The organism is Nocardioides salarius, assembly GCF_016907435.1.
Taxonomy (GTDB): Bacteria; Actinomycetota; Actinomycetes; order Propionibacteriales; family Nocardioidaceae; genus Nocardioides; species Nocardioides salarius.
The window spans coordinates 730,829-787,241 of record NZ_JAFBBZ010000001.1 but is presented as its reverse complement, the minus strand read 5'-3'; the positions used below and the strand labels follow the sequence as shown (position 1 = coordinate 787,241).

Sequence of the window (56,413 nt, the reverse complement as noted above, 5' to 3'; positions counted from 1 at the left end):
GCTCCTTGGCGAGCAGCAGCTCCCGCTCGTAGCTGCGCCGCTCGGTGGCGTCGAACACCGCGATGCGCACGGCCCGCACCGACCCGTCGCCGTGCCGGTCGAGGGTGGCGTTGACCAGCACGGGGAGGCGGGCGGTGTCGCTGCGGCGCAGCTCGACGGCGATCTCGCGGACCTCGCCGTGCATCCGCAGCGACGGCGCGAAGTGGGTCTCGTGGTAGATCCGGCCGCCGGGGGTGAGCAGCTCGACGAAGGTCATCGAGGAGAGTTCGTCGGTGGTGCGGCCCAGCCACCGGGCCAGGGTCGCGTTGGCCCGCAGGATGCGACCGTCGGCGTCGGTGGTCAGGTAGCCGCACGGCGCGTGGTCGTAGAGCTCGTCGGCCTCGTCGCCGGGGGTCAGGCCCGGCGGTCGGCCGGGCGACTCGCCGCTCACGCCGTCACGGCGTCGAGGTCGCCCACGAAGTCCGCGATGGCTCGTCCGGTGGCGTCGGGGGCGCTGAGGTTGGGGCAGTGACCGGTCGCCTCGAGCATCACCAGCGAACCCTGCGGCAGGTGCTGGGCGACGTACTCGCCGACGGCGACGGGCGCGATCACGTCGTCGGTGCACTGCAGCACCAGCGTCGGCACGTCGACCTGCGGCAGCAGGTCGCGGTGGTCGGAGCGGAAGGTGGCGTCGGCGAAGCGACGTGCCACCTCGGGGTCCATGCGGCAGAAGCTCTCGGTGAGCTCGGCGCCGAGCTCGGGGCGGTCGGCGTTGCCCATGATGGCCGGGGCCATCGCCGACGACCAGCCCAGGTAGTTGCTGGCCAGCGAGTCGAGCAGCTCGTCGATGTCCTCCTCGGCGAAGCCGCCGGTGTAGCCGGGCGCGTCGACGTAGCGCGGGGAGGGCGCGACCATCACCAGGCCGGCCACCCGCTCCGGCTCGGCGACGGCGGTCATCGCCACGAGCATCGCGGCGACCGAGTGGCCCACCAGCACCACGTCGCGCAGGTCGAGGTCGCGCACCACCTGGGTGATGTCGTCCGCGTAGCCCTCGAGGGTGCCGTAGCGCTGCTCGTCGTAGGCCGACAGGTCGGAGGCGCCGGCCCCCATGAGGTCCATCAGGACGACGCGGCGGGTCTCCTCGAACGCCGGAGCCACGTGGCGCCACATGTGCTGGTCGCAGCCGAAGCCGTGCACGAAGAGCATCGGGGGTGCCTCGGGCCGACCGGTCACGGACACGGCGTGGCGGCTGACGGCACTCATGCGTCGAGCCTACGCGCGTTCGTGCCGCGCAGGTCGCGATCCTGGACCAGATGGTCACAATGGGTGAGCAGGCGCGCGCGCAGCGGGGCCGCCCGCTCCGCGAAGCCGGCCTGCGCGGCGGCGTACTCGCGCTTGCCCTCGGCGGTCTCGATGCGCACCGGCGTGAAGGGGCGCCCGTCCACCTCGAGCCCGCTGAGGTCGTACGGCGCTGCGCGCATGTCGAGGACCCGGATCTCGCGGGCCAGCTCGAAGCAGTCGGCCACCAGGTCGGAGGGCACCATCGGGCTCAGCCGGAAGGCGTGCTTGTAGAGGTCCATGCCGGCGTGCAGGCAGCCCGGCTGCTCGAAGTCGGCGCGGTCGTCGACGGCGGGGGAGAGGGTGTTGAGCGGGCGGGCCGGCTCGGTGAAGAACCGGAAGGCGTCGAAGTGGCTGCAGGAGATGCGGTGCGACTCGACCACGGCGTCGGTGCCCTCGTTGCCCAGGCGCAGCGGCCAGTCGGCGTGCCGGGTCTCGTCGTCGGCGAGGCGGTAGACCATCGCCCACTCGTGCAGGCCGAAGCAGCCCAGCTGGGCCGGACGCCCGGCCGTGGCGCGCAGCAGCCGGCGGGTGGCCTCCAGCAGCGGGCGCTGCCGCTCGACGTGCTCGGCGCTGACCGCCACGGCCCCGTCGGTGCTCGCGTAGCCCTTCAGGCCGGCGTACTCCGGCGCGTCGGCCAGCGCGGTGCCCACGCCCGGGTGCCAGCGGCGCAGCTGGGCCGGGCGCTGGGAGTAGTAGGTGAACAGGAAGTCGTGCACCGGGTGCTTGACCCGGGCCTCGCGACGCTCCAGGTGCGGGGTCACGTAGGCGTCGACCCGGGCCGCGTGTGACGCGGCCCGCGCCTGCCACTCCTCGCGCTCGAGCACCTCCACGGGCACCAACCGTAGGTCGCTAGGGTCGGGGCGTGCGCATCGCGAGATTCACCACCGGCGAGGACCCGCTCTACGGCGTGGTCACAGGCGAGCTCGACGAGCTCGGGCAACCGAGCGAGGACAGCGTGGTCGTGGCCCTGGCCGGCGACCCGTTGTACGTCGGCGTCAAGCTGCTCGACCAGCAGTTCCGGCTGCCCGACGTGCGGCTGCTGGCCCCGGTGCTGCCGCGCAGCAAGGTGGTCGGCATCGGTCGCAACTACGCCGCCCACGCCGCCGAGCTGGGCAACGACGTGCCGAGCGAGCCGATGATGTTCCTCAAGCCCAACACCAGCGTGGTGGGCCCGGGCGACCCGGTCTTCTACCCGCCCCAGACCCAGGACCTGCACTACGAGGGCGAGCTCGCCGTGGTCATCGGGCGGATCTGCCGCGACGTCCCGGCCGAGAGGGCCACCGACGTCATCCACGGCTACACGGTCGCCAACGACGTGACCGCCCGCGACCTGCAGCGCCGCGACGGGCACTTCACCCGCGCCAAGGGCTTCGACTCCTTCTGCCCGCTCGGGCCGTGGATCGAGACCGACCTCGACCCCCAGACGTTCAAGGACGGCGTGCGCCTGCAGACCTTCCTCAACGGCGAGGTCGTCCAGGACGGCTCGACCGCCGACATGGTCTTCGACATCCCGGCGCTGGTCGCGCACGTCTCCAGCATCATGACGTTGCTCCCGGGCGACGTCATCCTCACCGGCACCCCCGAGGGTGTCGGTCCGATGGAGGTCGGTGACGAGGTCGAGATCTCGATCGACGGCCTCGGCACCCTCACGAACAAGGTGGCAACCCGATGAGCACCCCCGTCCGCGTCCGCATGGCCCCGTCCCCGACCGGCTCCCCGCACGTCGGGCTGGTCCGCACGGCGCTGTTCAACTTCGCCTTCGCCCGCCACGCGGCGCTGCAGGGCCAGGACGCCACCTTCGTGCTGCGCATCGAGGACACCGACAAGGAGCGCTCGACCGAGGAGTCCTACCAGGCCATCCTCGACCTGTTCCGCTGGATCGGTCTCGACTGGGACGAGGGCGTCGAGAAGGGCGGCCCCTACGGCCCCTACCGCCAGTCCGAGCGCGGCGACCTCTACCGCGACGTGCTCGCCAAGCTGGCTGCGTCCTCGCACACCTACGAGTGCTTCTGCACCAACGAGGAGGTCGACGCGCGCCGCAAGGCCTCGGGCTCGAAGGTGATGGGCTACGACGGCTTCTGCCGCGACCTCTCCGCCGAGCAGCGCGCCGCCTTCGAGGCCGAGGGCCGTGCCCCGCTGGTGCGCTTCCGGATGCCCGACGGCTCGATCACCTGGGACGACCTGGTGCGCGGCGACGTCACCTTCGACACCACCCACGTGCCCGACTTCGCGCTGTGCCGGGCCAACGGCGACCCGCTCTACACGCTCACCGCGCCCGTCGACGACGCGACGATGCACATCACCCACGTGCTGCGCGGCGAGGACCTGCTCTCCTCGACCCCGCGCCAGATCGCGCTCTTCGAGGCGCTCAAGGCGATCGGCGTCGCCGGGGAGACCCCTGCCTACGGCCACCTCCCCTACGTGATGGGCGAGGGCAACAAGAAGCTCTCCAAGCGCGACCCCCAGGCGCACGCGCTGGCCTACCGCGACCAGGGCTTCATCCCCGAGGGCCTGATGAACTACCTGGCCCTGCTGGGCTGGGCGATCGCCGCCGACCGCGACGTCTTCAGCCTCGAGGAGATGGTCGAGGCCTTCGACATCAAGGACGTCAACCCCAACCCGGCGCGCTTCGACCTCAAGAAGGCCGACGCCATCAACACCTCGCAGATGCGCCGGCTGTCGGTCGAGGAGATCACCCACCGGGTGCTGCCCTTCCTCAAGGACGCCGGTGTGGTCGGCGACCCGGTCGGCGACGCCGACGCGCGGCTGCTCGAGCTGGCGATGCCCCTGGTCGCCGAGCGCATCAACAAGCTCAGCGAGGCCCCGGCCATGCTCGGCTTCCTCTTCGTCGACGAGGCCGACTTCGCCATCGACCCCGACGACGCCGCCAAGCTGCTCACCGAGGACGGCCTGGGCGTCGTGCGCGCGGCGCTCAAGGCCGTCGAGGGGCTGGAGCAGTGGTCGACCGCGGCCATCCAGGACGCCCTGCAGGCCACGCTGGTCGACGAGATGGGTCTCAAGCCGCGCAACGCCTTCGGGCCGGTGCGGGTGGCGATCTCGGGACGCCGGGTCAGCCCGCCGCTGTTCGAGTCGATGGAGCTGCTCGGGCGCGACCGGTCGCTGTCGCGGCTGCGTGGCGCGCTGGGCTGAGCCGCTCGTGCAACCCGAGGAGCGCCTGCCCGACCACCGGCTGCCCTACCACCGGCTGCTGAGTGCTGCCCCGCGTCGGGGGTGGTGGACGCTGCTCGGGGTCGCGGTGCTCGGTGTGCTGTTCATCGCCCTGCAGCTGGTCATCACGCTGGCCCTGACCCTGTGGCTGGTCCTCGGTGGGCTCGACGTCGGTACGGCCTTCGAGCGGGTCACCGGCCAGGGCGAGGTGATGCCGTCGTTCCTGGCGCTGGTCAACCTGGGCTGGGCGGTGACCATCCCGGTTGCCCTGGGCATCGTGTGGGTGGTGCACGGGGTCTCGCCGGGCTGGTTGTCGTCGGTGGCCCGGCGGCTGCGCTGGGGCTGGATGCTGACCTGCTTCGGACTCTCGTTCGTCGCCCTGGTCGCGACGATGGTCGTCTCGGCGCTCGTGCCCGTGCAGGAGAGCGTGGCGATCGACGGTGGGCTCAACGACTTCACCCGCACCACCCGCGACTTCCTGCTCGTGGTGGTGCTGCTGACCCCGTTGCAGGCCGCAGGGGAGGAGTACGCGTTCCGCGGCTACCTGACCCAGTCCTTCGGTGCCGTGCTCTCGCGCTGGCCCCGGGTGTCGGTGACGATGGCCGTCGTGGTGCCCGCCGTGGTCTTCGCCCTGTTCCACGGGGTGCAGGACCCGCCGGTCTTCGTGGACCGGCTGGCCTTCGGGCTGGTGGCCGGCGCGCTGGTGGTGCTCACGGGAGGCCTCGAGGCCGGCATCGCCATGCACGTGCTCAACAACTTCCTGGCCTTCGGGATCGCGCTGGCCTTCAGCGACATGACCACCGCGCTCAACCCCACCGGCGGCACCTGGTGGAGCCTGCCGGTCACGATGACCCAGAGCCTGGTCTACCTCGGAGTGGTCGTCTGGTGGGCCCGCAGGCGGGGGATCGCCACCTCGGCGGGCGCCGGCGAGGTGGCCGTTTTGGCTGCCCGGCGCAGCCGCGTGTAAGGTTTCCACCGGTCCTGAGGGGCGCCGAAAGGCGGCCTGAAGAACCCCCCAGTGGGATATGGTGTAATTGGCAACACGACTGGTTCTGGTCCAGTTATTCTAGGTTCGAGTCCTAGTATCCCAGCGAGCAGCGACTCTGTCGCGGAGCCCCGAGAACCATCGGAGCCCCGCGATTTTGTGCGGAAAGCCGGCTCCGGCTAGTGTTCCGCAGGTTGCTCCGGAGAGGTCGCAAGGCCGATCCGACTGCCACGCCCCCGTTGTGTAGCGGCCTAGCACGCCGCCCTCTCAAGGCGGTAGCGCCGGTTCGAATCCGGTCGGGGGTACCACGCAGGAACAGCAGGCCCCAGCCCCTCGGGCTGGGGCCTGCTGTGTCTCACCGGCAGCGGACCCAGGCGGACCCAGAGGGTGACCTGATCGTGCGACACCGGTCCGTAGGGTCTCTCTGACACCTGTCAGGCGCACCGGAGGACCGGTGAAGGCACCCACCACCGACCAGGCCCTGCGCCGGTTGCTCGACGAAGGCCGCTCCCGGGCCCAGGCCGTCGGTCCCGACCACCTGCGGCTGTGGGACGCCCTGGCCCGCGGCGCCGAGGGCGGCAAGCGCTTCCGCCCCGCGCTCGTCGTCGCCGCCCACGACGCCCTCGACGGCACCCGTCGCGCCGCGGCGGTGCAGGTCGGCGCCGCCGTCGAGCTGCTGCACACGGCCCTGGTGGTCCACGACGACGTCATCGACGGCGACGAGGTGCGCCGCGGCCGGCCCAACGTCAACGGCACCTTCCGCGCCCGGGCGCTCGCCGAGGGCGCCACGTCCGCGGGCGCCGACACCCTGGGACGCACGGCAGGCATCCTGGCCGGCGACCTGGCCCTCACCGCCGCCGTGCGCGCGGTGGCCACCTGCGGCGCGCCCGGTGCGGTCACCGCACGCCTCCTGGACCTCCTCGACGAGGCCCTGCACACCACGGCGGCCGGCGAGCTCGCCGACGTCCAGCTCTCGCTGGGCCTGCAGGACGCGACCCCGGAGGAGAGCCTGGCGATGGCCGAGCGCAAGACCAGCGCCTACTCGTTCGCGCTGCCCCTGCAGGCCGGCGCCGTCCTGGCCGGGGCCGACGAGGAGACCCTGCGCGGGCTGGGGGAGGCCGGACGGGTCGTCGGCACCAGCTTCCAGCTGGTCGACGACCTGCTCGGGGTCTTCGGCGACCCGGCCCGCACCGGCAAGAGCTCCACGAGCGACCTGCGTGAGGCCAAGCAGACGCCGCTGCTGGTCCACGCGCGCTCCACCCCCGAGTGGCCCCTCATCCAGCCTCTCGTCGGGTGCGACCTCGGGGCGTCGCAGCTGGCCGAGGTCCGCAGCCTGCTCACGCGCTCGGGCTCGCGCGCCTTCGTCGAGGAGCTCGCGGCCTCGCACCACGCCGCCGCGGTGCTGGTCGTGGAGGGGCTGGGCCTGCCGGTCGAGGTGCTCGGGCCGTTGGCCTCGCTCCACGCGGCCCTGGGCGACCGCGGGGCGGCCGCGTGACGACGCGGCGGGACGGGCGTGCCGCACGTCGGGCGGCGACGCTCTACGACTCGCTGTCCGAGGACAGCGCGGGCCGCGTGATCCGCGCCTTCTCCAGCTCCTTCGGCCTGGCCTCCCGGCTGCTGGGGGAGCCGGTGCGCACGCGCGTGCGCAACCTCTACGCCCTGGTGCGCGTCGCCGACGAGATCGTCGACAACACCGACCCCGGCCTCGGCGCCGAGGCGCGCGCGACGATGCTCACCTGGTTGCACGACGACGTCCGGCACGCCGTCGAGCACGGCTACAGCGCCAACCTGGTGGTGCACGCCTATGCCCGCACCGCCCGCAGCTGTGGCATCGGCGCCGACCTCGTGGACCCGTTCTTCGAGTCCATGCGCGCCGACCTGGAGACCACCGAGCACACGCAGGCGAGCTTCGAGCGCTACGTCTACGGCTCGGCCGAGGTGGTGGGCCTGATGTGCCTGCGCGTCTTCCTCGCCGAGACCGGGCCCGGGCGTGATGCCGAGTACGCCCGCCTCGCCCCGGGCGCCCAGCGCCTCGGTGCGGCGTTCCAGAAGGTCAACTTCCTGCGCGACCTCGCCGACGACCACGACCTCCTGGGACGGCGCTACTTCCCCGGCCTGGACGTCGAGCGGTTCAGCGACGCCGACCGCGACCGGATCCTCGACGACATCGACCAGGACCTCGCCGCAGCCGCCGCCGTGATCCCCGCTCTGCCGCGCAGCAGCCGACGTGCCGTCGGGGCCGCCCACGCGACCTTCGCCGAGCTCTGCTCGCGCCTGCGCGCCACCCCCGCCCCCGAGATCCGCCGGACCCGGGTGCGGGTCCCCGACCCGGTGAAGGCCCGGCTGCTGGCCGGAGCCCTCGTCAGGAGCCGTCCATGACCTCCCTGCTGCCCCAGCGCCGTGCCGCCCGCCACGACGGGGGGCCGCGCCGCGTCGTGGTGGTGGGTGGCGGGATCGCCGGGCTCGCGACCGCCGCGCTGCTCGCCTCGCGCGGACACAGCGTCGACCTGCTCGAGAAGAACGACGAGCTCGGCGGTCGCGTGGGCAGCATCGAGCGCGACGGGTTCCGCTTCGACACCGGCGCTTCCTGGTACCTGATGCCGGAGGTCTTCGAGCACTTCTTCGCCCTGCTCGGCACGTCCGCGGCGGCCGAGCTCGACCTGACCGTGCTCGACCCCAGCTACCGGGTCTTCTTCGAGGGCCACCCGCAGCCGCTCGACATCCGGCCCGACCGCGCCCACAACCGTGCCGTGTTCGAGGCGGTGGAGCCGGGGGCGGGGGAGCGGTTCGACGCCTACCTGGCCTCCGCCGAGGAGACCTACGACATCGCGCTGCGGCGCTTCCTCTACAGCAACTTCGACTCCTCGGCCTCGTTCCTGCGCACCGACGTGCTGCGCCGGACCCCGCGCCTGTCCCAGCTGCTGACGCGCTCGCTGGGCAGCCACGTGGCGAGCCGGTTCGACGACAACAGGCTGCGCCAGGTGCTGGGCTACCCGGCGGTGTTCCTGGGCTCCTCCCCGAGCCGGGCGCCGAGCATGTACCACCTGATGAGCAGTCTCGACCTGGGCGACCGGGTGCTCTACCCGCAGGGGGGCTTCACCCGGCTGGTCGAGGTGGTGGCCGACCTGGCCCGGCGCCACGGCGCACGCCTGCACACCGGCTCCGCCGTGACCAGGATCCTGACCGGCCCCGCCCCGCGCGGCTCCCGGGCGCCGGTGCGGGGGGTGGAGCACACGACGCCCGAGGGGCAGCCGGTCACCCTCGAGGCCGACGTGGTGGTCGGCGCGGCCGACCTGCACCACCTCGAGACCCGGCTCCTGCCGGCCGAGCTGCAGTCGCACCCCTCGAGCGCGTGGCGACGACGCTCCCCGGGTCCCGGCGCGGTGCTGGCCATGCTGGGCGTCGAGGGCGCGCTGCCGCAGCTGGCGCACCACTCGTTGTTCTTCACCTCCGACTGGGAGCAGAACTTCGGCGACATCTTCGGTGCGTCCGCACGGGTGCCCGACCCCGCCTCCATCTACGTCTGCAAGCCCTCGGCGAGCGACCCGACGGTCGCGCCCGAGGGGTGCGAGAACCTCTTCGTGCTGGTGCCGGTCCCGGCCGACGTCGGCATCGGCGCGGGTGGGGACGACGGCGCCGGCTCCGAGACCGTCGAGCGCACCGTCGACGCCGCGGTCGCCCAGGTGGCGGCCTGGTCGGGGGTCCCCGACCTCGCCGGGCGCGTCCGGGTGCGCCACACCGTCGGACCCGCCGACTTCGAGCAGCGCTACAACTCCTGGCGCGGCGGCGCGCTCGGCCTCGAGCACACGCTGCGCCAGAGCGCGTTCCTGCGCCCCGGCAACGTGTCGTCCAAGGTCGAGGGCCTCCTCTACGCCGGCGCCAGCACTGTGCCCGGTGTCGGCCTGCCGATGTGCCTGATCAGCGCCGAGCTCGTGCTCAAGCGGATCTCCGGCGACCGGTCCTCGGCCCCGCTCCCGGTGGCGCCATGAGCCTGCTGCAGTGGTCGTACGCCGCGATGCTGGGCTTCTGCCTCGCCGGGACGCTGCCGCTGGTGCCGGCCTTCCGGCTCGACGTGCTGCGCCAGCCCCGGCGGCTGCTCCTGACCGTGCTCCTGGCCGGCACCCCCTTCCTGCTCTGGGACCTCGGCGCCACCGCGGCGGGCCACTGGCACTTCGACGACGCGCAGACCCTGCCGTGGCGCGTGGCGGGCCTGCCGCTGGAGGAGATCGCCTTCTTCGTGGTGATCCCGCTCGTGTCGGTCCTCACGCTGGAGGGCGTGCGCACCGCGCACCCGCTGGTCTTCGGGCGCCGCGCCGAGCGCGAGGAGGACGCGCGGTGACCTACACAGCCCTCGCGGTCGTCGGGGTGGTGCTGGCGGTGGTCCTCGACCGCTGGGTCGTCGGCACCCGGCTCACGAGCACGTCCACCTGGTGGTGGGCCTACGCCATCATCATCTTCTTCCAGCTGCTGACCAACGGCTGGCTCACCGGCCGCGGCATCGTGCGCTACGACGCCGACGCCATCATCGGCACCGAGCAGATCACCTTCCTGGGCGACGGGCGGCTGGTCTACGCCCCCGTGGAGGACCTCGCCTTCGGCTTCGCGCTGGTCCTGGGCTCCTGCATCGCGTGGACCCGGCTGGGCCGCCACCGCGGCTCCGAGGAGGCGGCGTGAGCGTCTCCGAGCGGCTGCAGGCGATGCAGCCCACCGACATCGGTGTCCCCGGCCCCACCTCGCTCGACATGGCACGCGCCTTCCGGTCGGTGCGCGCCGACCCGCTCTCGTTCCTCGTCGACGTCGCGGACCGCTTCGGCGACCTGGTCGCCTTCCCCGTGCCCGGCGCACCGGCGCTGCTGGTCAACGACCCGGCGGACGCGCGGCACGTCCTGCAGACGGGCGCGCGCAGCTGGGGCAAGCAGACCGTGCAGTACGCCGCCCTGGCCAGGGTCACCGGGCCGGGCCTGCTGGCCTCGTCGGAGTCGAGCTGGATCGAGCACCGCCGCCTGGCCGCGCCCGCCTTCCACCACGAGCGGCTGCAGGCGGTGGGCCAGGAGGTGGCGGCCGCGGTCGACGATGCCGTCCGTGAACGGCTGGGCAGCAGCAGCGGCACCGAGGTCGTCGACGTCGCGGCGCTGACCCACCGCATCGGGCTCGACGCGGTCGGCCGCGCCCTGTTCTCCACCGACCTGTCGGGGCAGGCGCGCCAGCTGCTCGCGGCGACGGCGGACGCGGCGGAGCTCGTGGTGCGGCTGGGCAGGTCGATCCTGCCCACCGCCGCGTGGGTGCCCAGCCGCACCAACGTGCGGCTGCGCGCGACCCGGCGCCGCCTCGACGCGATCTCCGCCCAGATCGTGGCCGAGCGCCGGGCCCGGCGCTCGATGGACGGCGCGCACGGTGACGACCTGCTCGGGCTGCTGCTCGACAGCGGGCTCGACGACGTCGCGATCCGCGACGAGCTGGTCACGATGGTCATCGCGGGCCACGAGACCGTCGCGGGTGCGCTCGCCTGGACCCTGATGCTGCTCGCCGAGCACCAGCCCGCCCAGGACCGCCTGCGAGCCGAGCTCGCGGCCCACCGGGGCCCGGTCTCGCTGCTGGGCCACCGCGAGACGCTGCCGTGGACCCGCGCCGTCGTCGACGAGTCGCTGCGCCTGTTCCCCCCTGCCTGGGCGCTGTCGCGGCGCGCGCAGGCCCCCGACGTCATCGGTGGCCACGAGGTGCCGGCGGGCACGCTCGCGATCATCAGCCCCTGGCTGCTGCACCGCCGCGCGGCGACCTGGTCCTCGCCGGCGTCCTTCCGCCCCGAGCGCTTCCTCGACGGCGCGTCCGTGCGCGCCGGCTACCTGCCCTTCGGCCTCGGGCCGCGGCTGTGCATCGGCCGGGAGTTCGCCCTGGGGGAGATGGTCCTGGTGCTGGCCCGCCTCCTGGGGGAGTACCGGGTCGAGGTGCCCGACCGGTGGACGCGTCCGGAGCCCCAGGCCCAGGTCGCCGTCCACCCCCGGGGAGGAATGCCCCTCCTGCTCACCCGCACCGGGGAGGCCGGGTGAGCGACCTGGTCCTTGCGGTGGTGCTGCTGACCGGCACGCTGGCCGGCGCCTGGCAGCTGCGCGACCTGCGGACCGTGCCCGCGCGCGTCGGTCCCGGCACGGGCGCCTCCCGGGTCTCGGTGGTGGTGCCGGCCCGCGACGAGGAGGCGAGCCTCCCGGCGCTGCTGGCCGGGCTGGAGGGCCTCGACGACCGGGCCGGCGAGGTGGTGGTCGTCGACGACGGCTCGGTCGACGCCACCGCCGAGGTGGCCCTGCGGAGCGGCGCGACGCTGCTCACGGCCACGCCGCCACCGCCCGGCTGGACCGGCAAGGCCTGGGCCTGCCACCAGGGCGCCCGGGCCACGTCGGGGGACCTGCTGCTGTTCCTCGACGCCGACACGGTGCTGGGGCGCGATGCTCTCGCGGGTCTGCTCGCGGTGCACGCCCAGCACGGCGGGCTCGTCTCCGTGCAGCCCTTCCACCGGGTCGAACGAGCCCACGAGCAGCTCTCGGCGTACTTCAACGTGGTGGCGCTGCTGGCCAGCGGCGCCTTCGCCCGCCGCCCGAGCGCCCGCCCGATGGCCTTCGGTCCGTGCCTGCTGACGTCGCGGGCGGACTACGAGCGGGCGGGGACCCACGCCGCGGTGCGCGCCGAGATCCTCGACGACGTCGAGCTGGCCCGTGCCTACGACCGCGCGGGCCTGCCGGTGCGGTGCCTGGCCGGGGGCGGCTCGGTGCAGATGCGCAGCTATCCCGCCGGCCTGGCCCAGCTGGTGCGGGGCTGGACCAAGAACATCGCCTCGGGCGCCTCGGCGGCCGCCCCGGTGCCGACGCTGGCCGCCGTGCTGTGGCTGTGCGTCCACCACGCCGTCGCGGTGGGCCTGCTGCTGGCGCTCGTCGAGGCCGGTGGCGCGTCGGCGGGTCCGCCGGCACACGGGCACCCGGCGCTGTGGGTCACGGCCTGGGTCGTGACGGCCTGGCACCTGCGGCTGGTGCTGCGCCGGGTCGGGTCCTTCCGCTGGTGGACCTGGGCGGTCTTCCCGGTGGCCCTGCTGGCCTTCGACGTCGTCTTCGCGCGCTCGCTGGTGGCCACGCTGCGGGGCTCGGTGCGCTGGCGCGGGCGCGAGGTGGCCTCGAAGGGCCGCGAGCACACCGAGGAGGGAGCCTGATGCTGCGACTGGTGATGCCCGAGGTGGTGACCGTCGTGGTCGACGTGGTCGCGTGGGGCGCCTTCCACGCCGCGACGGGGTACGCCGCCCACCGGCTCGGCGACGAGCGCCTGGACCGCGAGGGGTGGTGGCTGCGGGCCCGGCGCTTCGAGGCCCGGGGCACGTGGTACCGCCGCCGGCTGCGCATCCACCGGTGGAAGGACCGGCTGCCCGAGGCCGGCGGCCTGTTCCGCGGCGGCATCAGCAAGCGGCAGCTGCCGTCGTACGACGTCGCGGGGCTGGAGCTGTTCGTCCAGGAGACCCGGCGCGCCGAGCTCACGCACTGGTGGGCGATGGCCTGCGGGCCGCTGTTCGTGCTGTGGAACCCGCCGGTGGCCGCGGTGCTGCTCGTGGCCTACGGGGTGGGTGTCAACCTGCCGTTCATCATGATCCAGCGCTACAACCGCTTCCGCACCCAGGCGCTCGTCGAGCGCCTCCGGAGCCGGTGATGCTGCGCCTGTCGGGCTCCGGGCACGGACCGGTGGCGCAGCTGCTCATCGCCTGGTCGCCGCTGAGCCTGATCCTGGTCGCCTACGGGGTGGCCGGCTGGATCAGCGCGCCCCTGGGGGCCGGCGACGGTGCCGAGAGCAACCGGCTCGGCTTCGGGGTGGCCGTCGCCGCGCCGGCCGACGCCGAGCGGAGGATCCTGGGCGGGGTGCCCTCGGTCTGGCTGCAGGAGCGCCTGGTCGACGGGTCGACCCACTGGTACGACGCCGCCGCGGCGCTGGTCTACAGCACCCACTTCGTGGCCATCCCGGCGCTGACGGCCCTGGTGTGGTTCCGCCTGCGGGACCGCTTCGCCGCCCTGCTGGCCACTCTGCTCACCTTCACCGTCGTCGGGATGACCGGCTACGTGGTCTACCCCGCGGCGCCACCGTGGCTGGCCGCGGACCGGGGCGTGGTCGGCGCGGTGCAGCGGGTCTCCCACCTGGGCTGGGAGCACCTGCACCTCGACTGGATCGGGCTGTTGACCGTCAGCGGGCAGTCGGGCAGCAACCCGGTGGCCGCCATCCCGTCGCTGCACGCCGGCAGCGCGCTGCTGGTCGCGCTGGTCCTGTGGCCGGTCCTGGGCCGGCTGGGACGCACCGTCGCGGTGGCCTACGTGCTGGCGATGGCCCTGACCCTCGTCTACACGGGCGAGCACTACGTCGTCGACGTCCTCGCCGGGTGGCTCACCGCCGCGGTGGCGGTGGCGGTGGGCTGGACGACGAGGCGGATCAGGCGCACAGGCCGTTGGCGAGCGCCTCGGCCTGCTCCTGCTCGGTAGGGGCGTCGTCCTCCGGCTCGGCGCTCGCGCTGGGCTCGTCGTCCGGCCCCCCGGTGGGGTCGCTGGGCGAGGCGGAGGGGCCTCCGTCGCCGCCCACCGGGTCGGCGGCGTTGATCGAGCCCTCCTTCAGCGTCGGGCTCAGCGGCTTGTCGCGCTTGATCCGGGTCCAGAGCTTGTCGGCGTCGTCGGTCCACACCAGCCGGTTGGGGTCGGGCTCGTAGGCCTCGAACGGCACGCTGATGAACTTGATGTCGCTCAGCCCGGTCTCACGGAACTGCAGCGCCAGGTCGGCCAGCCTGCTGAGGCTGTCGAGGTCGGCGTCGAGGGTCAACGAGCCGGTCGCGGCCTTGAGGAAGCCGTAGACGCGGTCGGGGCGGGTCAGCGTGCCCGCCGAGACGACCTTGTTGACCATCGAGGCGATGAACGCCTGCTGGCGCTTCATCCGGCCGATGTCGGAGTTCGCCGAGAGCACCGAGCGCTCGCGCACGTACTTCAGCGCGTCCTCGCCGTCGAGCACCTGGGTGCCGGCGTCGAGGTAGATCTTGGTCTTCGGGTCGGCGACCTCCTTGGGCAGGCACACCTCGACACCGCCGACGGCGTCGACCATGTCGACGAAGCCGTTGAAGTCGACCGTCACGTAGTGGTCGATCAGCACCCCGGTCAGCTGCTCCAGGGTCTGCACGGTGCAGGCCGCGCCGCCCTCGGCGAAGGCGGTGTTGAACATCGCGAGCTCGGCCCCCGGGATGGTGCTGCCGTCCTCGGCCATGCAGTCGGGGCGGGTGACCAGCGCATCGCGCGGCAGGGACACGCCGTACGCGTCCTTGCGGTCGGCGGAGACGTGGATGAGCAGCGTCGTGTCGGAGCCGCCCCCGCCTGACTCGCCGTCGATCGCGCAGCCCTCGCAGCCCCGGTCGTCGGTGCCGAGCACCAGGATGTTGAGCGGCTCCTTGGGCCCCTCGACCTCCTTCTTCTCGGGACGGTTCATCAGCTGGTCCTCGATGTCCTGCACCTCGAGGCCGGAGTCGAGCCGGTCGTAGGCCACGGCCACGGTCCCCGCGGTGAGCAGCGCCAGGCACAGCTGGCTGATGAGCACCACCCGCCACACGGTCCGGCGGTGGCGGCGCTCGGCGCTGATCCGCCGGCGGCGCCCGGGACGCGGCGCGGGCCGGTCGGTGCTGAGGTCCTGGTCGTCGTCCACCCGGTGATTCTCCCCGACCCGTGGTGATCTGCGCGACACCCGGCGCCCGGGCGGCTCCTGGTGGCGTCCGATTCCCGCCAGTGCGGATGGGTGCCGTGGGGGAGGATGGGCCCATGACCGGCCTGGAGGGACTCGACGCGGACTCCTGCTACGCCGCGGTCAAGGCGCGCGACCGGCGCTTCGACGGCGTCTTCTGGACCGCGGTGCGCACGACCGGGATCTACTGCCGGCCCTCCTGCCCCGCCCGCACGCCGGCGGCGCGCAACGTCACCTTCCACCCCAGCGCCGCCGCCGCCCAGGGGGCCGGCTTCCGGGCCTGCAAGCGGTGCCTGCCCGACGCGACCCCCGGCAGCCCCGACTGGGACGTCGCGGCCGGCGCCGCGGGCCGGGCCATGCGCCTGGTCGCCGACGGCGTCGTCGACCGCGAGGGCGTCGACGGGCTGGCGCGCCGGCTGGGCTACAGCCCGCGGCACCTGACCCGGCTGCTGACCGCCGAGCTGGGCGCCGGCCCGCTGGCCCTGGCCCGCGCGCGCCGCGCCCAGACCGCGCGGGTGCTCATCGAGACCACCGACCTCCCGCTGAGCGACGTGGCCTTCGCGGCCGGCTTCGCCAGCGTGCGGCAGTTCAACGAGACCGTCCGAGAGGTCTACGCGCAGACCCCGGGCCAGCTGCGGGGGCGGGGCGGCGCCGGGGCGCCCACCGCGGGAGGCATCTCGCTGCGCCTGGCGGTGCGCACCCCCTTCGCCGGGCAGGCGCTGCTCGGCTTCCTGGCCTACCACCTCGTGCCGGGCGTCGAGACGGCCGGACCGGGCTGGTACGCCCGCACCCTCGACCTGCCGCACGGGCCCGGCACCGTGCGCGTCGACCTCGACCCGGCGATCGACGAGGCGCCGGCCGGTGGCGTGGCGATGGTGGTGGCGCACTTCCGGCTCACCGACCTGCGCGACACCACCGCGGCCGTCGAGCGCGTGCGCCGCCTCGTCGACGCCGACTGCGACCCGCTCCCGGTGGCCGAGCACCTCGGCGCCGACCCGGTCCTCGCTCCGCTGGTGAGCCGCGCACCGGGGCTGCGGCTGCCCGGCCAGGTCGACGGCGACGAGACCGCGGTGCGCACCGTCGTCGGCCAGCAGGTCTCGGTCACCGGGGCCCGCACCGTGGGCGGGCGGATCGTGGCCGCCCACGGGCGCCGCGTCGAGACGGGCGTGCCGGGCCTGACCCACCTGTTCCCCAGCGCCGCGACGCTCGCCGAGGCCGACCCCGAGACGCTGCCGATGCCCCGGGCGCGAGGTCGGGCCCTCGTCGCGCTCAGTGCCGCCCTGGGCGCCGGCGACCTCGCGCTCGACCGCGGCCCGGAGCGCGACGACGTGCGGGCCGCGATGGTGGCGCTGCCCGGGATCGGCCCGTGGACCGCCGACTACGTCGCGATGCGGGCCCTGGGCCACCCCGACGTGTTCCTGCCCACCGACCTGGGGGTGCGCACCGCGCTGACCCGGCTGGGTCGTGACCCCGCGACCGAGATCGCCCGCTCGGCGCAGTGGAGCCCGTGGCGCTCCTACGCGCTGATGCACCTGTGGCAGACCCTGATGCCCGCCCCGCCCCGAGCAGACCCGGAGGACGACTGAGATGTGGACCGAGACCGAGAGCCCGATCGGGCCGTTGCGCCTCGTCGAGAGCGACGGCGCGCTGTCGGCGGTGGAGTTCTCGCCCTACCCCGAGGCCGGCGCGCCCGACCCGGGGGAGCGTCGCGACGACCACCCGGTGCTGGCCGAGGCGGTGCGCCAGCTGGCGGCGTACTTCAACGGCGAGCTGCGCGACTTCGACCTGCCGCTGGCGCCGGTCGGCAGCGACTTCCAGCAGCGGGTCTGGGCCCAGCTGCGCACCATCGGCTACGGCGAGACGGCGTCGTACGGCGAGGTGGCGCGGGCGCTGGGCATGACCCACGCCGCTTCCCGGGCGGTCGGGCTGGCCAACGGGCGCAACCCGATCCCGGTGGTGATCCCGTGCCACCGGGTAATCGGGGCCAACGGCACGCTCACCGGGTACGCCGGCGGGCTGGAGCGCAAGCAGGTGCTGCTCGGCATCGAGCAGGACGGCCTGTTCTAGCTGCGCTTCTAGTTCCGGCGCTTCTGGCTCAGGCGCTCTCGGCGGCGGCGCGGCGCAGCGACTCCGAGAGCCGCTCGGCGGCGGCGAGCACGGCGGGGGCGTGCATCCGTCCGGGCTGGCGCGAGAGCCGCTCGAGGGGGCCGGAGACCGAGACCGCGGCGATGATCTTGCCGCTGGGGGAGCGGACGGGGGCGGAGACCGAGGCCACGCCCTGCTCGCGCTCGCCGACCGACTGGGCCCAGCCGCGGCGACGGATGCCGGAGAGGGCGGCCGCGGAGAAGGCGGCGTTCTGCAGGCCGCGGTGCATCCGCTCGGGGTCGTCCCAGGCCAGCAGCACCTGGGCGGCCGAGCCGGCCCGCATGGTCAGCTGCGAGCCGACGGGGATCGTGTCGCGCAGGCCCGAGGGGCGCTCGGCGGCGGCGACGCACACCCGGTGCTCGCCCTGGCGGCGCCACAGCTGGGCGGACTCGCCGGTGATGTCGCGCAGCCGTGCCAGCACCGGGCCGGCGGTGGCCAGCAGGCGGTCCTCGCCGGCGGCCGCGGAGAGCTCGGAGAGCCGCGGACCGAGCACGAAGCGGCCCTGCATGTCGCGGGCCACGAGGCGGTGGTGCTCGAGCGCGACCGCCAGGCGGTGCGCCGTGGGCCGCGCCAGCCCGGTCGCGGTCACGAGTCCCGCCAGGGTCGCCGGGCCGGCCTCGAGCGCGGTCAGCACGATCGCGGCCTTGTCGAGCACTCCCACTCCACTGCTGTCCATATGCCAATACTCTCGTCTCAAATCATGGGATGCAAGTCCTGTGACCGGGGTCTCGTCCACGCTCGGCAAAGACTGCGCTCAGGGTGGATGTCTCGCATTTCGGGACTCGCGTCTCACGAACTGGGATCGGGGACGTAGGCTCGTTTCCTGTTCAGCATCGTCCACGAACCGTACGAAGGAGCGCGTCATGGGCAGGACCCTGTCGGAGAAGGTCTGGGACGAGCACGTCGTCCGCTCGACCGCGGGAGAGCCCGACCTGCTCTACATCGACCTCCACCTCCTGCACGAGGTGACCTCGCCGCAGGCCTTCGACGGCCTGCGCCTGGCCGGGCGCCAGGTGCGCCGGCCGGACCTGACCCTGGCCACCGAGGACCACAACGTCCCGACCCTCGACTGGGACAAGCCGATCGCCGACCCGGTCTCGCGCACCCAGGTCGAGACCCTGCGCCGCAACGCCGCGGAGTTCGGGGTGCGGCTGCACCCCCTCGGCGACCTCGACCAGGGCATCGTGCACGTCGTCGGCCCGCAGCTGGGCCTGACCCAGCCCGGCATGACCATCGTCTGCGGCGACAGCCACACCAGCACCCACGGCGCCTTCGGCGCGATCGCCTTCGGCATCGGCACCTCCGAGGTCGAGCACGTGCTGGCCACCCAGACGCTGATGCAGGCCCGGCCCAGGACGATGGCGGTGACCATCAACGGCAGCCTGCCCGAGGGCGTGACCGCCAAGGACATGGTGCTGAACCTGATCGCCCACACCGGCACCGGCGGCGGCCAGGGCTACATCGTGGAGTACCGCGGCCAGGCCATCGAGGAGCTCTCGATGGAGTCGCGGATGACGGTGTGCAACATGAGCATCGAGTGGGGCGCCAAGGCCGGGCTGATCGCGCCCGACCAGACCACCTTCGACTACATCGAGGGCCGTCCCGAGGCGCCGACCGGCGCCGACTGGGACGCCGCCGTCGAGCACTGGACGAGCCTGCGCACCGACGACGACGCGACGTACGACGCCGAGATCGTGCTGGACGCCTCGACGATGACCCCCTTCGTCACCTGGGGCACCAACCCCGGTCAGGGCGTCCCGCTGGGCGCCTCGGTGCCGCACCCCGACGACTTCGAGGAGGCCTCCGACCGGGTCGCGGCGCAGAAGGCGCTGGCCTACATGGACCTGGTGGCCGGCACCCCGATGCGCGAGGTGGACGTCGACACCGTCTTCATCGGCTCCTGCACCAACGGCCGCATCGAGGACCTGCGCCTGGCGGCCGAGATCATCGAGGGCCGCACCGTCGCGCCCGACACCCGGCTGCTCGTGGTGCCCGGCTCGGTGCGGGTGCGCCTGCAGGCCGAGGAGGAGGGCCTCGACGTCGTCTTCAAGGAGGCCGGCGCCGAGTGGCGCGGCGCGGGCTGCTCGATGTGCCTGGGCATGAACCCCGACACCCTCGCCCCGGGGGAGCGCAGCGCGTCGACCTCCAACCGCAACTTCGAGGGTCGTCAGGGCAAGGGCGGGCGCACCCACCTGGTCTCGATCCCCGTCGCCGCCGCGACCGCCGTGCGCGGCACCCTGTCCTCGCCCGCCGACCTCGCCTGAGACGGAGAAGCACATGGAGAAGGTCACCACCCACACCGGCATCGGCGTCCCGCTGCGGCGCAGCAACGTCGACACCGACCAGATCATCCCGGCCGTCTATCTCAAGCGGGTCACGCGCACCGGCTTCGAGGACGGTCTCTTCGCGGCCTGGCGCAACGACCCCGAGTTCGTGCTCAACCACCCGGTCTACTCGCAGGGATCGGTGCTCGTCGCCGGACCCGACTTCGGCACCGGCTCCTCGCGCGAGCACGCCGTGTGGGCGCTGCAGAACTACGGCTTCAAGGTCGTGATCTCCTCGCGCTTCGCCGACATCTTCCGCGGCAACTCCGGCAAGGCCGGGCTGCTCGCGGCCCAGGTGGACGAGAAGGTCGTCCAGCGCCTGTGGGACCTGCTCGAGGCCGACCCGGGCGCGGCGATCACCGTCGACCTCGAGTCGCGCACCGTGCGTGCCGGCGAGGGCGAGGACGCGATCGAGGACTCCTTCGACATCGACGACTACACCCGCTGGCGCCTGCTCGAGGGCCTCGACGACATCGGCATCACGCTGGGCCACCACGACGACATCAGCTCCTTCGAGGCCGACCGGCCGAGCTGGAAGCCCCTGACGATCCGCGCCTGAGCAGCCTTCGGCGGCGGCGTACGTCGACACGTTCCTCGGCGTGGCCGTTGTGACCCGGGCCACGAGTCCCTAGCGTGCAGGGAACATCGGGCAGCGCGCCGTGCTGCCGAGGTCTGGTCGAAGGGGTAGCGGAGTGAACAAGTCTCAGCTCATCGACGCGCTGGCAGCGCGCTACGAGGGGAACAGGAAGGCGGCGGCCCACGCGCTCGAGTCGGTCCTCGACACGATCACGCGCGAGGTCTCGCGAGGCGAGAAGGTGGCCATCACCGGGTTCGGGTCGTTCGAGAAGCGGGTGCGTGAGGCCCGGTGGGTGCGCAACCCACGCACCGGTGAGCGGATCCAGGCCAAGAAGACCGCCGTCCCCAAGTTCACCCCCGGGGCCGACCTCAAGAACGTGGTCTCCGGGGCCAAGAAGCTGCCTGCGATGACCGTCGCCGCGGCCACCGCTCCGGCGGCCATGGCCGTCGACACGGTCAAGAAGGCCACGGGCAGGAAGACGCCCGCCAAGAAGGCCGCGGGCACCAGGGCCAGCGCGCCGAAGACCGAGTCGGCGGCCGCGCCGGCGAAGAAGGCTCCCGCCAAGAAGGCACCCGCGAAGAAGGCCGCTGCCAAGAAGGCGCCGGCCAAGAAGGCACCCGCCAAGAAGGCACCGGCGACCAAGACCGCCGCCACGAAGGCGCCGGCGAAGAAGACCACTACGACGAAGGCGCCGGCCAAGAAGGCACCCGCGAAGAAGACCGCTGCCAAGAAGTCGACGTCCTCGGCCGGCACGGAGACCTCGAGCAGCGGCAGCTCCTCGTCGTCCTCCTGATCCGGTCCTCGCTGCGGCGGGTCGCCTCCTGCGGGGGGCGGCCCGCCGTCCGCGTCCGCAGACGTCAGAAGATGCCCAGCGCCGCGACCACCGCGGCGGAGCGCGGCGCCAGGCCCAGCGCGGTGGCCGCCTGCAGGTCGACCAGGTCGTCGACGTCGCGGCGCAGCGTGGCCGGGGCGTGGGCCACCTCGGTGCAGCCGGCGTCGAGGTGCGCCCGGCGCGAGGCACCGCCGTACCGGGGGGCGAAGCCGTCGTACGCCGCGGCGTAGGCGGTCGTGCCGACCCCGGCGGCGTCGGGCACGAACGCCGGCGCCGACCTGCTCGCCACGCCCAGGGCCTCGAGCCCGGCCGCCAGGTCGTGGGGGCGCAGGGCCGGCAGGTCGGCGCACAGCGCCACCGGCCGCAACGTCGGCCACCGGCGCTCGGCCTCGGCCGCGGCCTGGCAGAGCGTGGCGTTGAGGTCGCCGGAGTCGCCGTCGGGGATGCAGGCGGCGCCGAGCGCCCGCAGGGAGCCCGCGAAGCCCGCGTCGTCGGTGACGACCAGGACTCGCCCCACGTCGGGGGTGGCCAGGCAGGCGGTCACGGTGTCGAGCGCGAAGGCCGCCGCGAGCTCGCGGCGGCTGTCGTCGTCGAGGCCCACCAGCCGCGACTTGCCGCGCGCCGGTGGCTTCACCGGGACCAGCGCCACCCAGCCGTCGCGCGCCGGGGGCGGACGGTGACCGGGGCGGGACGTCGTGCTCATCGCGGCTCATCCTCGCAGGCGTCGCTGCACGCTCGGCGGGCCGGCTGCGAGTAGCCTGCAGGTCCACGTCGGAGGGACCCTGCTCCGGCACCGTTGGCGAGGAGACGCGTGACCGTTCGCAAGCTGCAGCAACCCCGCGGCTGGGCATTCAGCTTCGCCGTGCCGATCGTCAAGCCGCTGCTGCTCGCGACCACCCGTCGTGACTGGCGCGGCGGCGAGAGGATCCCTGCGACCGGTGGCTTCGTGCTGGTGCTCAACCACGTCTCCCACGTCGACCCGCTGCTCGCGGCGCACCTGCTCTACGACCACGGCCGGCTACCGCGCTACCTGGCCAAGTCGGGGCTCTTCCGCAACCGGCTGCTCGCCTTCTTCCTGCGCGCCGCCGGCCAGATCCCGGTGCACCGCGCCACCACCTCGGCGGTCGGGGCCTACGACGCCGCCGTCGAGGCCGTGCGCCGCGGCGAGTGCGTGGTGGTCTACCCCGAGGGCACCATCACGCGCGACCCCGACCTGTGGCCGATGCGCGGCAAGACCGGCGCCGCGCGCATCGCGCTCGCGACCGGCTGCCCCGTCGTCCCGGTGGGCCAGTGGGGCGCCCAGGAGCTGCTGGCGCCGTACACGAAGGTGCCCCACCTGGTGCCGCGCAAGAAGGTCACGATGCTCGTGGGCGACCCGGTCGACCTGGCCGACCTGAGCGGCCAGCACGACGAGCAGGGCACCCGCGCGGTCGCGGTGCAGCGAGCCACCGACCGGATCATGGCCGCCATCACGACCCTGGTCGAGCAGGTGCGCGGCCAGCAGGCGCCGGCCGAGCGTTTCGACATGCGCCGCGGCGGCACGCCGGCCGACGGGCACCCCCAGGACCGGAAGGACACCGCATGAGCTCCTCGACGCACGGCAAGGTCGCCGTCTTCAGTGCCGGGTCGTGGGGCACGGCCTTCTCGGTCGTGCTCGCCGACGCCGGCAACGACGTCACCCTGTGGGCCAGGCGCCCCGAGATCGCGGAGAGCATCAACGAGCGCCGCGAGAACGCCGACTACCTGCCCGGCATCGAGCTGCCGCCGAGCGTCGACGCGACCACCGACGTCGAGAAGGCCCTGCACGGCGCCGACATGGTGGTGCTGGCGACGCCGTCGCAGTCGCTGCGCGAGAACCTCACCGCCTGGGCGCCGCACGTCGAGGACGACGCCGTCTTCGTCTCGCTGATGAAGGGTGTCGAGCTCGGCAGCCTCAACCGGATGAGCGAGGTGATCCACCAGGTCACCGGTGCCGGCCCCGAGCGGATCGCCGTCGTGAGCGGCCCCAACCTCGCCAAGGAGATCGCCCGGCGCGAGCCGGCCGCCTCGGTGGTGGCCTGCGAGGACGAGGCGGTGGCCAAGCGGCTGCAGGAGCGCTGCCACTCGCCGGCCTTCCGTCCCTACACCTCGGTCGACGTGCTGGGCTGCGAGCTCGGTGGCGCCTACAAGAACGTCGTCGGCCTCGCGGTCGGCATGGCCGTGGGGCTGGGCTTCGGCGACAACACCACGGCCTCGATCATCACCCGCGGCCTCGCGGAGACCGCGCGGCTGGCGATGAAGCTCGGCGCCAACCCGCTGACGCTGATGGGCCTGGCCGGGCTCGGCGACCTGGTCGCCACCTGCTCCTCGCCGCTGTCGCGCAACCGCTCGTTCGGCGAGAAGCTGGGCCAGGGGATGACCACCGAGGAGATCTACGCCAGCACCAGCCAGGTCGCGGAGGGTGCGAAGTCGTGCTCGTCGCTGCGGGCCCTGGCCGAGCAGGTCGGCTGCGACGCCCCGGTGGCGCGCTACGTCGACGAGGTCGTCGCGGGGCACATGACCGCGCAGGAGATGATGGACGCCGTCCTCGCCCGCGACACCAAGGCCGAGACTGACTGATCCGGAGCCGCGCCCGAGCTCGCGAGGGCGCGACGCGGAGGAGGTCGAGCAAGCCCGCGCCTGAGCCTGCGAAGGCGCGTCAGGCGTGCCGAGACCCGGTGACCCCACGGCGTACGGGAAGTGGCGCCGGCTCGCGCGACCGCCGTACGCCGAGGCGCTCAGACGGTGAGGTCGTCCAGCGCCCGGGAGAGGTCGGCCCAGAGGTCGTCGACGTCCTCGACGCCGACGGAGAGCCGCACTAGCGCCTCGGAGACGGTGGTCGGCTCGAGCTTCCAGCGGCGCCGGCGCTCGAGGGTCGACTCGACCCCGCCGAGGCTGGTGGTGTGCACCCACAACTTCGTCTTGCGGGTCAGCAGGTCGGCGGCCATCGCGCCACCGGCCAGCTCGATCGAGACGATCGCGCCGAAGCCGGGGTGGCGCACCCGGGCGACGGCGGGGTGCTCGGCCAGGCGCCGGGCCAGCTCGACGGCGTTGGCGGTGGCCCGCTCGACGCGCAGGTGCAGGGTGCGCATGCCGCGCAGCGCCAGCCACGACTCGAGGGTGCCCGGCACGGCGCCGAAGAGGTCGCGGCGGCCCTTGAGCACCCCGGCCAGCTCCTCGTCGTTGGTCACCAGCGCCCCGAGCAGCAGGTCGCTGTGGCCGCCGAGGTACTTGGTCGCGGAGTGCACGACGATGTCGGCGCCCTCGGCCAGGGGGGTCTGCACCAGGGGAGTGGCGAAGGTGTTGTCGACGACGACGTAGGCGCCCGCGGCGTGGGCGGCCTCGACGATGCGGGCCAGGTCGGCGATGTCGAGGTTGGGGTTGGTGGGGGTCTCGACCCACACCAGCGCGGCGTCCTCGCAGGCGGCCACGACGGCGTCGGTGTCGGCGATGTCGACCAGCCGGCTGCGGACCCGCCCGCGCATCTCGAGGTCGGCGAGCTGGGCAAGGCTGCCGCTGTAGGCGCTGTCGGGCGCCACGACCAGCGCGTCGTGCCCGACCAGGTCGAGCACGGTGGCCACGGCGGCCAGGCCGGAGGAGAAGGCCAGCGCCGTGCCGCCCTCGAGCCGCCCCAGCGCGTCCTCGAACGCCTCCCAGGTGGGGTTGCCGTAGCGGCCGTACTCGCGGTCGCCGAGGGCGACGAAGGTCGAGGCCATCGTCAGCGGCTCGTTGAGGGGCCGGTCGGCCTCGTGCGGGGGGCGTCCGGCGTGGACGGCGACGGTGGCGGGCTGGGGAGTCTCGCTCATGGCCACAGACTAGGGTGACGCCCCATGACGCTGGCCAACCGGACGTGCCCCGAGACGTGCCCCGAGTCGTGCTCCTGGACGCCCCCCGAGGGGCTCGCGTGATCGCGCTGCGGCTGGCCGAGATCGCCGCCGTGGTGGACGGCGAGGTGGTCGGCGACGCGGACGTCGTGGTCGACGGGCCGGTCGTCATCGACGGGCGTGAGGCCACTGCGGGCAGCCTCTTCGCCGCGTTCGTCGGCGAGCACGTCGACGGCCACGAGCACGCCGAGCAGGCGGGGCAGCGGGGCGCGGTCGCCGTGCTGGGCAGCCGGCCCACCGGGCTCCCGACCGTGGTGGTCGACGACCCGAGGCTGGCCCTGCAGCGCCTCGCGGCCCACGTCGTCGAGCAGGTGCGCGCCGCCGGCGGGCTGACGGTCGTGGGCATCACCGGGTCGCAGGGCAAGACCTCGACCAAGGACCTCCTCGGTGCGGTGCTCGCGCAGGCGGCGCCGACGGTCGCCACCCGTGGCTCCTTCAACAACGAGCTGGGGATGCCGCTGACCGCGCTGCGCGTCGAGACCGGCACCCGCTACCTGGTGCTCGAGCTCGGCGCCCGCGGCCGGGGCCACATCGCCGAGCTGGCGGCCCTGGTGCGCCCCGACGTCTCGCTGGTCCTCAACGTGGGGCAGGCGCACCTGGGCGAGTTCGGCTCCCGCGAGGCCATCGCCGAGGCCAAGGGCGAGCTCGTCGAGGCGCTCGACGCCGACGGCACCGCGGTGCTCAACGCCGACGACGAGCGGGTCGCCGCGATGGCCGCGCGCACCCGCGGCCGGGTGGTCACGTTCGGGGCGCAGCAGGCCGCCGACGTACGCGTGGAGGAGCTGGCGCTCGACCGGCTCGGCCGCCCGTCCTTCGCCCTGGTCACCGCGCGGTCGCGGGTGCCGGTCACGCTGCAGCTGGTGGGCGCCCACCAGGCGCTCAACGCGGCCGCCGCGGCCGCTGCCGCCGTCGCCGCGGGGCTGGGCGTCGAGGAGGTCGGCGCGGCGCTGGGCCAGGTCGCGTCGCTGTCGCAGTGGCGCATGGAGCTCAGCGAGCTGCCCAGCGGCGTCACGGTGCTCAACGACTCCTACAACGCCAACCCCGAGTCGATGCGCGCCGCGCTCGACGCGCTGGCCTCGATCGGCGCCGACCCCGCGGTGCGCCGCACCGTCGCCGTGCTCGGCGAGATGCGCGAGCTCGGGGCGACCAGCCACGACGAGCACCGGGGCGTCGGCTCGCACGCCGCCGAGCGGGGCGTCGACGTGGTGGTGGTCGTGGGCGAGGCGGCGCGCGGCATCCACGACGGTGCGGGGGAGCGCGGCCTGCTGCTCGCCGACAACGCGGCCGCGACGGCCTGGCTGGCCGAGCACCTCACCGAGGGTGACGCGGTTCTCTTCAAGGCCTCGCGCGGGGCGCGCCTGGACGAGGTGGCCGCGAGCCTTCAGTAGGGTCGCGGACCATGACCGAGACCCCCTCGCCCGAGACCCCCGCCCGCAGGACCCGGGTGGCGCTCGTCTTCGGCGGTCGCTCCGGCGAGCACGCGATCTCGGCGGCGACCGCCGCCGGCGTGATGCGCGCGATCGACAGCGACAAGTACGACGTCCTGCCGATCGGCATCACCCGCGACGGCGACTGGGTGCTGGCCTCCGGCGACCCGACGCAGTGGGAGCTGGCCTCCGGCCGGCTGCCGGAGGTGACGACCGGGTCGGGCCCCGCGCTGGCCAGCCTCACCGAGGCGGGCCCGGTCGACGTGGTCTTCCCGCTGCTGCACGGGCCCTACGGCGAGGACGGCACCATCCAGGGGCTGCTCGAGCTGGCGGGGGTGCGCTACGTCGGCGCCGGTGTGCTGGCCTCGGCCGTGGGCATGGACAAGCACTACATGAAGCTGGTCTTCGCCGGCCACGGGCTGCCGGTGGCGCCGTACGTCGTGGTGCGTCCCGCCGAGTGGGAGCAGGACCCCGGTGCGGTGGTGGAGCGGGTGCAGCAGGCGCTGGAGTTCCCCGTCTTCGTCAAGCCGGCCCGTGCCGGCTCGTCGCTGGGCGTCACCCGCGTCGACGACCTGACCGGGCTCGCCGACGCCGTCGAGGAGGCCCGCGCCCACGACCCCAAGGTGCTGGTCGAGCAGGGCGTCGAGGGCCGTGAGATCGAGTGCGCGGTGCTCGGTGGCCGGGCCGGCGGGCCCGCCCGCGCCTCTGTGCCTGGCGAGATCGTGGTCGACCACGGGGCCGCGAGCTTCTACGACTTCGAGGCCAAGTACCTCTCCGACTCCCACGCGCGCACCGAGGCCCCCGCCGACCTGCCCGACGAGGTCGCCGCCCGGGTGCGCGAGGTGGCGGTGCAGGCCTTCGACTCGATCAGCGCCGAGGGGCTCTCGCGCGTCGACGTCTTCGTCACCCCCGACGGCGAGGTGCTCCTCAACGAGATCAACACGATGCCCGGCTTCACCCCCATCTCGATGTACTCGAAGATGTGGGAGGCCACGGGGATGTCCTACACCGAGCTGGTCGACGAGCTGATCCAGCTGGCGCTCGAGCGCACCACCGGCCTGCGCTGACCCGGCCCGAACTTCGCGCCGACCCGGCCTGAACTTCGCGCCGACCCGGCCCGAACCTCCGGCGGTGCCCGATGCCGAAGATTCGAGCCGGCTCGGCGGGCGATCTGCGCCGGGTCAGCGTGAGATCTGCGCCGGGTCAGGGCAGGGCGCGGCGGACCAGGTCGAGGACGACCTGGCCGAGGCTGGTGCCCGAGAGGGTGCAGGCGAACGGCATCACCGAGGTCTCGGTGGTGCCCGGGGTGATGGCGGTCTCCAGCAGCACGTGGGAGCCGTCGGCCGAGACGATGAAGTCGGAGCGCGAGAGGTGGCGCAGCCCCAGGACCCGGTGCGCCTCGCGGGCGGTGCGGCCGAGGTCCTCGATCAGCTCCTCGGGCAGGTCGGGACGCGAGAACGAGACGAACTCGGCGGTGTAGCGGGCGTCGAAGTCGAACTCGTGGCCCTTCTCGTACTCCACCGCCACCGGGGTCAGCGCCTCGACGCCCGCGTCGGTCTCGACGCACACCACGCTGACGTCGGTGCCGTCGTAGAAGCGCTCGACCAGCGCGTCGTCGCCGTAGGCGTAGGCGGTCACCAGCGCGGAGGGCAGCGCGCCCAGGCCGTCGACGCCGGTGACGCCCAGGGCGCTGCCGCAGCGGGTGGGCTTGACCACCACGCGCTCGCCGAGGCGGTGCATCACGTGCTCCATCAGCGCGCTGGCGCCGATGTCGCGGAAGGTCTGTGCGGAGAGGCCGACGCTCTCGGGCACCTCGATGCCGGCGCGGCGCAGCAGCTCGCGGGCGGTGCCCTTGTCGTGGGCGACCCGGCAGGCCCGGCTGCTGGTGCCGACGTAGGGCAGGTCGATCAGCTCGAGGAGGGTCTGGATCTCGCCGTCCTCGCCGAAGTGGCCGTGCAGGGCCGGGACGGCCGCCACCACCTTGTGCTGCTCGAGGGTGTGCAGCAGGTTGCGGTCGAAGTCGTAGGCCTCGGCCTCCACCCCGACGGCGCGCAGCTCGCGCACCAGGTTGCGGCCACTGGCCAGGGACACGTCGCGCTCGTGGCTCAGGCCGCCGGCGATGACGGCGACAGGACCGGGCAGCTGCTCCTCGCTCATGGGACGAGCGTCCCACATCCGGCCAGGGGCCCGGACACTCACTGGCAGCGCTGGACCAGCTCGAGGTGCGCCTTCACCGGTGCGGCGAGCTCGGAGAGCGCGGCGAAGGACACCCCGCCCCGGTAGTCCTCGGGCACCACGACCTCGATCCGGGGGCGGTAGCCGATGGTGGTGCCGGTGACGGGGCCGTCCTCGCTCTCGAGCTGGGCGGGCGGGAAGAACCAGCCCACCCCGACGATCTCGTCGCACGACGGGGTGATCAGCTGCCGGAAGCCCGGCGGCTCCTCGACCCCGCAGGTCAGCACCAGGCCGTCGCCCCAGGCGCGGGCGGGCGCGTCGGCGGGGGAGACCGCACGCGGCTCCAGGCCGGCCAGCTCGTCGGGCAGTGCGGCGAGGAAGCTCTCGCAGGTCGCCGCTGCCTCGGCGTCGAGCGCGGGGGTGGCGACCTCCACCGGGCCCCCGCAGCCGCCCAGCAGCAGGGCGAGTACGCCGGCAGCGACGACGCCCCGCCTCCTCACGGGGGCGGGGCGTCGGGACGCGCTGCGACCGGGCGCGACCGGGACGGTCACGTCGGTCGACTCAGATGTGGACGACGGGGCAGGTCAGGGTGCGGGTGATGCCGTCGAGGTTCTGGACCTTCGAGACGACCAGCTTGCCGAGCTCGTCGACGTTGCGGGCCTCGGCGCGCACGATCACGTCGTAGGGGCCGGTGACGTCCTCGGCGAGGGTCACGCCCTTGACCTGAGCGATCTCGGCCGCGACCTCCGCGGCCTTGCCGACGTCGGTCTGGATCAGGATGTAGGCCTGGACGACCATCGTGTTGCTCCTCAAGGGTTGTCGGCACGGCTCCGTTGCCGCGGACACGTCACCCGGATGTGTCGGCGACAACCTACCTGCTGGCGTCCGCAGGGTCACTGCGGGCCTGGGACCTTCCCCGCCCGAGCGGGCCGGGTGCGTCGTCACCGGTGGCGGGGGCGCCGTCTGGTGGGATGGGCACATGCCTGCCACGCCCCCCACCGACCCGCCCCTGGACCCCACGGCGACCCTCGCCGACATCGGCGAGTTCGGGCTGATCTCAGCCCTGACCAGCCGCTTCGAGCAGGGCGAGCAGGTGCTCATCGGCCCGGGCGACGACGCCGCGGTCCTACGGGTGCGCACCGGCCACGTCGTGGTCTCCACCGACCTGATGGTCGAGGGCCGGCACTTCCGCCGCGACTGGGCGGGAGCCGCCGACGTGGGCCACCGCGCCGCTGCGCAGAACATCTCCGACATCAACGCCATGGGCGGGCGGGCCGGCTCGCTGACCATCGGCCTGGCCGCGCCCGCCGACCTGGAGGCGCAGTGGGCCCTGGACTTCGCCCAGGGCTTCGCCGACGAGTGCGCGCTGGTCGGCGCCAGCATCGTGGGCGGCGACCTCACCCGGGCCGACCAGGTCGTCGTCGCGGTGACCGTGATGGGTGCCTGCACCGTCGCCCCGGTGGTCCGCTCGGGCGCCGAGCCCGGCGACGTGCTCGCGCTGGCCGGTCGCCAGGGATGGGCGGCCGGCGGTCTGGCGGTCCTGGGGCGCGGGTTCCGTTCCCCGCGGGTGCTGGTGGAGGCCTACCGCCGCCCCCAGCCGCCGTACGACGCCGGGCCGGCCGCCGCCGAGGCGGGCGCCACCGCGATGATCGACGTCTCCGACGGGCTGCTGGCCGAGGCGACGCACCTGGCGGTCTCGTCGGGGGTGGCCATCGACGTGCGCACCGACGCGCTCGACGTGCCCGAGCCGCTGCACGCGGTGGCCGCGGCGCTGGGCGGGGTCGACCCGGTCTCGTTCGTGCTCTCGGGCGGCGACGACCACGCGCTGCTGGCGACCTTCCCCGCGGGCACCACCCTGCCCGAGGGCTGGTCGGTCATCGGCGAGGTGCGCGAGGGGGAGGGCGTCACCGTCGACGGCGCCCCCTGGAGGGGCGAGACCGGCTGGACCCACTTCTGACGCACGAACGGCCGCCACCCCGGTGGGGTGACGGCCGTCCGACGGCGGATCAGGGGGAGGTCAGCGCGAGACCTTGCCCGCCTTCAGGCAGCCGGTGCAGACGTTGAGGCGCTTGGGGGTGCCGTTGATGGTGGCACGCACGCGCTGGATGTTGGGGTCGAAGCGGCGCTTCGTGATCTTGCGCGACCACGGCCGGTTGTTGCCGAAGCCAGGCTTCTTGGCGCAGATGTCGCAGACGGCAGCCACCGTGAACTCCTGAAGGATCGAGGTTGGGACGAAATGATGTGCACAACTGTCCGTGCACAGCCGAACGAGTCGAGGGCCCGGGTGCTCCGGGCAACCGCATCAGAGTATCCGAGGGGCCCGGCGCTCGGCCAATCGCGGCCGATCGTGGTCGAACGTAGCCGTTCGGGGACCCGCACCCGCCGCCAGCACACTAACGTGTCGCCCCGTGGAGCCAGTGGGACCGACCGGACGCGGGGTGAGCCTCGAGGTCGTGCTGCTCTTCGTCGACATCGCCGTGGACGCCCTGGGCGCCGCCCGCGAGGAGATCGACGCCCTCAACGTCTACCCCGTGCCCGACGGCGACACCGGCACCAACATGTACCTGACGGTCTCCGCGGCGCGCGACGCCGTGCGCGAGGCCACCGGGGGAGACCCGGGAGCCGACCTCGGCGAGGCGCTGGCGGCCTTCAGCCGCGGTGCGCTGCTCGGCGCGCGCGGCAACTCCGGGGTGATCCTGAGCGAGATGATGCGCGCCATCGCCCGCCGCCTGGCGCGCTCGGCCCCGGAGGAGCGCAACGCCGAGGTGCTCGCCGAGGCGCTGCGCCTGGCCGCCGACGCGGCGTACGCCGCCGTGGGCACGCCGGTGGAGGGCACCATCCTCACGGTGGCCCGGGCCGCGGCCGAGGCCGCCGAGGCGACGCGCGAGGACCCCGCGGCGCGCACGCGCGACGTCTTCACCGGGGCCGCCGAGGCGGCGCGGGCCGCCCTGGCGCGCACCCCCGGTCAGCTGCAGGCGCTCGCCGACGCCGGTGTCGTCGACGCCGGTGGGCGGGGGCTGAGCGTGGTCCTCGACGCCGCCGAGACCGCGCTGACCGGGCGCCGGCCCGAGGCGGTGCTGCCGCGCATCGGCCGGCACGCGATCCCCGTCACCACCCCGACGACCGGTGCCGGCCAGCCGCCGGGCGCCGACCTGACGCCCGGCGGGCCGTCGTACGAGGTGATGTACCTGCTCGACACCGACGCCGAGCGGGTCCCCGCGCTGCGCGAGCGGCTCGCGGGGCTGGGCGACTCCCTGGTGGTGGTCGGCGACGAGCGCCTGTGGAACGTGCACGTGCACGTCGACGACGTCGGCGCGGCCATCGAGGCCGGCATCGAGGCCGGTCGGCCGCACCGCATCCGCGTCACCCACTTCCACGACCAGCTCACCCAGCAGGCCGCCCAGCAGGAGCGGGAGGCGGCCCGCCCGCGAGAGGGCCGCTGCGTGGTCGTCGTCTCCGCCGGGCCCGGTCTCTCCGCGCTCTTCGGGGAGGCGGGCGCCGTGGTCGTCGAGGGCGGACCGGGCCGGCGCCCCTCCACCGGCGACCTGCTGGGGGCCATCACCGGCTGCGGCGCGCAGGAGGTGGTGGTGCTGCCCAACGACGGCGACTCGGTGCGCGCCGCCCAGGTCGCGGCCTCGACGGCCACCCAGGACACCGGGGTCCGGGTCGCGGTGATCCCGACCCAGGCGCAGGTGCAGGGCCTGGCCGCGCTCGCGGTGCACGAGCCCGGGCGCGGCTTCGACGCCGACGTGCTCGAGATGACCGCGACCGCCCGCCACGCCCGCCACGGCGCGGTCACGGTGGCGGCACGCCAGGCGATGACGATGGCCGGGCCGTGCGAGCCGGGCGACGCCCTCGGCGTGGTCGCGGGCGACTTCGCGGTCGTCGGCTCGGCGCTGGCCGAGGTGGCCACCGAGGTGCTCGAGCGGCTCGTGGTCGGCGGCGGCGAGCTCGTCACGATCGTCTCGGGCGCCGACGACCCCGACGGAGCCCTCGCCGAGCACTGCACCGCGTGGCTCGCCGAGCACCACCCCTATGTCGACGCCGTGGTGTACGACGGGGGGCAGGAGCGCTACCCGCTCCTGCTGGCGGTGGAGTGAACGAGGAGGTGCGGCGGTGATCTCGATGGACTCGCCGGTCGAGACCGTGCTGGGCGACACCGGCACCAAGGCCCCCAAGATCGTCAAGGGCCTGGGGCTGCGCACCGTGGGAGAGCTGGTGCACCACCTGCCCCGCCGCTACGTGCGCACCGGCGAGCTGACGACGGTCGACTCCCTCGAGGAGGGCGAGCTGCTCACCGTGGTGGGCCAGATCGGCCAGACCCGCCGGCGCGAGTACACCGACCGCCGCACCGGACGCACGGCCTACCGCGTCGACACGGTGCTGCGCACCGACGGCCCGAGCCTGCGGATGTCGTTCTTCGCCAAGAAGCCGCACATGGCCGACTGGCACGAGCGGCGGCTGCCCGAGGGACGGCGCGGCATCTTCCAGGGCAAGGTCGGGCGCTTCAACAACGACTGGCAGCTGACCAACCCGCAGATGGTGCTGATGGGCACCGAGGGCGAGGACGCCGCCCAGCTCTCGCTCGAGACCCTCGGCGACCTCTACCCGATCTACCCCCTCACCAAGGGCGTCGACACCTGGGACCTGCAGCGGGCGGTCACCTTCGCGCTGGCGGTGCTCGACGAGGTGCCCGAGCTGCTGCCCGAGCACGTGCGCGTGCAGGCCGGGCTCGTCGACGCGGGCACCGCCCTGGAGTGGGTGCACCACCCGAAGGGCCACGGTCAGGTCACCCGGGCGCTGCAGCGGCTGCGCTTCGACGAGGCGATCGTCACCCAGCTCGTGCTCGCGCGTCGTCGCCGGGCCCTGGCCGCCCTCGGCGCCCGCCCGCGGGCCGGTCGCAGCGGCGGGCTGCTCGACGCCTTCGACGCGCGCCTGCCCTTCGAGCTGACCAGCGGGCAGGTCGAGGTGGGCGGCGAGATCGACGCCGACCTGGCGCGCGAGCGGCCGATGAACCGGCTGCTGCAGGGCGAGGTGGGCTCGGGCAAGACGCTGGTGGCGCTGCGCGCGATGCTGCGGGTCGTCGACTCCGGGGCGCAGGCCGCGCTGCTCGCGCCGACCGAGGTGCTGGCCCAGCAGCACCACCGCTCGATCACCGCCATGCTCGGCGACCTCGCCGCCGGCGGCCTGCTGGGCGGGGCCGACGAGGCGACCGCGGTGGAGCTGCTGACCGGGTCGATGACCAAGACCCAGCGCACCGGCCCGATGTCGCGGCTGGCCTCCGGGGAGGCCGGCATCGTGATCGGCACCCACGCTCTGCTCGAGGACCGTGTGGGCTTCGCCGACCTCGGCCTCGTCGTCGTCGACGAGCAGCACCGCTTCGGGGTCGAGCAGCGTGCCGCCCTCACCGACAAGGCCGGCACCCCGCCGCACGTGCTGGTGATGACCGCCACCCCCATCCCGCGCACGGTGGCGATGACGGTCTTCGGCGACCTGGAGATCTCCACGCTCACCGAGCTGCCCGCCGGGCGGGCGCCGGTGCAGACGACGGTCGTGCCCGTCGCCGAGGCCCCGCACTGGGTCGACCGGGTCTGGCAGCGGGTGCGGGAGGAGGTCGCGGCAGGCCACCAGGTCTACGTCGTGTGCCCGCGCATCGCCGGTGACGAGCCCGAGGCCGGCCAGGGCGACGTGCCCGTGGAGGAGCGCACGGACCGTCCGCTCAGCGCCGTCGAGGAGGTCGTCGAGGAGCTGCGCCAGGGGCCGCTGGGCGGGCTTCGGCTGGCCGTGCTGCACGGGCGGCTGACCCCCGACGTCAAGGACGCCACGATGCGATCCTTCGCCGGCGGCGAGGTCGACGTGCTGGTCTCCACCACGGTGATCGAGGTCGGCGTCGACGTCGCCAACGCCACCGCCATGGTGCTCCTCGACGCCGACCGCTTCGGGGTCTCCCAGCTGCACCAGCTGCGCGGCCGGGTGGGGCGGGGCGGGCACCCGGGGCTGTGCCTGCTCGTCACGCACACCGAGGCCGGCAGCCCGGCGCGCGGCCGGCTCGAGGCGGTCGCGGCGACCTCCGACGGCTTCGAGCTCAGCAGGGTCGACCTAGAGCAGCGCCGCGAGGGCGACGTGCTCGGCGCCCACCAGTCCGGCTACCAGTCCTCGCTGCGCACCCTGCGGGTGCTGCGCGACGAGGAGACGATCCTCGCCGCCCGGAGGGCGGCCGGCGACCTGCTCGAGAGCGACCCCGACCTCGGCGGCGCACCCGCCCTGGCCGCGGCGGTCGAGCGCCTCGAGCGGTCGGTGGCCGCCGACTTCGTCGACCGCTCGTAGGATCGCGCCCCATGACGCGCATCATCGGCGGCAGCGCCGGCGGACGCCGCCTGAGCACCCCGCCCGGCACCGCTACCCGGCCCACCGCCGACCGGGTCCGGGAGGCACTGTTCTCCTCCATCGAGGCCGCGACCGGCTCGCTCGACGGGCTGCGCTTCCTCGACCTGTACGCCGGCTCGGGCGCGGTCGGCCTCGAGGCGCTCTCGCGCGGGGCCGGGGTGGCGACGCTGGTCGAGTCCGACCGGCGCACCGCCGGGCTGATCGCGACCAACGCGCGCACCCTCGGCTTCCCCCGCGCCGAGGTGCTCGCGGCGCCGGTGGCGGCGACGCTGGGCCGGGCGCCCGTCGCGCCGTACGACGTGGTCTTCATGGACCCGCCCTACCCGCTGTCGGAGGAGGACCTGGCCGCCGACCTCGCCGCACTGGTCTCGCAGGGCTGGCTGGTGCCCGACGCGCTGGTCGTCGTGGAGCGGTCGCGACGCAGCCCCGAGCCGGCGTTCCCGGCCGGCTTCGTCGAGGTCCGCTCGCGCAAGTACGGTGAGACGACCCTGTGGTCGGCCCACGCGCCCGTGGACGAGCCCGGGGAGACAGCAGCCGAGCCGGTCGCACCGGCACCAGGAGCGGGGGAGCAGTAGTGCGTCGAGCCGTCTGCCCGGGGTCCTTCGACCCCGTCACCAACGGGCACATCGACATCGTGCGGCGAGCGGCCTCGCTCTTCGACGAGGTCGTCGTCGCGGTCGGGGTGAACAAGTCCAAGAACCGGATGTTCTCGCCCGAGGAGCGGATGGCCATGCTCACCGAGGCCTGCGCCGACTTCGACAACGTGCGCGTCGACGGCTTCAAGGGCCTGCTCACCGACTACTGCGCCGAGCACGGCATCCACGCCATCGTCAAGGGCCTGCGCGCGGTGAGCGACTTCGACTACGAGCTGCAGATGGCGCAGATGAACTCCTCGCTGACCGAGGTGGAGACCGTCTTCGTGCCCACCAGCCCCGAGTACTCCTTCCTGGCCTCGAGCCTGGTCAAGGAGGTCGCGACCTTCGGTGGCGACGTCTCGACGCTGGTGCCCGACTTCGTGCACGCGCGGCTCACCGCACGCATCGCGGAGCAGCGCGGATGAGGGCGGCGCGTTTTGCCCCGGCGTTCCCCCGAGGGCTACGCTTCCCGCTGATCTGTTCGTGCCCGGACCCGGAAGTGATCCCCTGACCAGCCTGGACCCGAGAGCGCCGCTCGTGCTCGACACCCGCGAGCTCGGCCGTCGCCCGGGGTCCCAGCGTGAGGTGACGCTGTCGGTGCCGGCGCCGGCGGATCTGGGCATCGACGTCCTCCTTGTCCCCGAGGGCTCGCCGGTCGACATCGACCTGCGGCTCGAGGCGGTCATGGAGGGAGTCCTGGTCACGGGCACGGCGCGAGCCGGGCTCGTCGGTGAGTGCGCACGGTGCCTGGAGGAGATCCACGACGACGTCGAGGTCCCCTTCCAGGAGCTGTACGTCTACGCCGAGCACCAGACCTCCCACGACGAGGACGACGAGGTCAGCCGGCTCGAGGACGACCTTCTCGACCTCGAGCCCCAGCTGAGGGACGCGGTGGTGCTCACGCTGCCGTTCCAGCCCCTGTGCACCGAGGACTGCCCCGGTCTGTGCCCCGAGTGCGGGGCGCGACTGGCCGGGGACCCCGACCACGGTCACGACGAACCGATCGACCCGCGCTGGGCCGGCCTGGCCGCCCTGGCGCAGGACGAGCCGGACGAGAAGTAGCAGACCCACCAGCAAGACCACCCCAGGCCGTGGAGCGATCCCGGCCTCGCAACGAGGAGAAAACAGTGGCTGTCCCGAAGCGGAAGATGTCGCGCAGCAACACCCGTCACCGTCGCTCGGCCTGGAAGGCCACGGCCCCGACCCTGGTGACCTGCGCGAACCCCGCGTGCGGTGCCAAGCACCTCCCGCACCGCGCGTGCGGCGCGTGCGGCCAGTACGGCGCCAAGGCCGACCGTCGTCAGGTCCTCTGAGACCGCTGACGCCCTGAACGACTACGCCGAGCTGCGAGCAGCGCTCGGGGATCCGCAGCTGGACCCCGAGCTGCTGGACCGCGCGCTCACGCACCGGTCCTTCGCCTACGAGAACGGCGGCCTGCCGACCAACGAGCGCCTGGAGTTCCTGGGCGACTCGGTGCTCGGCGTCGTCGTGACCGAGACGCTGTACCTGACCCACCCGGACCTCTCCGAGGGCCGGTTGGCCAAGCTGCGGGCCGCCGTGGTCAACGCCCGCGCGCTGGCCGGGGTCGGTCGCGGCATCGGCCTGGGCGAGCACGTCAAGCTCGGTCGTGGCGAGGAGAGCACGGGTGGGCGCAACAAGGCCTCCATCCTCTCCGACACCGTCGAGGCGGTCATCGGGGCCGTGCACCTCTCCGGCGGAGGCATCGAGAACTCCGCCGCGGTGGTGCACCGCCTCTTCGACCCGCTGATCGAGGCCGCCTCGGCGCTCGGTGCCGGCCTCGACTGGAAGACCTCGCTGCAGGAGCTCTCGGCCGAGCACGGCCTGGGCGTCCCCGAGTACGTCATCGAGGACAGCGGCCCGGACCACCAGAAGACCTTCACCGCCCAGGTCCGCGTGGGCGACGACCTCTACGGCAACGGCACCGGCCGGTCGAAGAAGGAGGCCGAGCAGGCCGCCGCCGAGACGGCGTACGGCGAGATCGCCGACCGCCTCGGTGTCACCGACCCCGCCGAGACCGCGGCCGAGGCCGCCGCCGGCAACGCCGCCGCGGGCAAGTCCGGCACCGGCACCGGCGGCTCGTAGGCACCGGTGCCCGAGCTCCCCGAGGTCGAGGTGGTGCGCGCCGGGCTCGAGCGCCACGTCGTGGGCGCGCGGGTCACCGGCGTCGACGTGCTGCACCCGCGTCCGGTGCGCCGCGACGAGCGCGGGCCCGAGGGGTTCGCCGCGGCCCTGACCGGGCGCACCATCACCGGCGCCCGGCGCCGCGGCAAGTACCTGTGGCTGCCGCTCGACGACGGCGACGCCCTGCTGGCCCACCTGGGGATGAGCGGCCAGATGCTCGTGCAGCCGGCGGGCGCGGTGGCGCAGAAGCACCTGCGGGTGCGCATCCGCCTCGACGGCGCCGCCGACTCCCGGCACCTGCACTTCGTCGACCAGCGGATGTTCGGAGGCCTGTCGATCTCCACCGGGGGAGCCGAGCTGCCGCCCGAGATCGCGCACATCGCGCGCGACCCCCTCGACCCGCTCTTCGACGACGACGAGCTCGCCACGCGGGTGCGCCGGCGCGCGTCCGGGATCAAGCGGCAGCTGCTCGACCAGAACCTGGTCTCGGGCGTCGGCAACATCTACGCCGACGAGGCCCTGTGGCGCGCCGGCATCCACGGCGAGCGACCGGGGGAGCGGCTGAGCCGGGCCCAGGTGCTCGCACTGCTCGGGCACACCCGCGACGTCATGCGCGACGCGCTCGCCCAGGGCGGCACGTCCTTCGACGCCCTCTACGTCAACGTCAACGGCGAGTCCGGGTACTTCGACCGCTCGCTGCACGCCTACGGGCGCGCCGACGAGCCCTGCGACCGCTGCGGGACCCCCATCCGCCGGATCGCCTTCATGAACCGCTCCTCCTACTTCTGCCCGCGCTGCCAGCCGGCGCCGCGGCGCCGGCGGGTGCCCGCCCCCGTGGTCGCCCCGCCCGATTGACCCCGGGGGCGCCTGGTGGGACTCTTGAAGACGGTCCGGACGCATGTCCGGACCCGCCCCCTACTTCCCACCCGCACTGGAGTGACCCCCATGGCCAAGGCGCTGATCGGCTACCGCAGCAGCGACCTGCTCGACCCCCGCCTCAGCGCCGACAACGCCCGCCTGCGGGCGCGTGTCGGCGAGCTCGAGGCCCTCGTCCTGCGCCTGTGCGCGGAGAACGACCGGCTCAGCGCCCAGGTGGCCGAGCACCTTGCCGAGCAGGGACTGCGCGAGGAGATGCAGGACCTGCAGGAGATGCAGCCCGCCTGAGCGCGACCCGCGCGGCGCCGTGACCGCGGGGCCCCCTGGTCGTTGGGTCGACATGACCCGTCGTCCCCGGCTCCTCCCCGGCGTGCTCTGCGCCGCCGCCCTCGCGCTGACCTCCCTCGGCATCACCGCCCCGGCCCTGGCCGGGGGCCCCGGCGACCCTGGCGAGGTCCGGCGCCAGATGCTCGAGCGGGCCGCCGCCCAGCCCGGCACGACCGCCTCGCTGGTCTCGAGCCGGAACATCGCCCAGGTCGACAGCGACCCCGGCCAGGTCGGCATCTCCGGCTGCTTCACCGCCACCGCGCCGCTCTTCGTGACCAGCGGCCTGGACTCCCTGCGGGTCTTCGACGTCTCCGACCCCGCCCGACCCGAGCTCACCGGCGTGCTGCCCAGCGTGATGTTCGAGAACGAGGCGATGACCTGCGGAGAACGCCGCACCGGCGACGGCACCCGCCGCTTCGCGCTGGTCGGCGTCGACCTCGTGCAGGCCTCGCCCGGCGACATCGAGCACGTCAACGTCGGTGGCGGCGAGCTCGTGGTCGTCGACGTGACCGACCCGGCCACGCCCACCGTGCTCTCGCGGGCCCCGGGCACGACCTCGACGCACACCGTGGCCTGCGTCGACGACACCAGGTGCCGCTACGCCTACTCCGCCGGCGGACGCTCCACGTTCTCGATCTTCGACCTGCGCGACCTCGAGAACCCGGTCGAGGTCGACTCCGACCGCTCCACGCCCGGCGTGCAGCCCTTCGCGACGCCCACGGGCGGGCACAAGTGGAACTTCGACGCAGCCGGCATCGGCACCCACACCGGCTGGAACGGCGCCTCGATGTGGGACGTCTCGAAGCCGCGCCGCCCGCGGGTGCTGACCACCACCGGCAAGGCCGGCCAGGGCGTCGACCCCGACCACGAGGGCTGGAACGACTTCATCCTGCACAACGCCTTCCGCCCGCACGCCGAGCGGTTCAAGCCCGGCCGCAAGCCCTCGCTGCGCCGAGGCAACGTGCTGCTGGTGACCGAGGAGGACTACGAGCAGACCGACTGCTCGCTGGCCGGCTCGTTCCAGACCTGGTGGGTCAAGCGGCTCAACGGCAAGCCGGGGCGGATCGTGCCGCTCGACAAGGTCGAGCTCTCCGACCTCGGCACGTTCCCGCTGCCCCGGGGCGCGTTCTGCTCCTCGCACTGGTTCGACTACCGCCCCGGCGGCCTGGTCGCGGCCGGCTTCTACGGCGGCGGCACCCAGGTGCTCGACGTCAGCGACCCGCGTCGCATCCGCACCCACGCCCATGCCGTGTGGGGCCTCTCGGAGGTCTGGGACGCCATGTGGGCGCCGGTCTACGACGCCCGCGGCCGCCGTACCGACGAGCGCACCAACCTGGTCTACAGCATCGACCTGGTGCGCGGTCTCGACGTGTACGCCGTCGACGTGCCGGGCGACGGCCGGGGCGCCGAGCCGCCCACCGCGGCCACCGCCGGGGTCTCGGTCTCCGACCGGGCCGCCGCGAACGCCCTGCCGCTGGGTCTCGTCGGGGCCGCGACGGCCGGCGCGCTGCTCCTGCGGCGCCGGCGCGCCCAGGGGTAGCCTGAGGCCCACCTCGGCGGAAGGGCCCCTGCGTTGTACCTGAAGAGCCTGACCCTCAAAGGGTTCAAGTCCTTCGCCTCCTCGACGACCCTGCAGCTCGAGCCGGGCATCACCTGCATCGTGGGCCCCAACGGCTCGGGCAAGTCCAACGTGGTCGACGCGCTGGCCTGGGTGATGGGCGAGGCAAGCGCCAAGAGCCTGCGCGGCGGCAAGATGGACGACGTCATCTTCGCCGGCACCTCCGGCCGCCCGCCCCTGGGCCGTGCCGAGGTGCTGCTGACCATCGACAACACCGACGGCGCCCTCCCGATCGAGTACGCCGAGGTCACGATCAGCCGCACGATGTTCCGCTCCGGGGGCTCGGAGTACGCCATCAACGGCCAGACCTGCCGCCTGCTCGACGTCCAGGAGCTGCTCAGCGACTCGGGCATCGGGCGCGAGATGCACGTCATCGTCGGCCAGGGGCAGCTCGACCAGATCCTGCACGCCACGCCCGAGGACCGGCGCGGCTTCATCGAGGAGGCCGCCGGGGTCCTCAAGCACCGCAAGCGCAAGGAGAAGGCGCTGCGCAAGCTCGACTCCACCGACGGCAACCTGCACCGGCTCAACGACCTGCTCAGCGAGATCCGCCGACAGCTCAAGCCGCTGGGACGCCAGGCCGAGGTGGCACGGCGCGCCGCCACGGTGCAGGCCGACGTGCGCGACGCCCGGGCCCGGCTGCTGGCCGACGACCTGGTCGCCGCGCGCACCACGCTGGAGCAGGAGATGGCCGACGAGTCGGTGCTGCTGCAACGCCGCGAGGAGGTCGAGAAGGCCACCGCGCAGGCCCGCGAGCTGGAGGGCGCGCTGGAGGCGGCGCTGCGCGAGGACCTGCCGGTGCTCGCGGCGGCCCAGGACACCTGGTACGCACTGACCGGCCTGCGCGAACGGCTGCGCGGCACCCAGTCGCTGGCGGCCGAGCGGGTGCGCAACGCCGCGGCCTCCACCGAGGTCGAGACGGCGAGCGGGCGCGACCCGGCCGACCTGGAGGCCGAGGCCGCCCGGGCCCGCGAGCAGGAGCAGCGCACCGGCGCCGAGGTCGACACCCGTCGCACGGGCCTCGAGCAGGCCGTCACGGCGCGCAAGGCCGCCGAGGACGCCGCCGCCGAGGAGGAACGGCGCATCGCGGCGCTGCAGCGTGCCGCCGCCGACCGGCGTGAGGGTCTCGCGCGCCTGCACGGCCAGGTCAACGCGCTCAGGTCGCGTGCTGCCGCGGCCGACGAGGAGGTCGGGCGGTTGCGGCACAGTCGCGAGGAGGCCCTCGAGCGGGCCGAGCGCGCCCAGAAGGCGTTCACCGCCCTGGAGACCAGGGTCGCGGGCCTCGACGCGGGGGAGGAGGGCCTCGACGCCGAGCACGAGCAGGCGGTCGACGAGCTCGACGAGGTCGAGGCCCTGCTGGCGCAGGTGCGCGAACGCGCGCAGGCCGCCGACCGCGACCGGCACACGCTGGCCGCCCGCAAGGATGCGCTGGAGATGGGGCTGAACCGCAAGGACGGAGCCGGGGCGCTGCTCGGCAGCGACCAGGTCGCCGGTCTGCTGGGCTCGCTCGCCTCGCTGCTGACCGTGCGCCCCGGCTACGAGGCGGCCGTCGCGGCGGCGCTCGGCCCGCACGCCGACGCCCTGGCCGTCGGGGGCGCCGACGACGCCCTGGCCGCGGTGGAGCGGCTCAAGAGCGACGACCTGGGTCGCGCCGCCATGCTGCTCGCCGACGGCCCCGGGCTGCCCGGGCCCGAGGGCTGGCCCGACCTGCCCGCGGGAGCGGCGTACGCCGTCGAGGTGCTGGACTGCCCACCCGGCCTCCGGCCCGCGCTGACCCGGCTCCTCGACCGCGTCGCCGTCGTCGACGACCTGGCCACCGCGCGCCGCCTCGTCGGGGCCGACCCGGCGCTCGGCGCCGTCACCCGCGAGGGCGACGTGGTCGGGGCGCACCTGGTGGCCGGTGGCTCCAGCGCGCAACCCAGCCTGATCGAGGTGCAGGCCGCGGTCGACGAGGCCGCGGCGGCGCTGGCGGAGGCGGTCGCGGCCAGCGAGCGGGCCGGCTTCGAGACCTCGCGGCTCGAGGCGCGCCGCCACGACGTCCAACAGCGTGTCGACGTCGCGCTGGCGCGGCTGCACGAGTCCGACGCGACGCTGGCGGCCGTCGCCGAGGAGCTCGGCCAGCACGGCTCCCAGGCCCGGTCGGCTCGCGCCGAGGCCGAGCGCGTCGAGCAGGCGATCGCCCGGGCCGAGCAGGCGAGCGTCGATGCCGTCGCCGGTCTGGCCGACCTCGAGGCGCGGCTCGCCCGGGCGCAGGAGGCTCCCGAGGAGGAGCCCGACACCGCCGAGCGCGAGCGCCTGGTCGAGGCCTCCCGCGCCGCGCGCCAGGCCGAGATGGACGCCCGGTTGGCGCTGCGCACCGCCGAGGAGCGCGCGCGAGCGGTGCACGGGCGGGCCGACTCGCTGCTGCGGGCGGCTGCCAAGGAGCGCGAGCAGCGGGCCCGGGCCGCGGAGCGCCGCGACCGGCTGCTGCGCGAGGGCCGGGCCGCCGAGGCGGTCGCCACGGCGGTGGCCTGGGCCCTGGCGAGGCTCGAGGTCTCGGTGCAGCTGGCGGCCGACGACCGCGCGGCGGTCGAGGAGGCCCGGCGCGAGCGCGAGGAGGGGCTGCGCGAGGTGCGGTCACGGCTGCGCGACCTGGCCCGTGACCACGAGGAGCTGGTCAGCTCGGTGCACCGCGACGAGATGGCACGCGCCCAGCAGCGGATGCGCATCGAGCAGCTCGAGGAGCGCGCCCTCGACGAGGTGGGCGTCGAGCCCGACTCGCTCGTCGCCGACTACGGCCCGCACCAGCCGGTGCCGCAGGAGGTCGCCGACGACGCCCCCGAGGGCACCCCGGCCGCGGTCCCGTTCGTGCGCGAGGAGCAGCGCAAGCGGCTCAAGTCGGCCGAGCGGGCCCTGGCGATGCTCGGCAAGGTCAACCCGCTCGCGCTCGAGGAGTTCTCGGCCATGGAGGAGCGCCACAAGTTCCTCACCGAGCAGCTCGAGGACCTGCGCCGCACCCGCAAGGACCTCCTCGACATCGTCAAGGACGTCGACGACCGGGTCGAGCAGGTCTTCCGCCAGGCCTACGCCGACGTCGAGAAGGCCTTCGACGCGACCTTCGCGCGGCTGTTCCCGGGTGGCGAGGGCCGCCTGGTGCTCACCGACCCCGACGACATGCTCACCACCGGCATCGAGGTCGAGGCCCGCCCGCCCGGCAAGAAGGTCAAGCGGCTCTCGCTGCTCTCGGGCGGCGAGCGCTCCCTGGTCGCGGTGGCCTTCCTGGTGGCGCTCTTCAAGGCCCGTCCCTCGCCCTTCTACATCCTCGACGAGGTCGAGGCCGCGCTCGACGACACCAACCTGGGCCGGCTGCTCGAGATCTACGAGGAGCTGCGCGAGAACTCGCAGCTGCTCGTCATCACCCACCAGAAGCGCACCATGGAGGTCGGCGACGCCCTCTACGGCGTGACCATGCGCGGCGACGGCGTCTCGGCCGTCATCAGCCAGCGCCTGCGAGAGACGGAGCCCGTGTGAGCAACCGCCCCGATCCTGCCGACAGCCCGGGCCGGCCGGCCCGACCGACCCGTGGCGACTACGTCGCCTGGCGCACGGTCACGACGCGCTGGCGCGACGACGACGCCTACGGGCACCTCAACAACGCCACCTACTACGAGATGTTCGACACCGCCGTCAACGCCCACCTCTACGAGGCCTCCGGCGTCGACGTGCGCTCGCTGCCGCAGATCGGCGTAGTAGCCGAGACCTCGTGCCGCTACTTCCGTGAGATCGGCTTCCCGGCGCCCGTCGAGACGGGCCTCGTGGTCGACCGGGTCGGCTCCTCGTCGGTGGTCTACCGCATCGGGCTCTTCCAGGGCGACGGCGACGAGGCGGCCGCCGAGGGCCGCTTCGTGCACGTCTACGTCGACAACACCGACCCGGCACGCCGCGTCACCCCCATGCCCGACGTGATCCGCGCCGCAGTCGAGCCGCTCCTGCGCGTGGGCGGGGGCCAGTAGCCGGGGGTGTGCCACCGTGGGGTGCTCCACCCCCGTTCCCCCCTTCCCCCCTCGGAGATCCCTCGTGCTCTCGATCGTCGTCGCCATGGTCGTCATCGTGGTCCTGGCCGCCCTGGTCCTCTACTACGTCGCCGTCCCCCACCGCGGCGACCAGGCGGGCTCCGGGGGCTGGCTCGAGCAGACGATGCGCCGGGCCCGCGGCTCGGTGCGCACCCTGGGCCAGGACGACGACGAGCACGACCACGGGCACGACCACGGGGACGACCAGCAGCGCCCTTGACCGGCTGAGGCCGGGGTCGTCCCGGGTGGTTGGATGAGGGCCATGGAGACCCTCGCCCTCGTGATCCTCGTCATCGCCGTCGTCGGTGTCGCCCTCGTGGGCGCCGTCGCCGGCCTCGTCGTCACCCGGCGCCGCAAGCCGGGCCCGCTGCCCGACACCCACACCGACGTCCTCGGCACCCCCACCGCCGACCCGGAGGCGCCGCCGGTCGAGCTCAGCTCGCCGCCGGCGACGATCGAGCCCGAGGCCCCGGTCGAGCCGGAGGCGCCCGCCGAGCCGGTCGCGCCGCCCGTCGAGCGTCCCGAGGGCACCGCCTCGCGCCTGGTGCGGCTGCGCCAGCGCCTCGCCGGCTCGCAGGGCGCGCTGGGTCGCGGGCTGCTGGCCCTGCTCTCGCGCGAGCGGCTCGACGAGGACACCTGGGAGGACATCGAGGACACCCTGCTGACCGCCGACATCGGCGTCGCCCCGACCCAGGAGCTGGTCGAGCGGTTGCGCACCCGGCTGCGGGTGGAGGGCACGGCCGACCCGCGAGAGGTGCTGCGCGAGGAGCTGCTGGCCCTGGTCGACCCGACGATGGACCGCGCGCTGCGCGTGAGCGGCGAGGGCGACGAGCCGGGCGTGGTGCTGGTCGTCGGGGTCAACGGCGCCGGCAAGACCACCACCGTCGGCAAGATCGCCCGAATCCTGGTCGCCGAGGAGCGCAGCGTGGTGCTCGGCGCGGCCGACACCTTCCGCGCCGCCGCCGTCGAGCAGCTCGGCACCTGGGGAGAGCGGGTCGGGGTCGAGACCGTCAAGGGCGAGGAGGGCGCCGACCCGGCCTCGGTGGCCTTCCGTGCCGTGGAGGAGGGCCGGCGCACGGGTGTCGACACCGTCATCGTCGACACCGCCGGCCGGCTGCAGAACAAGCAGGGCCTGATGGACGAGCTCGGCAAGGTCAAGCGCGTCGTCGAGAAGCAGGCCCCGGTCACCGAGGTGCTGCTGGTGCTCGACGCCACCACCGGCCAGAACGGGATGATCCAGGCCCGCGTCTTCAGCGAGGCCGTCGACGTGACCGGCATCGTGCTGACCAAGCTCGACGGCTCGGCCAAGGGCGGCATCGTGGTCGCCGTGCAGCGCGAGCTCGGTGTGCCGGTGAAGCTCGTGGGGCTCGGTGAGGGCGCCGACGACCTGGCCCCCTTCGACGCCGGCGCCTTCGTCGACGCCCTGCTCGGCGGCTGAGTTCACAGAGGCGTAACACGGGCGGCCCACTCGTTGCCCCGGCGTAACACCGCCCGCCGGACCCTGAAACACGTCGTCGCCAGGCTCAGCACTGATGGGGACGCACCCCGCACCCGACACCGCCGTCGGGGGCCGGGGGAGCGTCCTTCGAAGTTGATCTTGGAGGTTCTGTGGACGGCTACAACGCGTTCATGCTGGTGGCCACGCTGCTGGTGCTGATGATGACCACCCCGGCCCTGGCGCTCTTCTACGGCGGCATGACGCGGTCGAAGTCGGTGCTGAACATGATGATGATGTCGTACGCCGCCATGGCGATCGTCGGCATCATCTGGGTGCTGTGGGGCTACTCGATGGTGTTCAGCGGCGAGGGGGGCATCGACACGTTCTTCAACTCGCCGTTCGCCAACTTCGCCCTCGACGGCGTCGGCTACGACGGCTACACGTTCATGATGTTCCAGCTGACCTTCGCGGTGATCACCACTGCGCTGATCAGCGGCGCGATCGCCGACCGGGTGAAGTTCTCGGCCTGGCTGGTCTTCGTGCCGCTCTGGGCGACCCTGTCGTACTTCCCGCTGGCCCACATGGTCTTCGGCTGCACCGACTCGGCCCTGATCTGCACCCAGATCGGTGCGCAGGACTACGCCGGTGGCACCGCGGTGCACATCAACGCCGGTGTCGCCGGCCTGGTGCTGGCCCTGGTGATCGGCAAGCGGATCGGCTTCGGCCGTGAGCCCATGCGCCCGCACAACCTGACCCTGACCATGCTGGGCGCCGCCCTGCTGTGGGTCGGCTGGTACGGCTTCAACGTCGGCTCGATCGTCTTCAGCGACGACCTCGACGCCAGCGACCAGTTCCTGGCCGAGACCGGCCTGACCTTCGCCAACACCACCCTGGCGACCATGGCCGCGATCATCGGCTGGCTCGTGGTGGAGAAGGTGCTGCACGGCAAGGCCACCACCCTGGGTGCCGCCTCGGGCATCGTCGCCGGCCTCGTGGCCATCACCCCCGCCGCCGGCGCGGTCAACATCCTCGGGGCGCTGGCCATCGGCCTGGTCTCCGGTGCGCTGTGCGCCTGGGCCGTGGGCCTGAAGTTCAAGCTCAAGTACGACGACTCGCTCGACGTGGTCGGCGTCCACCTGGTCGGCGGCATCGTCGGCACCGTGATGATCGGCCTCTTCTCGGTCACCTCCAGCGAGGGCGACAACATCGCCGGCGGCGCGGTCGACGGCCTGTTCTACGGCGGCGGCGTCGGCTCCCTGGTCGACCAGGTGCTCGGTGTCCTGGTCGCGATCGCCTGGTCCGGCGTGGTCACCCTGCTGATCGCCCTGGCCATCAAGTTCACCATGGGCTGGCGCATCGACGAGGAGTCCGAGGTCGAGGGCATCGACTTCGACCAGCACGGCGAGTCCGCCTACGATCTGAACACCAGCCTCTCCAGCGGCAGCGGCGGTGCGCTCGCCGCCGCCACGAGGCCCGATCCCTCCACCCGCACGGAAGGGGCACACGCATGAAGCTCGTGACCGCGGTGATCAAGCCGCACAAGTGGGAAGACGTCCGCGAGGCCCTCGAGACCTTCGGCGTCGCCGGCATGACCGTCAGCGAGGTCAGCGGCTACGGCCGCCAGAAGGGCCACACCGAGGTCTACCGCGGCGCGGAGTACGACGTCGCGCTGGTGCCCAAGATCCGCCTCGAGATCGTCGTCGACGACGCCGACGCCGAGGACGTGGCCGGCATCATCGTCAAGGCCGCGCAGACCGGCCGGATCGGTGACGGCAAGGTGTGGACCAGCCCCGTCGACAGCGTGGTGCGGGTGCGCACCGGCGACCGCGACGCGGCGGCCCTGTGAACGACGGCGTCAGCCACGCAGTGATGCTCCCGTGAGAGCCGCGACGGCCCGGTCCACCCCTGCGGTGGGCCGGGCCGTCGTCGCGTCCGGCATGATCGGGGGCCACCACCAGCCCCGCTCCCACCCGCACCCCGACCCCAGGAGACCGATGTGACGGCCACCGAGCGGGAGCAGCGCACGAGCGAGGCGGACGCGCTGTGCGCGGCGGCGTACGAGAAGGCGGGCGGGGGCGAGGTCGGCTCCGCGCTGGTGGCCGTGGGCGGCTACGGCCGCCGCGAGCTGGCGCCGCACTCCGACCTCGACGTGGTGCTGGTGCTCGACGAGGGCGTGGAGGCAGGCGAGGTCGCCGAGCGGGTCTGGTACCCGCTGTGGGACTCCGGCACCACCATCGACCACTCGGTGCGCGCGCTGCCCGAGATGTTGTCGGCGGCCGAGGCCGACCTCCGGGTCGCGCTCGGGCTGCTCGACGTGCGGCACCTGGCCGGTGACGCGAACCTGACGCTGCGGCTGCGCGCCACGGTGCTGGCGCAGTGGCGTCGCAACGCCCGCGAGCGCCTGCCCGCGCTGCGCGAGCTGGTGCGCGCCCGCCACGAGCTCGTGGGCGAGCTGGCGCACATGTCGGTGCCCGACGTGAAGGAGGCCGAGGGCGGCCTGCGCGACGCGACCGTGCTGCGCGCACTGGTGGCCACCTGGCTCGTCGACGTGCCGCACACCGACCTGGAGCGTGGCCGCCAGGCGCTGCTCGACGTCCGCGACCTGGTGCAGGCCGGGGCCGGCCGGGCCAACGACCGCATCCAGCCCGAGATGTGGAGCGAGCTGGCCACCGGCCTGGGGATGAGCGACGCGCGCAGCGCCCAGGTGCACGTGCGCACCCTGGGGCGGCGCATCACCCACCTGTCGCGGCTGAGCTGGCGCCGCGTCGACGACTTCCTGGCGCGCCCGGTCTCGGTGCGCACCGCCCGCAAGCCGGCGCTGTTCCCGATCGCCCGCGGCGTGGCGCTCGCCGGGCGCGAGATCGTCCTGGACCGCAAGGCCCGGCCGGCCGAGGACCCCGTGCTGCTGCTGCGCGCCGCTGCGGCGGCCGCCGAGATGGACGCCGTCCTGGCCCCGCCGACCGCGGCCCGGCTGGCCCGCGAGGTCGCCGACCTGCCCGACCCGTGGCCCACCGAGGCGCGCCAGCAGCTGGTGCGGCTGCTGGCCTCGGGGCGCGGCCTGCTGCCGGTCTGGGAGACGCTCGAGGAGACAGGCGCGCTCCCGCGGCTGCTGCCCGAGTGGGAGCGCATCCGGCTGCTGCCGCACGCCTCGGCGATCCACCGCTTCACCGTCGACCGCCACGTCGTCGAGACCTGCATCGAGGCGTCGTCGCTGATCCGGCAGGTCAACCGGCCCGACGTGCTGATGGTCGCGGCGCTGCTGCACGACATCGGCAAGGGCAGCCTGACCGAGCACAGCGTGGCGGGGGAGCCGATCGCGCGGGAGATCGCGGCCCGGATGGGCTTCGAGCCGGCCTCGGTCGACCTGATCGCGGGCCTGGTGCGCTGGCACCTGCTGCTCGCCGAGACCGCCACCACCCGCGACCACGACGACCCGGCCACCATCGAGCGGGTCGCCTCGCGGGTGGGCTCGACCGAGGCGCTCTCCCTGCTGACCGCGCTGACCGAGGCCGACGCCAAGGCGGCCTCGTCCCAGGCGTGGTCGACCTGGAGGGCGGGCCTGGTGGTCGAGCTCTCGCGCCGGGTGCACACCGCCCTCGACACCGGGCGCAGCCTGCCGCCGGTCGCCGACGAGGAGGTGGAGATCCCGCGCGAGGTGCGCAACGGCGCGGTCCACTTCGCCGTGGAGGCCACCCCCGACGGCACCCGCGTGACCGCCATGGCCCCCGACCGGGTCGGTCTGCTGGCCGACTTCTCGGGCCTGTTCGCCCTGCAGCGCATCCCCGTGCGTGCCGCGCGCGCCTGGGCCCAGGAGGTCTACAGCGTCTCGGTCTGGGAGGTCGCCGAGCCGGGCCTCGACGTGCCCTACCTGCGCGAGCGGTACGAGGCGATCGCCGAGGGCCGGGTCGACCCGGCCAGCCGGCTGCGTCCCGACCCCCGGGCCCTGGCGCCCACCGTGGAGGTGCGCCCCGACGCCTCGCGCACCGCGACGGTGCTGGAGGTGCGCGCCGCCGACCAGCCCGGCGTCGTCCACCGCGTCTGCGCGGCGCTGGCCCAGCTCGACGTGGCGGTGCGCTCGGCCCATGTCGAGACCCTCGGTCCGCAGGCGGTCGACGTGTTCTACCTGCAGGAGGCCGCCGCCGGCGCGCTCTCCGAGACCCGGGCCGCCGACGCCGCCCACGCCGTCCGTGCGGCTCTCACGGTGGAGCCCCGGTAGGCTGGAGCCTCCACCACGCTCCGCCGACTCACCGAGGGACGCCCTTGTTCGCCACACTGTCCGACCGGCTCGCCGACACCTTCAAGAACCTCCGGGGGAAGGGTCGCCTGTCCGAGGCCGACATCGACGCGACCGCGCGCGAGATCCGCATCGCGCTGCTCGAGGCCGACGTCGCCCTCCCGGTGGTCAAGGAGTTCGTCGGCGCCGTCAAGGAGCGGGCGCGCGGCGAGGAGGTCAGCGGCGCGCTGAACCCGGCCCAGCAGATCATCAAGATCGTCAACGAGGAGCTCGTGACGATCCTGGGCGGTGAGACCCGCCGGCTGCGCTACGCCAAGAGCGGCCCGACCGTGATCATGCTCGCCGGCCTCCAGGGCGCCGGCAAGACCACGCTGGCCGCCAAGCTGGCGCTGTGGCTCAAGGACCAGGGCAAGTCGCCGATGCTGGTGGCCGCCGACCTCCAGCGCCCCAACGCCGTCAAGCAGCTGCAGGTCAACGGCGAGCGGGTCGGCGTGACCGTCTTCGCCCCCGAGCCGGGCAACGGCGTCGGCGACCCGGTGGGCGTGGCGAAGGCCTCGATCGAGGAGGCCAAGCGCACCCTGCACGACGTCGTCATCGTCGACACCGCCGGTCGCCTGGGCATCGACGCCGAGCTGATGAAGCAGGCCTCCGACATCCGCGACGCCGTCTCGCCCGACGAGGTGCTCTTCGTCGTCGACGCGATGATCGGCCAGGACGCCGTCGTCACCGCGCAGTCCTTCCTCGACGGGGTGGGCTACGACGGCGTGGTGCTCACCAAGCTCGACGGCGACGCCCGTGGTGGTGCCGCGCTCTCGATCGCCTCGATCACCGGCAAGCCGGTCATGTTCGCCTCCAACGGCGAGAAGCTGACCGACTTCGACCTGTTCCACCCCGACCGCATGGCCTCACGGATCCTCGACATGGGCGACGTGATGACCCTGATCGAGCAGGCCGAGAAGAGCTTCGACTCCGAGCAGGCGCTCAAGGCCGCGCAGAAGCTCAGCGGCCAGGGCGGCGAGTTCACCCTCGACGACTTCCTCGAGCAGATGCAGCAGGTCCGCAAGCTCGGCTCGATGTCGAAGATCATGGGGATGCTGCCCGGCATGGGGCAGTTCCGCGAGCAGCTCGAGAACTTCGACGAGCGCGAGATCGACCGCATCCAGGCGATCATCCAGTCGATGACACCGGCCGAGCGGGCCAACCCCAAGCTCATCGACGGATCGCGCCGCTCCCGCATCGCCAAGGGCTGCGGGCGCCAGGTCTCCGACGTCAACCAGCTCGTCGACCGCTTCTTCGAGGCGCGCAAGATGATGATGCAGATGGCTCGAGGCGGCGGGATGCCCGGCATGCCGGGGATGCCGGGCATGCCCGGCATGGGTGGTGGCAAGCGCGGCAAGGCCAAGCCGCAGCAGAAGAAGGGCAAGGGCGCCAAGCGCTCGGGCAACCCCGCCAAGGCCGCCCAGCAGGAGCAGGCGGCCAAGGAGAAGGCGGCGGCCGCGCCGGCCACCCCCTTCGGCACGCCGGGCGGTGAGCCGGTCGACTACGAGAAGGCGGCAGCCGACCTCGACCTGCCCAAGGACTTCTCGAAGTTCCTCAAGTGAGGTCCGTGGTGGTGGTCGACTCGGCCAACGTGATCGGCAGCCGTCCCGACGGCTGGTGGAAGGACCGCGCCGCGGCGACGCGGCGCCTGCACGAGGCGCTGCTGGTGGCCGACGTGCCCGGCGACGAGATCGTGATGGTCCTCGAGGGCGGTGCCCGCGGGGGCGCCCGGCCCGGCAAGGACGCCCACGTGCGCATCGTGCACGCGCCCAAGGAGGGTGACGCGACGATCCTGTCCGAGGCCCAGCGCGCCGGCCAGCGCGGCTGCACCGTCACGGTCGTGACCGCCGACCGGGCCCTGGCCGCCAACGTCTCCGCCACCGGCGCCACCGTGGTGGGCCCGACCTGGCTGCTCGACCAGCTCGACAAGCTCGACCACGGCTGAGCCTCCTCGGCCCGTCGGCCGACCGGTTAGCCTCGCGGGCATGAGCGCGCTGAAGTTCACCGGCCCGGTCCTGCCCGACGGCGAGAGCCGCGACCTGTACGTCGTCGACGGCCGGGTCACCTTCGAGGCCCAGCCCGGTGCCGAGACCGCCGCGCGCGGGTGGATCGTGCCGGGCCTCGTCGACGCGCACAACCACCTGGGCATGGAGGACCACGGCGCCGTGGGCGACGACGAGGTCGAGGGCCAGGCCCTCGCCGACCGCGACGCCGGCGCCCTGCTGCTGCGCGACTGCGGGTCGCCCGCCGACACCCGCTGGGTGCACGAGCGCGACGACCTGCCCCGGCTGGTGCGCGCCGGACGCCACATCGCGCGCACCCGGCGCTACATCCGCAGCTACGCCCACGAGGTCGAGCCCGCCGAGCTGTCGGCGTACGTCGCGCAGGAGGCGCAGGCCGGTGACGGGTGGGTCAAGCTGGTGGGGGACTGGATCTCCCGCGACGCCGGCGACCTGGCGCCCTCGTTCCCGCAGGAGAGCTTCGCCGAGGCCATCGAGGTGGCGCACCGCCACGGAGCCAAGGTGACCGCGCACTGCTTCGGCCACGAGGCGCTGCAGGGCCTGCTCGACGCGGGTATCGACTGCATCGAGCACGGCACCGGGCTCGCCCTCGAGCAGGTCGAGCAGATGGCGGCCGCGGGGGTCGCGCTGGTGCCCACGGTGATGCAGACCGACAAGTTCCCCGGGTTCGCCGCCCAGGGCCGCGAGAAGTTCCCGGCGTACGCCGCCACCATGGACCAGCTGCACGCCCGCCGCCGCGAGGTGCTGATGTCGGCGCACGAGGCCGGTGTCCCGCTCTACGTCGGCAGCGACGGCGGTGGCGCCCAGCGCCACGGCCACCTGGCCGGCGAGGTGCTGGCGATGGCGCAGCTGGGGATGCCGGCCGCCGACGTGCTCGCCGCCGCGTCGTGGAAGGCGCGTGAGTGGCTGGGCTTCGACGGGCTGGTCGAGGGAGCCGGCGCCGACTTCGTGGTCTACGACCGGGATCCGGCCCAGGACCTGACGGCGCTGTGGGAGCCCGCCTGCGTGGTGCTGCGGGGGCGCGTGGTCGCCTGAGGGGCAGGCGATTTCTCCCGGCCCCCTCGGGTCTGGCATCATTCCACGCTGAGTCCTGCGCGTGCGGCCCCTCTCAACCGGACGCGTGGAGCCCATCGAGGAATCGTGTCCCGGTCCCCACCTGGAGCCCCGGTCCTCACCACACACGACATCAAGGAGACACCACAACCGTGGCCGTCAAGATCCGTTTGAAGCGCCTGGGCAAGGTCCGGGTGCCGCAGTACCGCATCGTCGTCGTCGACTCGCGCAAGAAGCGCGACGGTCGCGTGATCGAGGAGATTGGCAAGTACCACCCCAAGGAGGACCCGTCGTACATCGACGTCGTCTCCGACCGGGCGCAGTACTGGCTCTCCGTCGGCGCGCAGCCCAGCGACGCGGTCGCCGCGATCCTCAAGATCACCGGTGACTTCCAGAAGTACCACGGCCTCCCGGGCGCCGAGGGCACGCTGAAGACCGCTGACGCCAAGCGCGACAAGCTCGACATCTTCAACGAGGCCCTCAAGGAGGCGCACGGCTCGTCCGGCGCCGCCGCGACGACCAAGAAGTCGGCCGCCAAGAAGAGCGACGCCAAGGCCGACGAGAAGGCTGACGAGAAGGCCGACGCCAAGGCTGACGAGAAGTCCGAGGCCAGGGCCGAGGAGCCGGCTGCGGCCGCCGAGGCGGAGACCACCGCCGACGACGCGACCAAGGCGGAGGGCTGAGCGCCATGCTCGCCGAGGCGCTGGAGCACCTGGTGCGCGGCATCGTCGACAACCCTGACGACGTCAGCGTGCGCGACAAGGAGCTGCGCCGAGGTTCGGTGCTCGAGGTCCGGGTCCACCCCGACGACCTCGGCAAGGTGATCGGCCGGGGCGGTCGGACCGCCTCGGCGTTCCGCACCGTCGTCGGTGCGCTCGCCGGTCGCGGTGGGGCGCGCGTCGACTTCGTCGACGTCGACCGCCGGCACTGATCCAGCACCGAGCCAGCACCAGATACACACACCGACCCGCCCGGGACACTCGGGCGGGTCGGCGTCATTTCGACAGGAGACAGCGGTGGAGACCATCGACGTGGTCGTGGGCAGGATCGGCAAGCCGCACGGGCTGCGCGGCGAGGTGACCATCGACGTGCGCACCGACGAGCCGGGCCTGCGCTTCGCCGACGGCGCGGTGCTCGAGGTCGAGGCGCCGCGCGGCTCGGCCGCGACGTGGCGGACCCTGCAGGTGGCGCGCACCCGCTGGCACCAGGGGGTGCTGCTGGTGACCTTCGAGGAGCTCGCCGACCGCAACGGCGCCGAGGCCGCGCGCGGGATCGTGCTGCACGCGCAGCTGCCCGCTGACGCGATGCCGGAGGACCCCGAGGAGTTCTACGACCACCAGCTCGTCGGTCTCGCTGTCGTCGACACCGACGGCGCCGCGCTCGGCACGATCACCTCGGTCGTGCACGGCGCGCAGGACCTGCTGGGCGTCAAGGCGCTGGACGGCCGCGACACCCTAGTGCCCTTCGTCGCGGCCCTGGTGCCCGAGGTCGACCTGGCGGCCGGGCGGGTCGTGGTGGCCGACCGCCCCGGCCTCGTCTCGCCGCTGCCCGACGACGACTGAGCCGGCGAGGACGAGCACCGTGCGCCTGGACTACCTGACGATCTTCCCCGACTACCTCGCCCCCCTCGGGCTCTCGCTGCCCGGCAAGGCGGCCGCCAAGGGCCTGGTCGAGCTGCACGTCCACGACCTGCGCGGCTGGACCCACGACCGGCACCGCACCGTCGACGACACGCCGTACGGCGGCGGCGCCGGCATGGTGATGCGGCCCGAGCCGTGGGGCGAGGCGCTCGACGAGCTGCTGGGCGGCCCCGGGGCGCCCGGGGGGCCCGGCTCGGCAGCGACCGTGGTGGTGCCCAGTCCCGCCGGGCGGCCGTTGACCCAGGCGCTGGCCCGCGAGCTGGCCACCCGGCCCCGCCTGGTCTTCGCCTGCGGGCGCTACGAGGGCATCGACCAGCGCGTGCTCGACCACGCCCGGGGTCGCGACGACGTCGCGGAGGTCGTCGAGGTCTCGCTGGGCGACTACGTGCTCAACGGCGGCGAGGTCGCCGCCCTGGCGATCACCGAGGCCGTGGTGCGGCTGCTGCCCGGGTTCATGGGCAACGCCGCCTCCCTGGAGGAGGAGTCCCACGAGCAGGGGCTCCTGGAGTACCCCGTCTACACCAAGCCCGCCTCGTGGCGCGGCCACGACGTGCCCCCGGTGCTGCTCAGCGGCAACCACGCCGCGATCGCCGCCTGGCGCCACGCGCAGTCGCTCGAGCGCACCGCCGAGCGGCGCCCGGACCTGCTGCACGCCAGCCACGTGGCGGGGGAGTGGGAGGTCGTGCCCGCGGCACCCGGCGACACCGCCGAGCTGCACGTGCTCACGCTCGCCTGCTGGGTCGGCGAGGCGCTGGTCAACGACGACCTCACGATCCCGCCGCTGCACGAGTCGGTCGCCGACACCGCGGCCTCGCTGGCGCAGTGGGACACCTACGTCGTGCGGGTCGGTGGACGCCTCGTGGGCTCGGTGCGAGGCCGGCTCGAGGACACCACGTGGGAGATCGGCCGGCTGATGGTCGCCCCCGACCTGCAGGGCCGCGGCCTGGGCCGGGTGCTGCTCGAGCACGCCGAGCGGGCCGCCCCGCCCGCGGCGGCGGCGTACCGGCTGGTGACGGGGAAGGCCAGCCAGGCCAACCTGCGCCGCTACCAGCGCGCGGGCTACCGGGTGCGCGAGGTGCTCGACGGGCCGTCGGGGCCCGCGGTGCTGACCAAGCAGCGACGCCGGAGCGGCCGCGGCTGATTGTGGCCGGCGCGGGCGGCTGTGGCAGACTTCGTCGCTGGTCCTGCCGGACCGGAGGGCAGCCCCGAGGAACGCACGGGGGGCCCGCGTCGGACGCCTGCCACAGAGGGCGGCCCACGCCACCGGAGCACACGGCGGGCCGCGACAATTCCTGCACCACCTGATACCGCGGCTGGTCTGTGGCACCCGCGAGGAGACACCATGAGCAACAACCTGGTCG

At 73.8% G+C, this 56,413-nt stretch carries 58 protein-coding genes, 2 tRNA genes and 1 pseudogene (2 of these 61 cut by a window edge); 50 read left to right on the top strand and 11 right to left on the bottom strand.

Going from position 1 to position 56,413, the window contains the following annotated elements; genetic code table 11:
- The 3 genes in view from JOE61_RS03870 to JOE61_RS03860 are tightly spaced (each overlapping or abutting the next) and all read right to left on the bottom strand, a layout consistent with a single transcriptional unit that may run on beyond the window.
- On the bottom strand, positions 1-430 hold the 5' portion of the coding sequence (locus JOE61_RS03870; protein WP_193667909.1) for a PP2C family protein-serine/threonine phosphatase. 749 nt of this gene lie to the left of the window's left edge; only the first 430 of its 1,179 coding nucleotides appear in the window; its start codon is at positions 428-430; its stop codon lies beyond the left edge, outside the window.
- A complete protein-coding gene (locus JOE61_RS03865) occupies positions 427-1,242 on the bottom strand; it encodes an alpha/beta fold hydrolase (RefSeq protein WP_193667910.1) in 816 nt (271 codons plus the stop codon). The genes JOE61_RS03870 and JOE61_RS03865 overlap by 4 nt, the downstream gene beginning before the upstream one ends.
- The gene (locus JOE61_RS03860; RefSeq protein ID WP_193667911.1) at positions 1,239-2,150 is read right to left on the bottom strand and encodes a 3-methyladenine DNA glycosylase; all 912 of its coding nucleotides are present in this window, start codon (positions 2,148-2,150) and stop codon (positions 1,239-1,241) included. Before JOE61_RS03860 ends, JOE61_RS03865 begins: the two co-directional genes overlap by 4 nt.
- Positions 2,151-2,182: 32 nt before the next feature.
- Between JOE61_RS03860 and JOE61_RS03855 the strand changes: the two genes are divergently transcribed.
- From JOE61_RS03855 to JOE61_RS03790, 14 genes are all read left to right on the top strand, one after another.
- Positions 2,183-2,992: a fumarylacetoacetate hydrolase family protein gene (locus JOE61_RS03855; RefSeq protein ID WP_193667912.1), complete on the top strand. Its 810-nt coding sequence runs from the start codon at positions 2,183-2,185 to the stop codon at positions 2,990-2,992.
- The gene (gltX, locus tag JOE61_RS03850) at positions 2,989-4,470 is read left to right on the top strand and encodes a glutamate--tRNA ligase (RefSeq protein ID WP_193667913.1); all 1,482 of its coding nucleotides are present in this window, start codon (positions 2,989-2,991) and stop codon (positions 4,468-4,470) included. Before JOE61_RS03855 ends, gltX begins: the two co-directional genes overlap by 4 nt.
- The gene (locus tag JOE61_RS03845; RefSeq protein WP_307822792.1) at positions 4,454-5,455 is read left to right on the top strand and encodes a CPBP family intramembrane glutamic endopeptidase; all 1,002 of its coding nucleotides are present in this window, start codon (positions 4,454-4,456) and stop codon (positions 5,453-5,455) included. Before gltX ends, JOE61_RS03845 begins: the two co-directional genes overlap by 17 nt.
- Positions 5,456-5,507: 52 nt before the next feature.
- Positions 5,508-5,579 (top strand) — tRNA-Gln (locus JOE61_RS03840).
- Positions 5,580-5,705: 126 nt separating this feature from the next.
- Positions 5,706-5,781: transfer RNA gene (locus tag JOE61_RS03835), tRNA-Glu, on the top strand.
- 146 nt (positions 5,782-5,927) lie between these two features.
- Positions 5,928-6,968: a polyprenyl synthetase family protein gene (locus JOE61_RS03830; protein ID WP_193667914.1), complete on the top strand. Its 1,041-nt coding sequence runs from the start codon at positions 5,928-5,930 to the stop codon at positions 6,966-6,968.
- Entirely contained in the window at positions 6,965-7,852 is an 888-nt protein-coding gene (locus tag JOE61_RS03825) for a phytoene/squalene synthase family protein (protein ID WP_193667915.1), read from the top strand. The genes JOE61_RS03830 and JOE61_RS03825 overlap by 4 nt, the downstream gene beginning before the upstream one ends.
- The gene (crtI, locus tag JOE61_RS03820; protein ID WP_193667916.1) at positions 7,849-9,462 is read left to right on the top strand and encodes a phytoene desaturase family protein; all 1,614 of its coding nucleotides are present in this window, start codon (positions 7,849-7,851) and stop codon (positions 9,460-9,462) included. Before JOE61_RS03825 ends, crtI begins: the two co-directional genes overlap by 4 nt.
- Entirely contained in the window at positions 9,459-9,812 is a 354-nt protein-coding gene (locus tag JOE61_RS03815; RefSeq protein ID WP_204797138.1) for a lycopene cyclase domain-containing protein, read from the top strand. Before crtI ends, JOE61_RS03815 begins: the two co-directional genes overlap by 4 nt.
- Positions 9,809-10,147 (top strand): lycopene cyclase domain-containing protein, encoded by a 339-nt coding sequence (locus JOE61_RS03810; RefSeq protein ID WP_193667917.1) that lies wholly within the window; start codon positions 9,809-9,811, stop codon positions 10,145-10,147. The genes JOE61_RS03815 and JOE61_RS03810 overlap by 4 nt, the downstream gene beginning before the upstream one ends.
- The gene (locus JOE61_RS03805) at positions 10,144-11,520 is read left to right on the top strand and encodes a cytochrome P450 (protein WP_193667918.1); all 1,377 of its coding nucleotides are present in this window, start codon (positions 10,144-10,146) and stop codon (positions 11,518-11,520) included. The genes JOE61_RS03810 and JOE61_RS03805 overlap by 4 nt, the downstream gene beginning before the upstream one ends.
- Positions 11,517-12,668, top strand: a complete 1,152-nt coding sequence (locus JOE61_RS03800; protein WP_193667919.1) for a glycosyltransferase family 2 protein — start codon at positions 11,517-11,519, stop codon at positions 12,666-12,668. Before JOE61_RS03805 ends, JOE61_RS03800 begins: the two co-directional genes overlap by 4 nt.
- Positions 12,668-13,156, top strand: a complete 489-nt coding sequence (locus JOE61_RS03795) for a glycosyl-4,4'-diaponeurosporenoate acyltransferase CrtO family protein (RefSeq protein WP_193667920.1) — start codon at positions 12,668-12,670, stop codon at positions 13,154-13,156. Before JOE61_RS03800 ends, JOE61_RS03795 begins: the two co-directional genes overlap by 1 nt.
- Positions 13,156-13,974 carry a phosphatase PAP2 family protein gene (locus JOE61_RS03790; RefSeq protein WP_193667921.1) on the top strand — a complete coding sequence of 273 codons (819 nt, stop codon included), beginning with the start codon at positions 13,156-13,158 and terminating at the stop codon, positions 13,972-13,974. Before JOE61_RS03795 ends, JOE61_RS03790 begins: the two co-directional genes overlap by 1 nt.
- Here the strand turns inward: JOE61_RS03790 and JOE61_RS03785 are convergent.
- Complete coding sequence (locus tag JOE61_RS03785; RefSeq protein WP_193667922.1) at positions 13,925-15,172, bottom strand: LCP family protein; 1,248 nt, start codon at positions 15,170-15,172, stop codon at positions 13,925-13,927. The two genes, JOE61_RS03790 and JOE61_RS03785, sit on opposite strands and share 50 nt — an antisense overlap.
- Before the next feature lie 113 nt (positions 15,173-15,285).
- Between JOE61_RS03785 and JOE61_RS03780 the strand changes: the two genes are divergently transcribed.
- Both JOE61_RS03780 and JOE61_RS03775 read left to right on the top strand, forming a co-directional pair.
- Positions 15,286-16,794, top strand: coding sequence for a DNA-3-methyladenine glycosylase 2 (locus JOE61_RS03780; protein WP_193667923.1), 1,509 nt, complete (start codon positions 15,286-15,288; stop codon positions 16,792-16,794).
- A 1-nt stretch (position 16,795) separates the two neighbouring features.
- A complete protein-coding gene (locus tag JOE61_RS03775; RefSeq protein ID WP_193667924.1) occupies positions 16,796-17,275 on the top strand; it encodes a methylated-DNA--[protein]-cysteine S-methyltransferase in 480 nt (159 codons plus the stop codon).
- 28 nt (positions 17,276-17,303) lie between these two features.
- Here JOE61_RS03775 and JOE61_RS03770 read toward each other — a convergent pair whose 3' ends face one another.
- Complete coding sequence (locus JOE61_RS03770; protein WP_193667925.1) at positions 17,304-18,029, bottom strand: IclR family transcriptional regulator; 726 nt, start codon at positions 18,027-18,029, stop codon at positions 17,304-17,306.
- Positions 18,030-18,216: 187 nt separating this feature from the next.
- Between JOE61_RS03770 and leuC the strand changes: the two genes are divergently transcribed.
- From leuC to JOE61_RS03755, 3 genes are all read left to right on the top strand, one after another.
- The gene (gene leuC / locus JOE61_RS03765; protein WP_193667926.1) at positions 18,217-19,617 is read left to right on the top strand and encodes a 3-isopropylmalate dehydratase large subunit; all 1,401 of its coding nucleotides are present in this window, start codon (positions 18,217-18,219) and stop codon (positions 19,615-19,617) included.
- A gap of 13 nt (positions 19,618-19,630) precedes the next feature.
- Positions 19,631-20,236, top strand: coding sequence for a 3-isopropylmalate dehydratase small subunit (leuD, locus tag JOE61_RS03760; protein ID WP_193667927.1), 606 nt, complete (start codon positions 19,631-19,633; stop codon positions 20,234-20,236).
- Between the two features lie 133 nt (positions 20,237-20,369).
- On the top strand, positions 20,370-21,047 hold the full coding sequence (locus JOE61_RS03755) for an HU family DNA-binding protein (RefSeq protein ID WP_193667928.1): 678 nt from the start codon (positions 20,370-20,372) through the stop codon (positions 21,045-21,047).
- A 64-nt stretch (positions 21,048-21,111) separates the two neighbouring features.
- Here the strand turns inward: JOE61_RS03755 and cofC are convergent, their stop codons facing one another.
- Positions 21,112-21,789 carry a 2-phospho-L-lactate guanylyltransferase gene (gene cofC, locus JOE61_RS03750; RefSeq protein WP_193667929.1) on the bottom strand — a complete coding sequence of 226 codons (678 nt, stop codon included), beginning with the start codon at positions 21,787-21,789 and terminating at the stop codon, positions 21,112-21,114.
- Between the two features lie 108 nt (positions 21,790-21,897).
- Between cofC and JOE61_RS03745 the strand changes: the two genes are divergently transcribed.
- Positions 21,898-22,671, top strand: a complete 774-nt coding sequence (locus JOE61_RS03745) for a lysophospholipid acyltransferase family protein (RefSeq protein WP_193667930.1) — start codon at positions 21,898-21,900, stop codon at positions 22,669-22,671.
- Complete coding sequence (locus JOE61_RS03740; RefSeq protein WP_193667931.1) at positions 22,668-23,684, top strand: NAD(P)H-dependent glycerol-3-phosphate dehydrogenase; 1,017 nt, start codon at positions 22,668-22,670, stop codon at positions 23,682-23,684. The genes JOE61_RS03745 and JOE61_RS03740 overlap by 4 nt, the downstream gene beginning before the upstream one ends.
- Positions 23,685-23,842: 158 nt before the next feature.
- On the opposite strand, the gene JOE61_RS03735 is transcribed toward JOE61_RS03740, so the two are convergent.
- Positions 23,843-24,910 carry a trans-sulfuration enzyme family protein gene (locus tag JOE61_RS03735; protein ID WP_193667932.1) on the bottom strand — a complete coding sequence of 356 codons (1,068 nt, stop codon included), beginning with the start codon at positions 24,908-24,910 and terminating at the stop codon, positions 23,843-23,845.
- Between the two features lie 98 nt (positions 24,911-25,008).
- Between JOE61_RS03735 and JOE61_RS03730 the strand changes: the two genes are divergently transcribed.
- Positions 25,009-26,376: a UDP-N-acetylmuramoyl-tripeptide--D-alanyl-D-alanine ligase gene (locus JOE61_RS03730; RefSeq protein ID WP_193667933.1), complete on the top strand. Its 1,368-nt coding sequence runs from the start codon at positions 25,009-25,011 to the stop codon at positions 26,374-26,376.
- A gap of 11 nt (positions 26,377-26,387) precedes the next feature.
- Positions 26,388-27,482 carry a D-alanine--D-alanine ligase family protein gene (locus JOE61_RS03725; RefSeq protein ID WP_193667934.1) on the top strand — a complete coding sequence of 365 codons (1,095 nt, stop codon included), beginning with the start codon at positions 26,388-26,390 and terminating at the stop codon, positions 27,480-27,482.
- A 136-nt stretch (positions 27,483-27,618) separates the two neighbouring features.
- On the opposite strand, the gene JOE61_RS03720 is transcribed toward JOE61_RS03725, so the two are convergent.
- From JOE61_RS03720 to JOE61_RS03710, 3 genes are all read right to left on the bottom strand, one after another.
- Positions 27,619-28,572, bottom strand: coding sequence for a D-alanine--D-alanine ligase family protein (locus tag JOE61_RS03720; protein ID WP_193667935.1), 954 nt, complete (start codon positions 28,570-28,572; stop codon positions 27,619-27,621).
- Positions 28,573-28,610: 38 nt separating this feature from the next.
- Positions 28,611-29,090 (bottom strand): DUF3515 family protein, encoded by a 480-nt coding sequence (locus tag JOE61_RS03715; RefSeq protein WP_193667936.1) that lies wholly within the window; start codon positions 29,088-29,090, stop codon positions 28,611-28,613.
- Between the two features lie 61 nt (positions 29,091-29,151).
- On the bottom strand, positions 29,152-29,388 hold the full coding sequence (locus JOE61_RS03710; RefSeq protein WP_107771615.1) for an Lrp/AsnC family transcriptional regulator: 237 nt from the start codon (positions 29,386-29,388) through the stop codon (positions 29,152-29,154).
- A gap of 211 nt (positions 29,389-29,599) precedes the next feature.
- Here JOE61_RS03710 and JOE61_RS03705 point away from each other — a divergent pair, with 211 nt between their 5' ends.
- Complete coding sequence (locus JOE61_RS03705; protein WP_227491475.1) at positions 29,600-30,547, top strand: thiamine-phosphate kinase; 948 nt, start codon at positions 29,600-29,602, stop codon at positions 30,545-30,547.
- 60 nt (positions 30,548-30,607) lie between these two features.
- On the opposite strand, the gene rpmB is transcribed toward JOE61_RS03705, so the two are convergent.
- The gene (gene rpmB, locus JOE61_RS03700) at positions 30,608-30,793 is read right to left on the bottom strand and encodes a 50S ribosomal protein L28 (RefSeq protein WP_165229619.1); all 186 of its coding nucleotides are present in this window, start codon (positions 30,791-30,793) and stop codon (positions 30,608-30,610) included.
- A gap of 205 nt (positions 30,794-30,998) precedes the next feature.
- On the opposite strand from rpmB, the gene JOE61_RS03695 reads away from it, so the two are divergent.
- From JOE61_RS03695 to rplS, 26 genes and pseudogenes are all read left to right on the top strand, one after another.
- Complete coding sequence (locus JOE61_RS03695) at positions 30,999-32,690, top strand: DAK2 domain-containing protein (protein ID WP_307822790.1); 1,692 nt, start codon at positions 30,999-31,001, stop codon at positions 32,688-32,690.
- Positions 32,691-32,715: 25 nt separating this feature from the next.
- Complete coding sequence (locus JOE61_RS03690; RefSeq protein WP_193668024.1) at positions 32,716-34,917, top strand: ATP-dependent DNA helicase RecG; 2,202 nt, start codon at positions 32,716-32,718, stop codon at positions 34,915-34,917.
- An 11-nt stretch (positions 34,918-34,928) separates the two neighbouring features.
- Positions 34,929-35,552, top strand: a complete 624-nt coding sequence (gene rsmD, locus JOE61_RS03685) for a 16S rRNA (guanine(966)-N(2))-methyltransferase RsmD (RefSeq protein ID WP_193667938.1) — start codon at positions 34,929-34,931, stop codon at positions 35,550-35,552.
- Positions 35,552-36,037 carry a pantetheine-phosphate adenylyltransferase gene (coaD, locus tag JOE61_RS03680; protein WP_193667939.1) on the top strand — a complete coding sequence of 162 codons (486 nt, stop codon included), beginning with the start codon at positions 35,552-35,554 and terminating at the stop codon, positions 36,035-36,037. Before rsmD ends, coaD begins: the two co-directional genes overlap by 1 nt.
- A gap of 112 nt (positions 36,038-36,149) precedes the next feature.
- Positions 36,150-36,674 (top strand): YceD family protein, encoded by a 525-nt coding sequence (locus JOE61_RS03675; protein WP_307822789.1) that lies wholly within the window; start codon positions 36,150-36,152, stop codon positions 36,672-36,674.
- 65 nt (positions 36,675-36,739) lie between these two features.
- Positions 36,740-36,925, top strand: coding sequence for a 50S ribosomal protein L32 (rpmF, locus tag JOE61_RS03670; protein ID WP_193667940.1), 186 nt, complete (start codon positions 36,740-36,742; stop codon positions 36,923-36,925).
- Positions 36,846-37,715 (top strand): ribonuclease III, encoded by an 870-nt coding sequence (gene rnc / locus JOE61_RS03665; protein ID WP_193667941.1) that lies wholly within the window; start codon positions 36,846-36,848, stop codon positions 37,713-37,715. The genes rpmF and rnc overlap by 80 nt, the downstream gene beginning before the upstream one ends.
- A 6-nt stretch (positions 37,716-37,721) precedes the next feature.
- Positions 37,722-38,609: a bifunctional DNA-formamidopyrimidine glycosylase/DNA-(apurinic or apyrimidinic site) lyase gene (gene mutM, locus JOE61_RS03660; protein ID WP_193667942.1), complete on the top strand. Its 888-nt coding sequence runs from the start codon at positions 37,722-37,724 to the stop codon at positions 38,607-38,609.
- Between the two features lie 90 nt (positions 38,610-38,699).
- A complete protein-coding gene (locus JOE61_RS03655; protein WP_193667943.1) occupies positions 38,700-38,918 on the top strand; it encodes a hypothetical protein in 219 nt (72 codons plus the stop codon).
- 52 nt (positions 38,919-38,970) lie between these two features.
- Positions 38,971-40,497: an LVIVD repeat-containing protein gene (locus tag JOE61_RS03650; protein ID WP_193667944.1), complete on the top strand. Its 1,527-nt coding sequence runs from the start codon at positions 38,971-38,973 to the stop codon at positions 40,495-40,497.
- 33 nt (positions 40,498-40,530) lie between these two features.
- Positions 40,531-44,085: a chromosome segregation protein SMC gene (gene smc / locus JOE61_RS03645; RefSeq protein ID WP_193667945.1), complete on the top strand. Its 3,555-nt coding sequence runs from the start codon at positions 40,531-40,533 to the stop codon at positions 44,083-44,085.
- Positions 44,082-44,567, top strand: a complete 486-nt coding sequence (locus tag JOE61_RS03640) for an acyl-CoA thioesterase (protein ID WP_193667946.1) — start codon at positions 44,082-44,084, stop codon at positions 44,565-44,567. Before smc ends, JOE61_RS03640 begins: the two co-directional genes overlap by 4 nt.
- A gap of 64 nt (positions 44,568-44,631) precedes the next feature.
- Positions 44,632-44,847 carry a hypothetical protein gene (locus JOE61_RS03635; RefSeq protein ID WP_193667947.1) on the top strand — a complete coding sequence of 72 codons (216 nt, stop codon included), beginning with the start codon at positions 44,632-44,634 and terminating at the stop codon, positions 44,845-44,847.
- Between the two features lie 42 nt (positions 44,848-44,889).
- The gene (gene ftsY, locus JOE61_RS03630) at positions 44,890-46,065 is read left to right on the top strand and encodes a signal recognition particle-docking protein FtsY (protein ID WP_193667948.1); all 1,176 of its coding nucleotides are present in this window, start codon (positions 44,890-44,892) and stop codon (positions 46,063-46,065) included.
- 170 nt (positions 46,066-46,235) lie between these two features.
- Complete coding sequence (locus JOE61_RS03625; RefSeq protein ID WP_307822787.1) at positions 46,236-47,576, top strand: ammonium transporter; 1,341 nt, start codon at positions 46,236-46,238, stop codon at positions 47,574-47,576.
- Positions 47,573-47,911 carry a P-II family nitrogen regulator gene (locus JOE61_RS03620; RefSeq protein WP_193667949.1) on the top strand — a complete coding sequence of 113 codons (339 nt, stop codon included), beginning with the start codon at positions 47,573-47,575 and terminating at the stop codon, positions 47,909-47,911. Before JOE61_RS03625 ends, JOE61_RS03620 begins: the two co-directional genes overlap by 4 nt.
- A 150-nt stretch (positions 47,912-48,061) precedes the next feature.
- Positions 48,062-50,281: a [protein-PII] uridylyltransferase gene (locus JOE61_RS03615; RefSeq protein WP_193667950.1), complete on the top strand. Its 2,220-nt coding sequence runs from the start codon at positions 48,062-48,064 to the stop codon at positions 50,279-50,281.
- 44 nt (positions 50,282-50,325) lie between these two features.
- A complete protein-coding gene (gene ffh / locus JOE61_RS03610) occupies positions 50,326-51,900 on the top strand; it encodes a signal recognition particle protein (RefSeq protein ID WP_193667951.1) in 1,575 nt (524 codons plus the stop codon).
- Positions 51,897-52,283, top strand: coding sequence for an NYN domain-containing protein (locus JOE61_RS03605; RefSeq protein ID WP_193667952.1), 387 nt, complete (start codon positions 51,897-51,899; stop codon positions 52,281-52,283). The genes ffh and JOE61_RS03605 overlap by 4 nt, the downstream gene beginning before the upstream one ends.
- A gap of 40 nt (positions 52,284-52,323) precedes the next feature.
- Positions 52,324-53,394 (top strand): amidohydrolase family protein, encoded by a 1,071-nt coding sequence (locus JOE61_RS03600; RefSeq protein WP_193667953.1) that lies wholly within the window; start codon positions 52,324-52,326, stop codon positions 53,392-53,394.
- 170 nt (positions 53,395-53,564) lie between these two features.
- Positions 53,565-54,095 carry a 30S ribosomal protein S16 gene (gene rpsP / locus JOE61_RS03595; protein WP_193667954.1) on the top strand — a complete coding sequence of 177 codons (531 nt, stop codon included), beginning with the start codon at positions 53,565-53,567 and terminating at the stop codon, positions 54,093-54,095.
- 5 nt (positions 54,096-54,100) lie between these two features.
- Complete coding sequence (locus JOE61_RS03590) at positions 54,101-54,343, top strand: RNA-binding protein (RefSeq protein WP_193667955.1); 243 nt, start codon at positions 54,101-54,103, stop codon at positions 54,341-54,343.
- An 85-nt stretch (positions 54,344-54,428) separates the two neighbouring features.
- A complete protein-coding gene (gene rimM / locus JOE61_RS03585; RefSeq protein WP_204797136.1) occupies positions 54,429-54,974 on the top strand; it encodes a ribosome maturation factor RimM in 546 nt (181 codons plus the stop codon).
- 19 nt (positions 54,975-54,993) lie between these two features.
- Positions 54,994-55,698: pseudogene (gene trmD, locus JOE61_RS21485) on the top strand (tRNA (guanosine(37)-N1)-methyltransferase TrmD); the annotation flags it as partial.
- Positions 55,699-55,713: 15 nt separating this feature from the next.
- Positions 55,714-56,193 carry a GNAT family N-acetyltransferase gene (locus JOE61_RS21480; RefSeq protein WP_307823154.1) on the top strand — a complete coding sequence of 160 codons (480 nt, stop codon included), beginning with the start codon at positions 55,714-55,716 and terminating at the stop codon, positions 56,191-56,193.
- A 201-nt stretch (positions 56,194-56,394) separates the two neighbouring features.
- Positions 56,395-56,413: the 5' portion of a 50S ribosomal protein L19 gene (rplS, locus tag JOE61_RS03575; protein WP_193667957.1), read on the top strand. The gene runs 335 nt beyond the window's last position; the window shows 19 of its 354 coding nt (coding positions 1-19); it begins with the start codon at positions 56,395-56,397; its stop codon lies off the right edge, out of view.

Coding starts and splice junctions, on each gene's coding strand:
- JOE61_RS03865 (WP_193667910.1), bottom strand. CDS start 1,242: ATGAGTGCCGTCAGCCGCCACGCCGTGTCCGTGACCGGTCGGCCCGAG.
- gltX (WP_193667913.1), top strand. CDS start 2,989: ATGAGCACCCCCGTCCGCGTCCGCATGGCCCCGTCCCCGACCGGCTCC.
- crtI (WP_193667916.1), top strand. CDS start 7,849: ATGACCTCCCTGCTGCCCCAGCGCCGTGCCGCCCGCCACGACGGGGGG.
- JOE61_RS03815 (WP_204797138.1), top strand. CDS start 9,459: ATGAGCCTGCTGCAGTGGTCGTACGCCGCGATGCTGGGCTTCTGCCTC.
- JOE61_RS03795 (WP_193667920.1), top strand. CDS start 12,668: ATGCTGCGACTGGTGATGCCCGAGGTGGTGACCGTCGTGGTCGACGTG.
- JOE61_RS03790 (WP_193667921.1), top strand. CDS start 13,156: ATGCTGCGCCTGTCGGGCTCCGGGCACGGACCGGTGGCGCAGCTGCTC.
- JOE61_RS03780 (WP_193667923.1), top strand. CDS start 15,286: ATGACCGGCCTGGAGGGACTCGACGCGGACTCCTGCTACGCCGCGGTC.
- JOE61_RS03775 (WP_193667924.1), top strand. CDS start 16,796: ATGTGGACCGAGACCGAGAGCCCGATCGGGCCGTTGCGCCTCGTCGAG.
- JOE61_RS03770 (WP_193667925.1), bottom strand. CDS start 18,029: ATGGACAGCAGTGGAGTGGGAGTGCTCGACAAGGCCGCGATCGTGCTG.
- leuC (WP_193667926.1), top strand. CDS start 18,217: ATGGGCAGGACCCTGTCGGAGAAGGTCTGGGACGAGCACGTCGTCCGC.
- leuD (WP_193667927.1), top strand. CDS start 19,631: ATGGAGAAGGTCACCACCCACACCGGCATCGGCGTCCCGCTGCGGCGC.
- cofC (WP_193667929.1), bottom strand. CDS start 21,789: ATGAGCACGACGTCCCGCCCCGGTCACCGTCCGCCCCCGGCGCGCGAC.
- JOE61_RS03740 (WP_193667931.1), top strand. CDS start 22,668: ATGAGCTCCTCGACGCACGGCAAGGTCGCCGTCTTCAGTGCCGGGTCG.
- JOE61_RS03735 (WP_193667932.1), bottom strand. CDS start 24,910: ATGAGCGAGACTCCCCAGCCCGCCACCGTCGCCGTCCACGCCGGACGC.
- JOE61_RS03725 (WP_193667934.1), top strand. CDS start 26,388: ATGACCGAGACCCCCTCGCCCGAGACCCCCGCCCGCAGGACCCGGGTG.
- JOE61_RS03720 (WP_193667935.1), bottom strand. CDS start 28,572: ATGAGCGAGGAGCAGCTGCCCGGTCCTGTCGCCGTCATCGCCGGCGGC.
- JOE61_RS03710 (WP_107771615.1), bottom strand. CDS start 29,388: ATGGTCGTCCAGGCCTACATCCTGATCCAGACCGACGTCGGCAAGGCC.
- JOE61_RS03690 (WP_193668024.1), top strand. CDS start 32,716: ATGGACTCGCCGGTCGAGACCGTGCTGGGCGACACCGGCACCAAGGCC.
- rsmD (WP_193667938.1), top strand. CDS start 34,929: ATGACGCGCATCATCGGCGGCAGCGCCGGCGGACGCCGCCTGAGCACC.
- JOE61_RS03655 (WP_193667943.1), top strand. CDS start 38,700: ATGGCCAAGGCGCTGATCGGCTACCGCAGCAGCGACCTGCTCGACCCC.
- JOE61_RS03650 (WP_193667944.1), top strand. CDS start 38,971: ATGACCCGTCGTCCCCGGCTCCTCCCCGGCGTGCTCTGCGCCGCCGCC.
- ftsY (WP_193667948.1), top strand. CDS start 44,890: ATGGAGACCCTCGCCCTCGTGATCCTCGTCATCGCCGTCGTCGGTGTC.
- JOE61_RS03620 (WP_193667949.1), top strand. CDS start 47,573: ATGAAGCTCGTGACCGCGGTGATCAAGCCGCACAAGTGGGAAGACGTC.
- JOE61_RS03600 (WP_193667953.1), top strand. CDS start 52,324: ATGAGCGCGCTGAAGTTCACCGGCCCGGTCCTGCCCGACGGCGAGAGC.
- JOE61_RS03590 (WP_193667955.1), top strand. CDS start 54,101: ATGCTCGCCGAGGCGCTGGAGCACCTGGTGCGCGGCATCGTCGACAAC.